51 protein-coding genes (1 of these 51 only partly in view) are annotated in these 56,597 nt (G+C 65.4%); 25 read left to right on the plus strand and 26 right to left on the minus strand.

The genetic code is table 11. The features are described 5' to 3' along the window. Positions 1-35 precede the first annotated feature (35 nt). Complete coding sequence (locus tag CAG33_RS17920; protein WP_085639802.1) at positions 36-986, plus strand: DUF1853 family protein; 951 nt, start codon at positions 36-38, stop codon at positions 984-986. A gap of 87 nt (positions 987-1,073) precedes the next feature. Here CAG33_RS17920 and CAG33_RS17925 read toward each other — a convergent pair whose 3' ends face one another. After that, positions 1,074-2,357, minus strand: coding sequence for an arsenic transporter (locus tag CAG33_RS17925; protein ID WP_085583574.1), 1,284 nt, complete (start codon positions 2,355-2,357; stop codon positions 1,074-1,076). 258 nt (positions 2,358-2,615) lie between these two features. After that, complete coding sequence (locus tag CAG33_RS17930; RefSeq protein ID WP_085639805.1) at positions 2,616-3,173, minus strand: NADPH-dependent FMN reductase; 558 nt, start codon at positions 3,171-3,173, stop codon at positions 2,616-2,618. A gap of 183 nt (positions 3,174-3,356) precedes the next feature. On the opposite strand from CAG33_RS17930, the gene CAG33_RS17935 reads away from it, so the two are divergent. Both CAG33_RS17935 and CAG33_RS17940 read left to right on the plus strand, forming a co-directional pair. Beyond that, a complete protein-coding gene (locus CAG33_RS17935; RefSeq protein ID WP_085583570.1) occupies positions 3,357-3,593 on the plus strand; it encodes a hypothetical protein in 237 nt (78 codons plus the stop codon). Positions 3,594-3,678: 85 nt separating this feature from the next. After that, positions 3,679-4,572: a LysR family transcriptional regulator gene (locus CAG33_RS17940; RefSeq protein WP_085639809.1), complete on the plus strand. Its 894-nt coding sequence runs from the start codon at positions 3,679-3,681 to the stop codon at positions 4,570-4,572. On the opposite strand, the gene CAG33_RS17945 is transcribed toward CAG33_RS17940, so the two are convergent. The 5 genes from CAG33_RS17945 to CAG33_RS17965 all read right to left on the minus strand — a co-directional run bounded on the left by CAG33_RS17945 (position 4,538) and on the right by CAG33_RS17965 (position 9,802). Further along, complete coding sequence (locus tag CAG33_RS17945) at positions 4,538-5,152, minus strand: GNAT family N-acetyltransferase (RefSeq protein ID WP_085583566.1); 615 nt, start codon at positions 5,150-5,152, stop codon at positions 4,538-4,540. The genes CAG33_RS17940 and CAG33_RS17945 overlap by 35 nt on opposite strands. Positions 5,153-5,166: 14 nt before the next feature. Then, positions 5,167-7,422, minus strand: a complete 2,256-nt coding sequence (locus CAG33_RS17950; RefSeq protein WP_085639812.1) for an Orn/Lys/Arg decarboxylase N-terminal domain-containing protein — start codon at positions 7,420-7,422, stop codon at positions 5,167-5,169. 142 nt (positions 7,423-7,564) lie between these two features. Next, complete coding sequence (dnaQ, locus tag CAG33_RS17955) at positions 7,565-8,308, minus strand: DNA polymerase III subunit epsilon (RefSeq protein ID WP_085583562.1); 744 nt, start codon at positions 8,306-8,308, stop codon at positions 7,565-7,567. A 191-nt stretch (positions 8,309-8,499) separates the two neighbouring features. Next, on the minus strand, positions 8,500-8,952 hold the full coding sequence (rnhA, locus tag CAG33_RS17960; RefSeq protein WP_085583560.1) for a ribonuclease HI: 453 nt from the start codon (positions 8,950-8,952) through the stop codon (positions 8,500-8,502). Between the two features lie 91 nt (positions 8,953-9,043). Beyond that, complete coding sequence (locus CAG33_RS17965) at positions 9,044-9,802, minus strand: class I SAM-dependent methyltransferase (RefSeq protein WP_085583558.1); 759 nt, start codon at positions 9,800-9,802, stop codon at positions 9,044-9,046. 65 nt (positions 9,803-9,867) lie between these two features. Here CAG33_RS17965 and gloB point away from each other — a divergent pair, with 65 nt between their 5' ends. The 8 genes from gloB to fabI all read left to right on the plus strand — a co-directional run bounded on the left by gloB (position 9,868) and on the right by fabI (position 20,667). After that, positions 9,868-10,635 carry a hydroxyacylglutathione hydrolase gene (gene gloB, locus CAG33_RS17970; RefSeq protein ID WP_085583622.1) on the plus strand — a complete coding sequence of 256 codons (768 nt, stop codon included), beginning with the start codon at positions 9,868-9,870 and terminating at the stop codon, positions 10,633-10,635. Positions 10,636-10,734: 99 nt separating this feature from the next. Then, the gene (locus CAG33_RS17975; protein WP_085583556.1) at positions 10,735-12,201 is read left to right on the plus strand and encodes a transglycosylase SLT domain-containing protein; all 1,467 of its coding nucleotides are present in this window, start codon (positions 10,735-10,737) and stop codon (positions 12,199-12,201) included. A 270-nt stretch (positions 12,202-12,471) separates the two neighbouring features. Continuing rightward, positions 12,472-14,304: an extracellular solute-binding protein gene (locus tag CAG33_RS17980; protein WP_085639815.1), complete on the plus strand. Its 1,833-nt coding sequence runs from the start codon at positions 12,472-12,474 to the stop codon at positions 14,302-14,304. After that, positions 14,301-16,142, plus strand: coding sequence for an extracellular solute-binding protein (locus CAG33_RS17985; RefSeq protein ID WP_085639818.1), 1,842 nt, complete (start codon positions 14,301-14,303; stop codon positions 16,140-16,142). Before CAG33_RS17980 ends, CAG33_RS17985 begins: the two co-directional genes overlap by 4 nt. Before the next feature lie 4 nt (positions 16,143-16,146). Further along, complete coding sequence (locus tag CAG33_RS17990) at positions 16,147-17,220, plus strand: microcin C ABC transporter permease YejB (protein ID WP_085583550.1); 1,074 nt, start codon at positions 16,147-16,149, stop codon at positions 17,218-17,220. Position 17,221: 1 nt separating this feature from the next. Further along, positions 17,222-18,241: an ABC transporter permease gene (locus tag CAG33_RS17995; protein ID WP_085583548.1), complete on the plus strand. Its 1,020-nt coding sequence runs from the start codon at positions 17,222-17,224 to the stop codon at positions 18,239-18,241. A gap of 1 nt (position 18,242) precedes the next feature. After that, on the plus strand, positions 18,243-19,853 hold the full coding sequence (locus CAG33_RS18000; RefSeq protein WP_085639821.1) for an ABC transporter ATP-binding protein: 1,611 nt from the start codon (positions 18,243-18,245) through the stop codon (positions 19,851-19,853). A gap of 19 nt (positions 19,854-19,872) precedes the next feature. Further along, the gene (gene fabI, locus CAG33_RS18005) at positions 19,873-20,667 is read left to right on the plus strand and encodes an enoyl-ACP reductase FabI (RefSeq protein ID WP_085583544.1); all 795 of its coding nucleotides are present in this window, start codon (positions 19,873-19,875) and stop codon (positions 20,665-20,667) included. A gap of 562 nt (positions 20,668-21,229) precedes the next feature. On the opposite strand, the gene CAG33_RS18010 is transcribed toward fabI, so the two are convergent. From CAG33_RS18010 to CAG33_RS18035, 6 genes are all read right to left on the minus strand, one after another. Beyond that, complete coding sequence (locus CAG33_RS18010) at positions 21,230-22,195, minus strand: diguanylate cyclase (RefSeq protein WP_085639824.1); 966 nt, start codon at positions 22,193-22,195, stop codon at positions 21,230-21,232. 40 nt (positions 22,196-22,235) lie between these two features. Beyond that, the gene (locus CAG33_RS18015) at positions 22,236-22,814 is read right to left on the minus strand and encodes a hypothetical protein (protein WP_085639827.1); all 579 of its coding nucleotides are present in this window, start codon (positions 22,812-22,814) and stop codon (positions 22,236-22,238) included. A 1-nt stretch (position 22,815) separates the two neighbouring features. Next, on the minus strand, positions 22,816-24,978 hold the full coding sequence (locus tag CAG33_RS18020) for a xanthine dehydrogenase family protein molybdopterin-binding subunit (protein WP_085639830.1): 2,163 nt from the start codon (positions 24,976-24,978) through the stop codon (positions 22,816-22,818). A gap of 22 nt (positions 24,979-25,000) precedes the next feature. Beyond that, positions 25,001-25,456, minus strand: coding sequence for a (2Fe-2S)-binding protein (locus CAG33_RS18025; RefSeq protein WP_085583535.1), 456 nt, complete (start codon positions 25,454-25,456; stop codon positions 25,001-25,003). Positions 25,457-25,593: 137 nt separating this feature from the next. Then, entirely contained in the window at positions 25,594-26,277 is a 684-nt protein-coding gene (locus tag CAG33_RS18030) for a type 1 glutamine amidotransferase domain-containing protein (RefSeq protein WP_085639958.1), read from the minus strand. 5 nt (positions 26,278-26,282) lie between these two features. Continuing rightward, complete coding sequence (locus CAG33_RS18035; protein WP_085639833.1) at positions 26,283-27,206, minus strand: acetoacetate decarboxylase family protein; 924 nt, start codon at positions 27,204-27,206, stop codon at positions 26,283-26,285. Between the two features lie 227 nt (positions 27,207-27,433). Here CAG33_RS18035 and CAG33_RS18040 point away from each other — a divergent pair, with 227 nt between their 5' ends. Further along, entirely contained in the window at positions 27,434-28,264 is an 831-nt protein-coding gene (locus tag CAG33_RS18040) for an alpha/beta fold hydrolase (RefSeq protein WP_085583531.1), read from the plus strand. Positions 28,265-28,300: 36 nt separating this feature from the next. Here CAG33_RS18040 and CAG33_RS18045 read toward each other — a convergent pair whose 3' ends face one another. Continuing rightward, entirely contained in the window at positions 28,301-28,693 is a 393-nt protein-coding gene (locus CAG33_RS18045) for a GFA family protein (protein ID WP_085639836.1), read from the minus strand. A 106-nt stretch (positions 28,694-28,799) separates the two neighbouring features. Here CAG33_RS18045 and CAG33_RS18050 point away from each other — a divergent pair, with 106 nt between their 5' ends. Continuing rightward, complete coding sequence (locus CAG33_RS18050; RefSeq protein ID WP_085639839.1) at positions 28,800-29,945, plus strand: GGDEF domain-containing protein; 1,146 nt, start codon at positions 28,800-28,802, stop codon at positions 29,943-29,945. Between the two features lie 52 nt (positions 29,946-29,997). Beyond that, entirely contained in the window at positions 29,998-30,669 is a 672-nt protein-coding gene (locus CAG33_RS18055; protein WP_085632649.1) for a bifunctional 2-polyprenyl-6-hydroxyphenol methylase/3-demethylubiquinol 3-O-methyltransferase UbiG, read from the plus strand. Here the strand turns inward: CAG33_RS18055 and CAG33_RS18060 are convergent. From CAG33_RS18060 to CAG33_RS18070, 3 genes are read right to left on the minus strand one after another with little or no spacing between them, the layout of a single operon-like run. After that, on the minus strand, positions 30,666-31,049 hold the full coding sequence (locus CAG33_RS18060; protein ID WP_256575731.1) for a glyoxalase/bleomycin resistance/extradiol dioxygenase family protein: 384 nt from the start codon (positions 31,047-31,049) through the stop codon (positions 30,666-30,668). The genes CAG33_RS18055 and CAG33_RS18060 overlap by 4 nt on opposite strands. A gap of 28 nt (positions 31,050-31,077) precedes the next feature. Continuing rightward, positions 31,078-32,262, minus strand: a complete 1,185-nt coding sequence (locus CAG33_RS18065; RefSeq protein ID WP_085639842.1) for an NnrS family protein — start codon at positions 32,260-32,262, stop codon at positions 31,078-31,080. After that, a complete protein-coding gene (locus CAG33_RS18070) occupies positions 32,255-32,512 on the minus strand; it encodes a transmembrane sensor/regulator PpyR (protein ID WP_085583521.1) in 258 nt (85 codons plus the stop codon). Before CAG33_RS18070 ends, CAG33_RS18065 begins: the two co-directional genes overlap by 8 nt. 252 nt (positions 32,513-32,764) lie before the next feature. Here CAG33_RS18070 and CAG33_RS18075 point away from each other — a divergent pair, with 252 nt between their 5' ends. From CAG33_RS18075 to CAG33_RS18090, 3 genes are all read left to right on the plus strand, one after another. Then, positions 32,765-33,268 carry a VOC family protein gene (locus tag CAG33_RS18075; protein WP_085639845.1) on the plus strand — a complete coding sequence of 168 codons (504 nt, stop codon included), beginning with the start codon at positions 32,765-32,767 and terminating at the stop codon, positions 33,266-33,268. A 35-nt stretch (positions 33,269-33,303) separates the two neighbouring features. Beyond that, positions 33,304-34,137: an AraC family transcriptional regulator gene (locus tag CAG33_RS18080; protein WP_085639848.1), complete on the plus strand. Its 834-nt coding sequence runs from the start codon at positions 33,304-33,306 to the stop codon at positions 34,135-34,137. A gap of 189 nt (positions 34,138-34,326) precedes the next feature. Beyond that, complete coding sequence (locus tag CAG33_RS18090; RefSeq protein WP_139833022.1) at positions 34,327-37,977, plus strand: hypothetical protein; 3,651 nt, start codon at positions 34,327-34,329, stop codon at positions 37,975-37,977. A gap of 56 nt (positions 37,978-38,033) precedes the next feature. Here the strand turns inward: CAG33_RS18090 and CAG33_RS18095 are convergent, their stop codons facing one another. Further along, a complete protein-coding gene (locus tag CAG33_RS18095; RefSeq protein ID WP_085639857.1) occupies positions 38,034-38,621 on the minus strand; it encodes a LysE family translocator in 588 nt (195 codons plus the stop codon). 170 nt (positions 38,622-38,791) lie between these two features. Here CAG33_RS18095 and CAG33_RS18100 point away from each other — a divergent pair, with 170 nt between their 5' ends. Next, positions 38,792-39,412 carry a LysE family translocator gene (locus tag CAG33_RS18100; RefSeq protein WP_085639860.1) on the plus strand — a complete coding sequence of 207 codons (621 nt, stop codon included), beginning with the start codon at positions 38,792-38,794 and terminating at the stop codon, positions 39,410-39,412. A gap of 4 nt (positions 39,413-39,416) precedes the next feature. Here the strand turns inward: CAG33_RS18100 and CAG33_RS18105 are convergent, their stop codons facing one another. Beyond that, the gene (locus tag CAG33_RS18105; RefSeq protein ID WP_170930024.1) at positions 39,417-40,316 is read right to left on the minus strand and encodes an AraC family transcriptional regulator; all 900 of its coding nucleotides are present in this window, start codon (positions 40,314-40,316) and stop codon (positions 39,417-39,419) included. A 194-nt stretch (positions 40,317-40,510) separates the two neighbouring features. Here CAG33_RS18105 and CAG33_RS18110 point away from each other — a divergent pair, with 194 nt between their 5' ends. After that, positions 40,511-41,194, plus strand: a complete 684-nt coding sequence (locus tag CAG33_RS18110) for a type 1 glutamine amidotransferase domain-containing protein (protein WP_085639864.1) — start codon at positions 40,511-40,513, stop codon at positions 41,192-41,194. A gap of 34 nt (positions 41,195-41,228) precedes the next feature. Here the strand turns inward: CAG33_RS18110 and CAG33_RS18115 are convergent, their stop codons facing one another. Continuing rightward, positions 41,229-41,645 (minus strand): VOC family protein, encoded by a 417-nt coding sequence (locus CAG33_RS18115; RefSeq protein WP_085583505.1) that lies wholly within the window; start codon positions 41,643-41,645, stop codon positions 41,229-41,231. Between the two features lie 109 nt (positions 41,646-41,754). On the opposite strand from CAG33_RS18115, the gene CAG33_RS18120 reads away from it, so the two are divergent. Together CAG33_RS18120 and CAG33_RS18125 are read left to right on the plus strand one after the other, a co-directional pair. Beyond that, a complete protein-coding gene (locus tag CAG33_RS18120; RefSeq protein ID WP_085639867.1) occupies positions 41,755-42,837 on the plus strand; it encodes a bifunctional transcriptional activator/DNA repair enzyme AdaA in 1,083 nt (360 codons plus the stop codon). A gap of 100 nt (positions 42,838-42,937) precedes the next feature. After that, positions 42,938-43,555, plus strand: a complete 618-nt coding sequence (locus CAG33_RS18125; RefSeq protein ID WP_085639870.1) for a DNA-3-methyladenine glycosylase — start codon at positions 42,938-42,940, stop codon at positions 43,553-43,555. 304 nt (positions 43,556-43,859) lie between these two features. On the opposite strand, the gene CAG33_RS18130 is transcribed toward CAG33_RS18125, so the two are convergent. The 3 genes from CAG33_RS18130 to CAG33_RS18140 form a co-directional block, all read right to left on the minus strand. Beyond that, the gene (locus CAG33_RS18130; protein ID WP_085583499.1) at positions 43,860-45,146 is read right to left on the minus strand and encodes an ATP-binding protein; all 1,287 of its coding nucleotides are present in this window, start codon (positions 45,144-45,146) and stop codon (positions 43,860-43,862) included. Beyond that, complete coding sequence (locus tag CAG33_RS18135) at positions 45,147-45,854, minus strand: winged helix-turn-helix domain-containing protein (RefSeq protein ID WP_085583498.1); 708 nt, start codon at positions 45,852-45,854, stop codon at positions 45,147-45,149. 144 nt (positions 45,855-45,998) lie between these two features. Then, positions 45,999-46,607, minus strand: coding sequence for a tRNA-(ms[2]io[6]A)-hydroxylase (locus CAG33_RS18140; protein ID WP_085639872.1), 609 nt, complete (start codon positions 46,605-46,607; stop codon positions 45,999-46,001). A gap of 158 nt (positions 46,608-46,765) precedes the next feature. On the opposite strand from CAG33_RS18140, the gene CAG33_RS18145 reads away from it, so the two are divergent. Continuing rightward, positions 46,766-47,629, plus strand: coding sequence for a universal stress protein (locus CAG33_RS18145; protein ID WP_085583494.1), 864 nt, complete (start codon positions 46,766-46,768; stop codon positions 47,627-47,629). 169 nt (positions 47,630-47,798) lie between these two features. On the opposite strand, the gene CAG33_RS18150 is transcribed toward CAG33_RS18145, so the two are convergent. After that, the gene (locus tag CAG33_RS18150; RefSeq protein WP_085583492.1) at positions 47,799-48,269 is read right to left on the minus strand and encodes a DUF1289 domain-containing protein; all 471 of its coding nucleotides are present in this window, start codon (positions 48,267-48,269) and stop codon (positions 47,799-47,801) included. 467 nt (positions 48,270-48,736) lie between these two features. Between CAG33_RS18150 and acnB the strand changes: the two genes are divergently transcribed. Continuing rightward, complete coding sequence (gene acnB / locus CAG33_RS18155) at positions 48,737-51,346, plus strand: bifunctional aconitate hydratase 2/2-methylisocitrate dehydratase (protein ID WP_085583490.1); 2,610 nt, start codon at positions 48,737-48,739, stop codon at positions 51,344-51,346. A gap of 418 nt (positions 51,347-51,764) precedes the next feature. Here the strand turns inward: acnB and CAG33_RS18160 are convergent, their stop codons facing one another. Both CAG33_RS18160 and CAG33_RS18165 read right to left on the minus strand, forming a co-directional pair. Then, positions 51,765-53,411 carry a SulP family inorganic anion transporter gene (locus tag CAG33_RS18160; protein ID WP_085583488.1) on the minus strand — a complete coding sequence of 549 codons (1,647 nt, stop codon included), beginning with the start codon at positions 53,409-53,411 and terminating at the stop codon, positions 51,765-51,767. A 94-nt stretch (positions 53,412-53,505) separates the two neighbouring features. Continuing rightward, positions 53,506-54,786: an HAAAP family serine/threonine permease gene (locus CAG33_RS18165; protein WP_085583486.1), complete on the minus strand. Its 1,281-nt coding sequence runs from the start codon at positions 54,784-54,786 to the stop codon at positions 53,506-53,508. A gap of 345 nt (positions 54,787-55,131) precedes the next feature. On the opposite strand from CAG33_RS18165, the gene CAG33_RS18170 reads away from it, so the two are divergent. Then, positions 55,132-55,515: a tautomerase family protein gene (locus CAG33_RS18170; RefSeq protein WP_085583484.1), complete on the plus strand. Its 384-nt coding sequence runs from the start codon at positions 55,132-55,134 to the stop codon at positions 55,513-55,515. A 174-nt stretch (positions 55,516-55,689) separates the two neighbouring features. Next, positions 55,690-56,597: the 5' portion of a 2-hydroxyacid dehydrogenase gene (locus tag CAG33_RS18175; protein WP_085632621.1), read on the plus strand. The gene runs 61 nt beyond the window's last position; 908 of the gene's 969 nt are visible here — the first part of the coding sequence; it begins with the start codon at positions 55,690-55,692; its stop codon lies beyond the right edge, outside the window.

Here is a 56,597-nt window from a genome sequence, read left to right on the forward strand (position 1 = left end):
AAGGGCGTACCCGCGTTTGGGGCTATGCTCGCAAGATGATCCTATTTCCCGATTTGCTCCAGTTGCCCCACCGCCTGCGCCACCCTGAGGTGCGCGATCTGGCGTGGGTGATCCTCGCCCCGCCGATGCTGGCCGCCACGCCGTGGCCGCAGCGCCATCCGCTGGCCGCCAGCGACTGGGTGAGCGATCCCGAACGGCTGGAGCACTGGCTGCGCCGGCTCGACCGCGACAGCTACGGCCTGCTGCACTGGCTGTCCCAGGCCCGCACCCGGCGGCTGGGCCTGTATTACGAACGGCTGTGGCAGTTTGCCGTGGAGCACGCGCCGGGCATCGAACTGATCGCCGCCAACCTGCCGATCCGCCGCGACGGCCACACCCTGGGCGAACTGGACATGCTGCTGCGCGACCGTGACGGCGTGCACCACCTGGAACTGGCGATCAAGCTCTACCTCGGCCCGCAGAACGGCGGCGGCCAGGATCCGGCGCAGTGGCTGGGGCCCGGCTGCCATGACCGGCTGGACCGCAAGCTGGCGCACCTGAGCGAGCATCAGCTGCCGATCTCCGCCCGGCCGGAAAGCCGCGAAGCGCTGGCGGCGCTGGATGTCGGGCCGTTCAGCGCGCAATTGTGGCTCGGCGGTTATCTGCTGTATCCGTGGCCCGGAGAATCCCAACCGCCCGACGGTGCCCATCCGCAGCACTTGCGCGGCAGTTGGCTGCACCAGAAAGACTGGCCGGCGTTCGTCGCACAGCGGCCCGCCGGACGCTGGCAACCCCTGCCCCGCCACGCCTGGCTGGCGCCGGCCCACTATCCGGCGGACCAGACCTGGAGCAACGGCCATCTCCAAGCCTGGCTCGATGCGCTGGAACCGCTGGCCCCGGCGCAGCTGATGGTGCGCCTGACCGAAAACGCCCGCGGCGAATGGGAAGAGGCCGAGCGGTTGTTCCTGGTGTCCGACCTGTGGCCGAACGTGCCGGGCCAGGCTTGAGGCCGGCGGCGTGCCCATCGCCAGCAGGCTGGCTCCCACAGACATCCCTATGTGGGAGCCAGCCTGCTGACGATGGGGCCGACGCGGTTACAGCGACAGCCGAACGGCCAGCGCCGCCAACGTCACCAGCAGCACCGGCACCGTCAGCACGATGCCGACCTTGAAGTAGTACCCCCAGCCGATGCGGATGTCCTTGCGCGCCAGCACATGCAGCCAGAGCAAGGTCGCCAGGCTGCCGATCGGGGTGATCTTCGGCCCCAGGTCGCTGCCGATCACGTTGGCGTAGACCATCGCCTCCTTCACCACGCCTGTGGCTTGGCTGGCGTCGATGGACAGCAGGCCGATCAGCACCGTCGGCAGGTTGTTCATGATCGACGACAGCAACGCCGTCAGCACCCCGGTGCCCAGCGCCGCGCCCCATACGCCGTGCCCGGCGAAGACGTCGAGCCAGCCCGCCAGGTAGCCGGTGAGCCCGGCGTTGCGCAGGCCGTAGACCACCAGGTACATGCCCAGGGAGAAGATCACGATCTGCCAGGGCGCCTCTTTCATCACCTTGCGCGTGGAGATCCGATGCCCGCGGGCGGCGATGGCCAGCAGCAGCGCGGCGCACGCGGCGGAAATGAAACTGATCGGAATGCCCAGCGGTTCGAGGGCGAAGCAGCCCGCCAGCAGGATCAGCAGCACCGCCCATCCGGCGTAGAACGTGGGTTTATCGTGGATCGCCGTTTCCGGGCGTTCCAGTTGCTCGGGGTCGTAGGCCTTGGGGATGTCGCGCCGGAAGAACCACAGCAGCATGCCCAGCGTCGCGGCCACGCTCACGACGTTGACCGGCACCATCACCGCCGCATAGCGGTTGAAGCCGATGTGAAAGAAGTCGGCGGAAACGATGTTGACCAGGTTCGACACCACCAGCGGCAGGCTCGCGGTGTCGGCGATGAAGCCCGCCCCCATCACGAACGCCAGGGTCGCGGCAGGGGAAAACCGCAGCGCCAGCAGCATCGAGATCACGATGGGCGTGAGGATCAGCGCCGCGCCGTCGTTGGCGAACAGCGCCGACACCAGCGCGCCGAGCAGCACCATGAACGCGAACAGCTTGCGCCCGCTGCCCCGCCCCCAGCGCGCCACGTGCAACGCGGCCCAGGCGAAGAACCCGGCTTCGTCGAGCAACAGACTGATGATGATCAGCGCGACAAACGTGCCGGTGGCGTTCCAGATGATCTGCCACACCAGCGGTATGTCAGACAGGTGCACCACGCCGAACAGCAGCGCCAGCACCGCACCGAACGTCGCGCTCCAGCCGACGCCGAGGCCTTTGGGCTGCCAGATCACCAGTGTGATGGTCAGCAGGAATATCAATGACGCAGCCAGCATCCGCGAAAGCCTTCATGAAATGGAAACGCGGACAATGCCCGAATGTGGGACAGGAAAAAAGCCTGCGGGAGCGGTCGGTCATTCACATCGGTTGTGAATGACAAGACGCCATCGCCAGCAGGCTGGCTCCCACAGGTATCTCCGTTGGACGCAGCGTTTGCATTCATCGCAGAACATTGTGGGAGCCAGCCTGCTGGCGATGGCGTCAGCCGGGGCGCCGCAAGACATCAAGGCTACCCCGTCAGTCCGGCCGCCAAATCACTTCTTGTGCTGCTCCACCCACTGCCCGTAGGCATCGATGAACCCCTGCAGGAACGGCCGCACCGACTCATTCAGCTTGCCCGCCTCGTCGAACGCCGAGCCGGCGCCGCCCAGGTAGGCTTCAGGCTGTTGCATGCACGGCACATTGAGAAACACGAAAGACTGGCGCAGATGCTGGTTGGCGCCGAAACCGCCGATGGCGCCGGGCGAAACACTGATCACCGCCCCCGGCTTGCCGCTCCAGACGCTTTTGCCGTAAGGCCGGGAACCGACGTCGATGGCGTTCTTCAGCGGCGCCGGCACCGAACGGTTGTATTCCGGGGTGACAAACAGCACTGCGTCGGATGAAGCCACTTGCTGACGGAAAGTCCTGTAGGCTGCCGGCGGCGAATCACCGTCGATGTCTTCGTTGTAAAGCGGCAGATCGCCGATTTCGACAATGTTCAGTTTGAGGTTCGCCGGCGCCAGCCCCGCCAGGGCCAAGGCCACCTTGCGGTTGAGCGACGCTTTGCGGAGGCTGCCGACCACTACTGCGACGTTGTAGACATTGCTCATGGGAAGACTCTCGACTGTCCGTGGGAGGAGCCTGTAGTTATAGATGATCCGTCGGCGTTTTCACCAGACGGCCGGGAAATCCCGGTGCTCGCATTATTTTTTTCCTGTAGGAAAACTTACCGCGCCCGATGACGGTCTACCCAGCCGTCAATCCAGCGTTTTATCTCCAGAGGTTCTAAACAGATGGCAGCAGTACTCGTCGGTCAGTTCCATGCAAGAGATGCGGAAGGCCGCGTTTATTCCGTGCATGAGTACCAGGAATCCAACCCGTCGGCAGACGGACTCACCGGCACGGAGCCCGTCACCACCTACAAGCTGGCGATCGGCGATCGCATCAACAAGATCGACGAAAACGAATTCCTGCTGGTGCAATCCGGCATCACCCTGATCCGCGAACCCGATTCCGTCATCGCTTCATAACCGGCCGTTATGAGCAGAAGTCTTCCGTGCCGAGTTGGGGTAGGATTCAGCCACTGACCCCAACCGCCGGACATGGACTTGCCGCATGCGTTTACGTCATATCGAAGTGATTCAGGCGCTGCTGCAGACCGGCCATGCAGGCACCGCGGCCGAATGGCTGCAATTGTCGACGGCCGAGGTCGAAGCGCGATTGCGCGAGGCCGAGAGCGAGTTGGGGTTCATGCTGTTCGCCAGCGTTCGCGGACGGCTCCAGGCCACCCCGGAAGCCAAGGCGCTGCAAGTCGAGATCGGCCACATCTACGAAGCGCTGGAGCCGGTGCAGCGTCTGGCCGACAGCCTGCGCCAGTACCTCGCCCCGCCCCTGCGGATCACCGGCACACCGCCGCTGGCCCAGCAACTGCTGCCGCAAAGCCTCGCCGCCCTGCGCCGACGCCTGCCGGACGCCCCCTGCACCCTGTTCAGCGAACCGACCCGCGACATCGTCCGCCGCCTGCTGCTGCGCGAATGCGACCTGGGCCTGAGCCTGCACGATCCCGAACACCCCGACATCCATTGCCAGGCGCTGGCCCAAGGCAAGCTTCAGCTGCTGGCGCCCCACGGCTGGCTGCAGCCGAAGCAGAAGTACGTTTCCCTGCCGGATCTGGCCGGCCAGGCGATGGTCGGCCTGGAGGGCCAGGATCCGCTGAGCCCCGCGCTGGAGCACAAGCTCCAGGCGCTGCGTCCGGCGCCGAGCATCCGCACCAGGGTGCAGACCCACCAGATGATGCGCAGCATGGTCGAGGCCGGCGAAGGCCTGGCCATCGTCGACCCGTTCACCGCCCTCGGCGCCCGTGCCGCCGGCCTCGATGCCTGCCCGCTGTCGCCGGCGGTGCCGGTCAGCCTTTACGCCCTGACCTACCGGCACGCCCCGTCGCCGGCGGCCATCCAGACGCTGCTCGCCCTCGTCACGGAACAAGCCGAGGCGATGTTGGCGGGCTGACCGGCCCTTCCAGCGGATTATCGAACAATCGATACCAGAACAGCGCCACTTCGGCGGTGTTCGGGTCGATGCCGCGGTAGCGCAGGTGATCGATGCCGCCGATCACGTAGCCGCAACGCTCGTACAGCCGGCAGGCGCCGAGGTTGTTGTTCTGGGTTTCGAGCATGATGCCCGGCAGTTTCTTCTTGCGGCTCCAGAACTGCGCCACATCCAGCAATGCCTTGGCCACGCCGTGGCGCCGCGCCGGGGCATGCACCGCCAATTCGTCGATATGGGCGAAGCCGTTCCAGTTGGTGCTGACCACCAGATGACCGACCGGCTCGTCGCCCAGGTAGGCCATGAAGATTTCGCTGTCGGCGGCGTCGCGGTAGCTGCTGAATTCTTCAGGGTCGATGCCGTAGCACTTGCGGTACGGCACGATCGGCGTCACGGCCCACGCCGCCACAGGCCGGCCGATCTCGGCGGCGCCGTAGGCGCTGACCTCGAAGCTGAAGTCGCTGCCCCAGATGTACGCGGCAAAGCCGTCGTCGGCGACCCGCACCGACAGGCCGGGATGTTTCGGGTTCATAAGCGCTTGCATAGGGTTGTACGTCCTCATTCCTTGACGCAATCGACGGTGTACGACCGTCCGTTGCCATGGTCGTCATGTTGCAGTCCATGCACATCAGCCACGAAACCGGGGAAGCTTGCATCGAACGTGCGGGCAAACTTCAGGTATTCGATGATCGAACGGGTGGCCTCGGTGAAGCGCTCGCCCGGCATGATCAACGGGATGCCCGGCGGGTAAGGCACCAGCATCACCGCCGCCACCCGCCCTTCCAACTCATCGATGGGCACGGCCTCGACCTCGCCGCGCACCAGTTGGTCGTAGGCGTGGGCCGGCTTCATGGCGACCTCCGGCAGCACGGTGTACATGCGCTTGAGGTGCCTGGCCGTGGCGTTGGTGCGGTAGCAGCCATGCAATTGATCGCACAGGTCGCGCAGGCCCATGCCGCGGTAGCGCACCGCATCTTCCTGGGCGACGCACGGCAGGCAGGTGGCGAGGCTGACGTTGGCGTCATAGCTGCGCTTGAACTCCAGCAGCTCGGTCAGCAACGTGCTCCACTTGCCCTTGGTGATGCCCATGGAAAACAGCACCAAGAACGAATACAGGCCGGTCTTCTCCACCACCAGACCGCGCTCCCACAGGAACCGGCTGACCACCGCCGCCGGAATGCCCCTTTCGCTCAAGGCGCCGCCGGCGTTCAGGCCGGGCATCACCAACGTCACCTTGATCGGGTCGAGCAGCACGTAATCGTCGCCGACCTCGCCGAACCCGTGCCAGTCGGCCTCGGGCTGCAGCAGCCAGTCCTCGGTCTTCACCCGGTCGGTACCCTCGACGCCCGGCGGTTGCCAGATCGAGAACCACCAGTCATCGGCCGCGATGTGCTGGCGCAGGTTGGCCAGCGCCCGGCGGAAACTCAAGGCCTCGTCGAAGGTTTCCTGCAGCAGCGAACGCCCGGCCGGCCCTTCCATCATCGCCGACGCCACATCCAGCGACGCGATGATGCTGTACTGCGGCGACGTCGAGATGTGCATCATGAACGCTTCGTTGAAACGGTCGCGGTCCAACTGCCGCGCCCCGCCGTCCTGGACATGGATCATCGACGCCTGGCTGAACGCCGCGAGCAGTTTATGGGTGGAATGGGTGGTGAACACCAGCGGACTGTCGGCGCTGCGGGAGGTGGCCATGCCATAGCGGCCGGCGAAGAACTCGTGAAACGCGGCGTACGCATACCAGGCCTCGTCGAAATGCAGCACCTGCACGCTGTTGCCCAGGCTTTGCTTGATCAGCTCGGCGTTGTAGCACAAGCCGTCGTAGGTGGAGTTGGTGACCACCGCCAGCTTGACCTTCGGCTCGCGCCCCTGGGTCAGCGGGCTGGCGTCGATCTTGGCCTGGATCGACTCGCGGCTGAACTCGCTCAGGGGAATGGGGCCGATGATCCCCAGGTCATTGCGCTCCGGGCACAGGTACAGCGGAATCGCACCGGTCATGATGATCGCGTGCAGCACCGACTTGTGGCAGTTGCGATCCACCAGCACCAGGTCATCGCGCCCGACCATCGAATGCCAGACGATCTTGTTGGCGGTCGAGGTGCCGTTGATCACGAAAAAGGTGTGGTCGGCGCCGAAGTTGCGCGCCGCCCGCGCTTCGGCTTCGGCCAGGGGACCGGTGTGGTCGAGCAGCGAACCGAGCTCGGGCACCGACACCGACAGGTCCGAGCGCAGGGTGTTTTCGCCGAAGAACTGATGGAACGCCTGCCCCACCGGGCTCTTGTGGTACGCCACGCCACCGCCGTGGCCGGGGGTGTGCCAGGAATAGTTGGAGTCGGCGGTGTGCTGCACCAGCGCCTTGAAGAACGGCGGCAGCAGCCCGTCCAGGTACTTGCGCGCCGCCCGCGCCACTTGCCGAGCCAGGAACGGCACGGTGTCTTCGAACAGGTAGAGAATGCCGCGCAACTGGTTGAGCTCGGCCATGGCGTCGGCCGGGGCGTTTTCCAGGGTCACCTGCTCGCCCAAGGCGAAGATCGGCAACTCCGGCGCCCGCACCCGGGCCAGCCCGATCAGTTCGGCCATGTTGTGCAGCAAATGCGAGTTGGTGCTGGCGTCTTCGGCGGCGATCAGCATGCACGCCAAGCCATGATGGGTGGACGCCACCAGCCTGCCTTCGGTGTAGTCCGTGGCTGAAACGACCTTGAATCCTTCCTGCTCCAGCTCCCGGGCGATGCCCCGGATACGCTCGCCGGCAACCGTGTCGGCCTTGATGTCGCGGTGGACGATCAACACCGGAAACTTCAAATCTTTGTACATGGGGCCCAGAGTCCTGAGGCGGCAGCGCGCAGCGTGCCAATGTCCTCAGGGTAGAGGGTCAACGCCGTTGTTGCGAGGGTGGCCAGTTGGCTTCATGTCCGGGGAAGCGGTGCTTGCGCCGATCCGGTGACGAGGGACCGGATCAGGCCTGGGATTCGATCAGTTGCGTCCACAGCGCCGGTCCGCCGGCGGACTTGGCGATGATTTCCAGGCGCGCCGCGTGCTGCGCCAGTTCGTCTTCGCTGGCACGGATGATCCGGCCCGGTTGGCGGTCGGCCGGCAGGCGCCGGATCTCGGACGCGCGCCCGCTGCTTTCGCCGGAGCCGTCGGAGGCGTTGCCAGCCAGGGACAGGCTGGTCTGGCCGCCGGTCATGGTCAGGTAGACGTCGGCGAGGATCTCCGAGTCGAGCAACGCGCCGTGCAGCTCACGGCCGGAGTTGTCCACGCCATAACGCTTGCACAGCGCATCGAGGCTGTTGCGCTGGCCGGGGTGGCGCTCCCGCGCCATCATCAGGGTGTCGAGGATCGAGCAGTGGCGGGTGATGTCGGCCCGGTCCTGCTGGCCCAGCAAGGCGAATTCGTTGTTGATGAAGCCGACGTCGAACGCCGCGTTGTGGATGATCAGCTGCGCGCCGTTGATGAACTCGAAGAACTCGTCGGCCACTTCGGCGAAGCGGGGCTTGCCGACCAGAAACTCGTTGGTGATGCCGTGAACGCCGATCGCGCCCTCGTCGCTTTCCCGGTCCGGTTGCAGGTACACGTGAAAGTGCCGGCCCGTCAGGCGCCGACCCATCAGTTCGACGCAGCCGATCTCGATGATCCGGTGGCCGTCGGTCACCGGCATGCCGGTGGTTTCGGTATCGAGTACAACGGATCTGGTGGCCATCAGTGTTCAGCTCTCAACGGGTGCAATCGGACAAAGGCGGCGATGGTATCACGCTCGCCGCGGGGTTTCAGGTGGACCGCGTCGTGCCCGTCGCCGGCAGGCCGGCTCCCACATTGGATCTGCACAATGCATCAGTACCCTGTGGGAGCCAGCCTGCTGGCGATCGGCCGCATCACGGTGCACGGCCGGAATCAATCCTGCTTGTAGCCACGCACTTCGTCGACGCCACGGTTGGCCAATTGGTCGGCCCGTTCGTTGCCGTGATGGCCGATGTGGCCGCGCACCCATTTCCAGGTGACCTTGTGGCGGTTGACCTGCTCGTCCAGCTGCTTCCACAGGTCGGCGTTCTTCACCGGCTCCTTCGCGGCGGTTTTCCAGCCGCGCTTCTTCCAGTTGGCCATCCACTCGTTGATGCCTTTCATCACGTATTGCGAGTCGGTCACCAGCAGCACTTCGCACGGGCGCTTGAGGGCTTCCAGGCCGCGGATCGCGCCGAGCAGCTCCATGCGGTTATTGGTGGTGTTGGCTTCGCCGCCCCACAGTTCCTTCTCGACGCCCTTGCACACCAGCAAGGCGCCCCAGCCGCCGGGGCCGGGGTTGCCCTTGCAGGCGCCGTCAGTGAACAGTTCTACGTTATCGGTCATGCCAGTCATCCAGAAATTGCCGTGCCTCGCCGGACAGCGGCCGACGATGGCCGAGGCCGGGACAGGCCCGGCCGGAATATAAAGAAGGTGTCTACGGTTCGATGCGGCGGCGGTTGACCTTGGCCATCGGCAGCGGGATCAGCTTGCCCATCGGTTCGCGGCGCTCCTGGCGCACCGGGCGCAGGCCGACCACGATCTTGCGCGCCACCAGCAGGTAGAAGCCGCCGCCGGCCAGTTGCCAGGCGCCGGCGCGGCGTTCCCAGCCGGCCAGGCGCGCCTGCCACGCGGACGACGCAAGCGGCGGACGATAGCACCCGAAGCGGCGTTTCTCCAGCGCGAAGCCCAGCAGGTTGAGCCAGTCGGCGACCCGCGAGGGCGAGATGCAGCGCGCCTTGCGCAGGCCGTCATGGGCGAACACATGGCGCAGGCCCCAGGCGCTCCAGGGGTTGATGCCGATGATCAGCAGGTGCCCGCCGGGGCGCACGCTGCTGGCCGCCTCGCGCAGCAGGCCGTGGGGCGACAGGCAGAAATCCAGCCCGTGCTGCATGACCACCACGTCGGCCGCGTGCTCGCTCAACGGCCAGGCCTGTTCTTCGCAGACGATCTCTACCCCCGGCAACGGCGCGCCCAGGCGCACGTTGCGCTGCACCTGGGGCGCCGACGGCGGCGTCTCGGCGGACGGGCCGTAATGCACCAGGTAGCCGCCGAAGAAACGGCCCAGCTCGTCTTCGAGCATGCGCCGCTCCTCGTCCAGCAGGAATTGGCCCAGGGGCCCGGACAGCCACTCCCGGGCCGAACTGATCAGGGCCAGCCAGTCAGGATCGGCCTGAGCGAACGCTTTATCGGTCATGTCGTTCTCCAAAGCGCCACGAAGCTCTAAGATGCGCCAATGTTACCCGTTTGGCGAATCCGAAGATGATACAGATCAGTGCCCTCCCCGCGTTCACCGACAACTACATCTGGTTGTTGCAGGATCATTCAACCCACCGCTGCGCGGTGGTCGATCCGGGGGATGCCGCGCCGGTGCAGGACTGGCTCGACGCCCATCCGGGCTGGGTGCTGGGCGACATCCTGATCACCCATCACCACCATGACCACGTCGGCGGCGTCGAGGCGCTGAAGGCGGCCACGGGCGCCACCGTCCACGGCCCGGCCAGCGAGAAGATCCCCGGCCGCGACATCGCGCTCAAGGACGGCGACAAGGCCCGCGTGCTGGGCTGGGACTTCGACGTCTACGCCGTGCCCGGCCACACCCTGGGCCACATCGCCTACTACCGCCATGGCCTGCTGTTCTGCGGCGACACCCTGTTCGCCGCCGGCTGCGGCCGCCTGTTCGAAGGCACGCCGCAGCAGATGCACCATTCCCTGAGCCGCCTGGCCGCGCTGCCGGAAGACACGCTGGTCTACTGCACCCACGAATACACGTTGAGCAACCTGAAGTTCGCCGCCGCGGTCGAACCGGCCAACCCGGACATCGCCGCCCGTCTGGAAAAAGTCCGCCAGCAGCGGGAAAACGGCGTGATGACCCTGCCCTCGACCTTGGCCCTGGAAAAGCTCACGAACCCCTTTCTGCGGACGGGTGAAACATTAGTTAAACAAAAAGTGGACGAACGGAGCGGCCCTCAAAACCGGGCGCCGAGTGAGGTTTTTGCGGCACTGCGGGCCTGGAAAGACACGTTTTGAGGCATTCCCCAAACGGTACAAAAGTTCTGAACGGTTGACCGTTGGGGGTGCGCTTTCTAGAATCGCCCGACATTTTTGCCCGGAACTTACTTCCAGCCAATGTCGTCATCCATACGCAAGTCCGTCAACTCAGACGCACTGACCCGCCTGGCGCAAGCCATCGCGGTGGCTGTGTCCGCCACCCTGGCGGGCTGCTCCAGCCATGCGCCGCAGACTGACGCGACCCACGCGCCGAACATCGCTGCCCGGGCCAAACAGAAGCCGATCTGGCTGAACGAGAAGCCCAGCCCGCAGGTGCCCCAGGACATCTGGGCGCGGATGCGCGAAGGCTTCCAGCTGCAAGAGGGCCTGGGGGTCAACCCGCGCATCGAGCAGCAACGCCTTTGGTTCGCCAGCAACCCGTCGTTCCTCGAGAACGCCGGCGAACGCGGCAGCCTCTACATCCATTACATCGTCGAGCGCCTCGAAGAGCGCAACATGCCGCTGGAGCTGGCGCTGCTGCCGGTGATCGAAAGCGCCTACAACCCGATGGCCTACTCCCGGGCCGACGCGGTGGGCCTCTGGCAGTTCATCCCGTCCACCGGGCGCTCCTTCAACCTGCGCCAGACCCGCTTCTACGACGGCCGCCGGGACATCACCGCCTCCACCACCGCGGCAATGGACTACCTGACCCGCCTGCACGACATGTTCAACGGCGACTGGCTGCTGGCCCTGGCGGCCTACAACGCCGGCGAAGGCACGGTGAGCCGCGCCATCGAGCGCAACGAGCGCCTCGGCCTGCCGACCGACTACTGGAACCTGCCGCTGCCGGCCGAGACCCAGGCCTACGTGCCGAAGCTGCTGGCCCTGTCCCAGGTGGTCCTGGCGCCGGAAGCCTACGGCGTGAACCTCAACCCGATCGCCAACGAACCGTATTTCCAGGTCGTCGAGATCAACCAGCGCATGGATCTGTCCAAGGTCGCGGCGGTGGCCAACATCGACGAAGACGAGCTGTTCCAGCTCAACCCGGCGTTCAAGCAGCGCACCACCATCGACGGTCCGCAGCACCTGCTGGTGCCGACGTCCAAGGCGCAGCTGCTGACCGCCAGCCTGCAGACCATGCGGCCTGAAGAACTGATCAGCCCGCGCTCGCTCAAACCGGTGTTCGAGGGCGCCGACCCTGCCGAGGTCGCACAGCTCAAGCGCGCCTACCGGGTCAAGCGCGGCGACAACCTCGCCTCCATCGCCAAGGCCAACAAGGTCGAGGTCAAGGACCTGCAGCGCTGGAACAAGCTGTCCGGCAAGAACCTCAAGGTCGGCCAGACCCTGGTGATGCGCGACACCACCAAACGCACCCCGGCCCGCAATGCCGGCGGCCGCATCAACACCGTGGTCGCGGCCAACAGCAAGGGCGGCGCCAAGGCCGACGCCCAGAAGCAGACCCAGTACAAGGTCAAGCAAGGCGACACCCTGTACGTGGTGGCCAAGCGCTTCAACGTCGAGATGCAGCACCTCAAGCGCTGGAATCCGGGCGCGGGCAAGGCCCTCAAGCCTGGGCAGATGCTCACGGTCTACCAGCCGCACTGACAGCCTGACCGATAAGCCCTGCAGCGTTACGCTTGCAGGGCTTTTTTGTGGGAACAACTGTCTTGATCCTGTTCGGCGGCGGCTCAACTGACGCTATCGCCAGCAGGCTGGCTCCCACAGTGATTGACGTTCGCACGGCGGATTCATGTTCATTGCCCAACCCTGCGGGGCCCGCACAATTAACGGCGCATTAAGCGCTGTCTTTTTCCTGTCCGGACAAGCTGTTACTGTACGGGCCACATAGCCCAAGCCGCCTGGACCGGATCCGACTTGAAGCGTCCCTTCCTCCTGTTCCTGATCAGCCTGGCCTTGAGCTCTCCCGCAAGCGCGACCATCACCGAAAGCCACGGTTACGCGCAGTTCGGCACGCTCAAGTACCCGGCCAGCTTCACCCACTTCGACTGGGTCAACCCGCAGGCGCCCAAGGGCGGCACGTTGCGGGTGATGGCGTTCGGCACCTTCGATACGCTCAACCCCTACACCTTCAAGGGCACCAGCCCGGTCACCACGCCGAATTTCCTGCAGTACGGCATCAACGAGCTGAACGAACCGCTGATGGTCGGCACCGGCCAGTACGCGCCCTCCGGGGACGAGCCGGCCTCCAGCTACGGCCTGATCGCGCAATCGGTGGAATACAGCGAAGACCGCAGTTGGGTGGTGTTCAACCTGCGTCCGCAGGCGCGCTTCCATGACGGCACGCCGATCACCGCCTACGACGTCGCTTTTTCCTACCGCCTGCTGCTCAAGGAAGGCCATCCGCTGTACCGCACCAGCCTTCAGGAGGTGTCGCGGGTCGACATCCTCAGCCCGCAGCGCATCCGCTTCGTGCTCAAGCGTTCGGGCAATCCCTTGCTGATCCTGCGCCTGGGCGAACTGCCGGTGCTGCCCCAGCATTACTGGAAAGGCCGCGACTTCAAGGCCACCACCTTCGAACCGCCGCTGGGCAGCGGCCCTTACCGCATCACCTCGGTGACGCCCGGGCGCCAGTTGGTCTTCGAACGGGTCAAGGACTATTGGGGCAAGGACCTGCCGGTCAACCGCGGCAAGTACAACGTCGACCGCATGGAGGTCGAGTTCTACCGCGACAGCGACGTGGCCTTCGAAGCGTTCAAGGCCGACGAGTTCGACATCTACATCGAGCACCAGGCCAAGAACTGGGCCAACGGCTACAACTTCCCGGCCCTGCGCCGCGGCGAGGTGATCAAGGCGCAGATCCCGCACCGGATCCCGACCCAGAGCCAGGGCCTGTTCATGAACACCCGGCGTCCGGTCTTCGCCCAGATCAAGGTGCGCGAAGCCCTGGGCCTGATGTTCGATTTCGAATGGACCAACCGCGCCCTGTTCAGCGATGCCTACCGGCGCAGCGTCAGTTACTACCCCAACAGCGAATTCAGCGCCGAAGGCCTGCCGGTGGGCCATGAATGGCTGATACTCAAGCCGTACAAGGATCAGCTCCCGGCCCGCCTGTTCACCGAACCCTTCAGGCTACCGCAGACCGACGGCCGCGGCATCCCCCGGGACACCCTGCGCAAGGCCCTGGGGCTGCTGGCCGAAGCGGGCTGGACGCTCAACGGCCAACGCTTGCAGAACGCCGTCGGGCAACCCTTGCGCTTCGAGATCCTGCTGGTCAACCCGAACCTTGAGCGGATCCTCCAGCCCTATGTCGAGAACCTCAACGGCATCGGCATCGACGCCCGGCTGCGCACCGTGGACCGCGCCCAGTACAAGCAACGCCTGGATCAGTTCGATTTCGACATGATTCTGATGACGCTCAACCAGACCCTGAGCCCGGGGCTTGAGCAATGGCAGTACTTCCACTCAAGCCAGGCCGCCGTCAAGGGCAGCAAGAACTACGCCGGCATCGCCGACCCCGTGGTCGACCACCTGCTCGAGCAATTGCTCGCCGCCCGCACCCGGGACGAGCAGGTGGCCGCCGGCAAGGCACTGGACCGCGTGCTGCTGTGGCAGCACTACAGCATTCCCAACTGGTACCTCAATTATCACCGCCTGGCCTACCGCAACCGGTTCGCCTTCGTCACCACGCCCCCCTACACCCTGGGCCTGAGCGCGTGGTGGCTGAAGTCTTCGGAGAAAGATCGATGAAACCCTTCCGCGCCCTGCTCCTGCAGGCCAGCGGCCTGCTGTTCGCCGGGCTGGCCTGCGCCGCCCCGCAGCACGCCGTGACCCTGTACAACGAGCCGCCCAAATACCCGGCCGACTTCAAGCAGTTCGACTACGTGAACCCCGACGCGCCCAAGGGCGGGATCTTCCGCCAGGCCGGGTTCGGCGGCTTCGACAGCCTCAACCCGTTCATCAGCAAAGGCGTGCCGGCGGACAACATCGGGCAGATCTACGACACCCTCACCCGCCACAGCCTGGACGAGCCCTTCACCGAATACGGCCTGATCGCCGGCAAGATCGAAAAGGCCCCGGACAACAGCTGGGTGCGCTTCTACCTGCGCCCGGAGGCGCGCTTCCACGACGGCCATCCGGTGCGCGCCGAGGACGTGGTGTTCAGCTTCCAGACCCTCACCAAGGACGGCTCGCCCCTGTACCGCGGCTACTACAATGACGTCGACGACGTCATCGCCGAAGACCCGCTCAAGGTGCTGTTCAAGTTCAAGCACACCAACAACCGCGAACTGCCGCTGATCCTCGGCCAGTTGCCGGTGCTGCCGAAACACTGGTGGGCCAGCCGCGACTTCAACAAGGGCAACCTGGAGATCCCGCTGGGCAGCGGCCCGTACCGTGTGGCTGAAGTGAAGGCCGGACGCTCCGTGCGCTACGAGCGGGTCAAGGACTACTGGGGCAAGGACCTGCCGGTCAATCGCGGCTTCTACAACTTCGACGTGATGACCACCGACTACTACCGCGACAACACCGTGGCGCTGGAAGCCCTCAAGGCCGGGCAGTTCGACTATTGGCTGGAGATGACCGCCAAGAACTGGGCCAATGCCTACAACGTCCCCGCCGTCACCGAGGGGCGGCTGATCAAGGAGCAGATCCCCAACGGCAACCCCACCGGCATGCAGGGTTTCGTCTACAACCTGCGCCGTCCGGTGTTCCAAGACGTGCGGGTGCGTCAGGCCCTGAGCCTGCTGCTGGACTTCGAGTGGACCAACAAGCAATTGTTCAACAGCGCCTATGCGCGCACCCGCAGCTATTTCGAGAACTCGGAAATGGCCGCCACCGGCCTGCCGGACGCCGACCAACTGGCGATCCTCGACCCGTTCCGCAGCCAGTTGCCGGCCCAGGTGTTCAGCGAGGCATTCGAAAACCCCAAGACCGACGGCAGCGGCATGATCCGCCCGCAGCAGCGCGAGGCCTACCAGCTGCTGCAAGAGGCCGGCTGGAAGATCGTCGACGACAAGATGGTCGACGCCGACGGCAAACCGGTGGTCATCGAGTTCCTGCTGGCCCAGACCGATTTCGAGCGGGTGCTGCTGCCGTTCAAGCGCAACCTGAGCGACCTGGGCATCGACCTGGTGATCCGTCGCGTGGACGTCTCGCAGTACGTCAACCGCGTGCGTTCGCGGGACTTCGACATGATCGTCGGCAGCTTCCCGCAGTCCAACTCGCCGGGCAACGAGCAGCGCGAGTTCTGGATGAGCGCCGCCGCCGACAAGCCCAGCAGCCGCAACTCGATGGGCCTGAAGGATCCGGTGGTCGACCGGCTGGTGGAGCAACTGATCAACGCCGATTCGCGCAAGAGCCTGGTGGCCCACGCCCGGGCCCTCGACCGCGTGCTGCAATGGGGCTACTACGTGATCCCCAACTGGCACATCAAGACCTGGCGCGTAGCGTACTGGAACCACATCGGCCATCCGAAAGTCTCCCCCAAGTACGACATCGGCATTGATACCTGGTGGATCAAGCCCGACGCCAAACCGGCGATAGAAGTCCAGACCCAACTGCAGGCCGCCCCAGCGGACACGGAGTAATCAGATGCTGGCGTACATTTTTCGGCGACTGCTGCTGATCATCCCGACCCTGTTCGGCATCCTGCTGATCAACTTCGTGATCATCCAGGCCGCCCCCGGCGGGCCGGTGGAGCAGATGATCGCCAAGCTCGAAGGCTTCGAAGGCGCCACCAGCCGCATCGCCGGCGGCGGCGCCGAGGTGTCGGTGGCCGGTTCGTCCTACCGCGGCGCCCAGGGCCTGGATCCGGCGCTGATCAAGGAAATCGAGCACATGTACGGGTTCGACAAGTCGGCCCCGGAACGCCTGTGGATCATGGTCAAGAACTACGCCCGGCTGGATTTCGGCGACAGCTTCTTCCGCGACGCCAAGGTGATCGACCTGATCAAGGAAAAGATGCCGGTGTCGATCTCCCTGGGCCTGTGGAGCACGCTGATCATGTACCTGGTGTCGATCCCGCTGGGGATCGCCAAGGCCACCCGGCACGGCAGCCACTTCGACGTCTGGACCAGCTCGGCGATCATCGTCGGCTACGCGATCCCGGCGTTCCTGTTCGCGATCCTGCTGATCGTGGTGTTCGCCGGCGGCAGTTACCTGGACTGGTTCCCGCTGCGGGGCCTGACCTCGAACAACTTCGACGAACTGAGCCTGGGCGGCAAGGTCCTCGACTACTTCTGGCACCTGGCGCTGCCGGTGACCGCCCTGGTGATCGGCAACTTCGCGACCATGACCCTGCTGACCAAGAACAGCTTCCTCGACGAGATCAACAAGCAGTACGTGGTCACCGCCAAGGCCAAGGGCCTGACCCGCCGCCGCGTGCTGTACGGCCATGTGTTCCGCAACGCGATGCTGCTGGTGATCGCCGGGTTCCCGTCGGCGTTCATCGGCATCTTCTTCACCGGTTCCCTGCTGGTGGAAGTGATCTTCTCCCTCGACGGCCTCGGCCTGATGAGTTTCGAGGCGGCGATCAACCGCGACTACCCGGTGGTGTTCGGCACCCTGTTCATCTTCACCCTGCTGGGGCTGGTGGTGAAACTGATCGGCGACCTCACCTACACCCTGGTCGATCCGCGCATCGACTTCGAAAGCCGGGAGCATTGAGATGAACCTGTCCCCTCTCAACCGCCGCCGCTTCGAACTGTTCAAGGCCAACAAGCGCGGCTGGTGGTCGCTGTGGCTGTTCCTGATCCTGTTCGGCTTGAGCCTTGGCGCCGAACTGATCGCCAACGACAAGCCGCTGGCGATCCACTACGACGACCAATGGTATTTCCCGGCGCTCAAGCGCTACCCGGAAACCGCGTTCGGCGGCGAATTCCCGCTGGAGGCCAACTACAAGAGCCCGTACATCCGCGAACTGCTCCAGAGCAAGGACGCCTGGGTGCTGTGGGCGCCGATTCCGTTCAGCTACCAGAGCATCAACTACGACCTGAAGGTCCCCGCCCCCGCCCCGCCCTCGGCGGTCAACCTGCTGGGCACCGACGATCAGGGCCGCGACGTGCTGGCGCGGGTGATCTATGGCTTTCGCATCTCGGTGCTGTTCGCCCTCACTCTTACGGTGCTCAGTTCGCTGATCGGCGTGATCGCCGGCGCACTGCAAGGCTTCTACGGCGGCTGGGTCGACCTGGCCGGCCAGCGCTTCCTGGAGATCTGGTCGGGGCTGCCGGTGCTGTACCTGCTGATCATCCTGGCCAGTTTCGTGCAGCCGAACTTCTGGTGGCTGCTGGGGATCATGCTGCTGTTCTCCTGGATGAGCCTGGTGGACGTGGTGCGCGCCGAATTCCTGCGCGGGCGCAACCTCGAATACGTGCGGGCGGCCCGGGCGCTGGGGATGCGCAACGGCGCGATCATGTTCCGCCACATCCTGCCCAACGCCATGGTCTCGACCATGACTTTCATGCCGTTCATCCTGACCGGCGCCATCGGCACCCTCACGGCCCTGGACTTCCTCGGCTTCGGTTTGCCGGCGGGCAGCCCGTCGCTGGGCGAGCTGGTGGCCCAGGGCAAATCCAACCTGCAGGCGCCGTGGCTGGGCATGAGCGCGTTCGCCGTGCTGGCCCTGATGCTGAGCCTTCTGGTGTTCATCGGCGAATCCGCCCGCGACGCCTTCGACCCGAGGAAGTGAAATGAATCAGGACAATCTGATCGAAGTGCGCGACCTCGCCGTCGAGTTCGGCCTGGGCGACCGCATCCAGCGGGTGGTGGAGGGCGTGAGCTTCGACATCAAGCGCGGCGAGACCCTGGCCCTGGTCGGCGAAAGCGGCTCCGGCAAGTCGGTGACGGCGCACTCGATCCTGCGCCTGCTGCCCTACCCGCTCGCCCGCCATCCCGCCGGCAGCATCAACTACGCCGGGCAGAACCTGCTGGACCTGAAGGAAAAGACCATCCGCCACATCCGCGGCAACCGCATCGCGATGATCTTCCAGGAGCCGATGACCTCGCTCAACCCGCTGCACTCCATCGAGAAGCAGATCAACGAGGTGCTGGGCATCCACAAGGGCCTGACCGGCAAGGTCGCCACCCGGCGCACCCTGGAGCTGCTGGAGATGGTCGGCATCCCCGAACCCGCCAAGCGGCTCAAGGCCCTGCCCCACGAACTCTCCGGCGGCCAGCGCCAGCGGGTGATGATCGCCATGGCCCTGGCCAACGAGCCGGAGCTGCTGATCGCCGATGAGCCGACCACCGCGCTGGACGTGACCGTGCAGCTGAAAATCCTCGATCTGCTCAAGGAACTGCAGGCCCGGCTGGGCATGGCGCTGCTGCTGATCAGCCACGATTTGAACCTGGTGCGAAGAATTGCGCACCGCGTATGTGTCATGCAGCGCGGTTGCATCGTCGAACAGGCATCGTGCGCCGAGTTGTTCCGTTCTCCGCAGCATCCGTACACTCGGGAGCTGCTGGCGGCGGAGCCCAGCGGAGGCCCGGCGGGCAACAAGGCCGGGGCGCCGCTGCTGGAGGTCGAGGATCTGAAGGTCTGGTTCCCGATCAAGAAAGGCCTGTTCAAGCGCACGGTGGACCACGTCAAGGCCGTGGACGGCATCCGCTTCAGCCTGCCTCAGGGGCAGACGTTGGGGATCGTGGGCGAAAGCGGTTCCGGCAAGTCGACGCTGGGTCTGGCGATTCTGCGGCTGATCGGCAGCCGCGGCGGCATCCGTTTCGAGGGCAAGCAGCTAGACTGCCTGACGCAGAACGAAGTCCGCCCGCTGCGCCGGGAGATGCAGGTGGTGTTCCAGGATCCGTTCGGCAGCCTGAGCCCGCGCATGTGCGTGAGCCAGATCGTCGGCGAAGGCCTGCGGATCCACGGGATCAGCACCGAAGCGGAGCAAGAGGCGGCGATCATCGCCGCGTTGAAGGAGGTAGGCCTGGATCCGGAGACCCGGCACCGCTACCCCCATGAATTTTCCGGTGGGCAACGGCAGCGTATCGCCATTGCCCGGGCCCTGGTGCTCAAGCCGGCGCTGATCCTGCTGGACGAGCCCACTTCGGCGCTCGACCGGACGGTGCAGCGGCAAGTGGTGGAGCTGTTGCGTTCACTGCAAGCCAAGTACAACCTGACGTATTTGTTCATCAGCCATGACCTGGCTGTCGTCAAAGCGCTGAGCCACCAGCTGATGGTGGTCAAGCATGGCCAAGTGGTCGAACAGGGGGACGCGCAAGACATCTTTGCCGCCCCCCGACATCCGTATACACAGCAGTTGCTGGAAGCCGCTTTTTTGGCGCCAGCCTCTGCGCAATAACCTGAAAGAGGAGCAACACATGGGTTTTCTCGCCGGTAAGCGCGTACTGATCGTCGGTGTCGCCAGCAAGCTGTCCATCGCATCCGGCATCGCTGCCGCCATGCATCGCGAGGGCGCTGAGCTTGCCTTCACTTATCAGAACGACAAATTGAAAGGTCGTGTCGAAGAGTTCGCCGCAGGCTGGGGTTCGAGCGCGGATCTGTGCTTCCCTTGCGACGTGGCCAGCGACGAAGAGATCGCCAAGGTCTTCGAGGAGCTGAGCAAGAAGTGGGACGGCCTGGACTGCATCGTGCACTCCGTCGGCTTCGCCCCGGGCGACCAACTGGACGGCGACTTCACCGAAGCCACCACCCGCGAAGGTTTCCGCATCGCCCACGACATCAGCGCCTACAGCTTCGTGGCCCTGGCCAAGGCCGGCCGCGAGATGATGAAAGGCCGCAACGGCAGCCTGCTGACCCTGTCCTACCTGGGCGCCGAGCGCACCATGCCGAACTACAACGTGATGGGCATGGCCAAGGCTTCGCTGGAAGCCGGCGTGCGTTACCTGGCCGGCTCCCTGGGCCCGGACGGCACCCGCGTCAACTGCGTATCGGCCGGCCCGATCCGCACCCTGGCCGCTTCCGGCATCAAGAACTTCCGCAAGATGCTGGCCGCCAACGAAGCGCAGACCCCGCTGCGCCGCAACGTCACCATCGAAGAAGTCGGCAACGCCGGCGCCTTCCTGTGCTCCGACCTGGCGTCGGGCATCAGCGGTGAAATCATGTACGTGGACGGCGGCTTCAACACCACCGCCATGGGCAACATCGAAGAGTGATCTTCGGTTAGCCGACGAAAAACCCGCCATCCGGCGGGTTTTTTGTGCCTGCGGATCCTGCATTCCCCCGGGTCCCCGTGGGAATGCAGCATCTGCATGCGATGGCGGCGTGTCAGGCATGAAGGTTTCAACTGTCCCGGCCTCATCGCCAGCAGGCTGGCTCCCACAGTGGATCCCACCTGCCCGCAGGATCTCTGCACACCGCTGAACCCTATGGGAGCTTGCCTGCAAGCGATGAGGCCAGCACTGCCGACATCTCTGCTGCCTGACCCACCGCCATCGCGGGCAAGCCCGCTCCCACAGGAACCGCAGGTGTCTGCAGAATCGGCAAACATCACCGAAACCTGTGGGAGCTGGCTTGCCAGCGATGAGGCCAGCACTGCCGACATCTCTGCTGCCTGACCCACCGCCATCGCGGGCAAGCCCGCTCCCACAGGAACCGCAGGTGTCTGCAAGATGGGTTGCACACCACCGAACCCTATGGGAGCTTGCCTGCTGGCGATGGGGCCGGCACTGCTGACATCTCTGTTGCCTGACCCACCGCCATCGCGAGCCCCTGCGGTCAGCGGCGCTTCAGCGCCTGTTTGTGCGCATACATCGCCCCGTCGGCGTCGGCCAGCAGCCGATCCACCGTGTCGTGCCGCTGCGGGTCATATTCGATCTGGCCGACGCTGAAGCGGATGTCGTAGCCGCGTTGCAGGGTGGCGTTGCGCTCGTCGAGGATGTCCTTGAGCCGGGCCATGATCGACGTGGTCTCGACATGGCTGGAGCCGGTCAGCAGCGCCACGAACTCGTCGCCGCCGAGCCGGCCCACCACGTCGCTCTCCCGGAAGGCGATGCGCAGCACGTCGGCGAAGGTCTTGAGGGCGCTGTCGCCCTCGGCGTGGCCGAACAGGTCGTTGATCTGCTTGAAGTCGTTGAGGTCGAAGAACAGCAGCGTCGCCGGTTTGCCGAGCCGGACGCAGGCGTCCAGGCCATGCTGCGCCAAGGCCTTGAAGCCCCGGCGGTTGGACAGCAGCGTCAGCTCGTCCAGGGTCGCCATCTGCACCGCCATCAGCTCCTGCTCGGCCATCCGGGCGAGATCGCGCAGCAGTTCGCGCTCTTCGTCGTCGAGCCGGCGGGGTTTGGTGTCGATCAGGCACAGCGTGCCCAGCTTGCTGCCGTCACCGACCGTCAGCGGGCAACCGGCATAGAAGCGGATGCCGGGATTGCCGGTGACCAGCGGGTTGTCGTGGAAGCGCTCGTCCTGCGCCGCATCGTCGACCTGCAGGATCTGATCGCCCAGGATCGCATGGCCGCAGAACGACACGTCACGCCCGGTCTCCGTGGCGTCGAGCCCCACGCACGACTTGAACCACTGGCGCTCGGCATCCACCAGGCTGACCAGCGCGATCGGCACGTTGAACACCCGCCGCGCCAGGCGGGTGAGGCGGTCGAAGCGTTCCTCAGGCAAGGTGTCGAGGACATTGAGCCCGTGCAGCGTCGCTACGCGGGCCTGCTCATTGACGGGTTTTCCGGGGGGCAACATCGCTCACTCCATTGAGGGGTCTGCCCCTGAGCGTAGACCATCAGCCGCCCGTCACCGGACACGGCCCGCCGGCACCGGCCCACAGCTTGAACTGTTCGACGAAAATATCGTGCGGCACCGGCACGCGTTGGCGCCCGGCGCCGGGGTTCCAGCCCCAGAGCACCAGCTTGTCTTCGCTGACATGCTTGATCAGCGCCGCGAAGTCGCGGTCGCCGTTGCTGGCGCGGTCCTTGATCATGGCGCACAGCCTGTCCGGCGGCAGGCCGATCCAGGCCATCTTGTGCGCGGCCGGCGGCAGGCTCCAGTGCGGCGCTCCCGGGGGCGCATGGGGGCCGTAGCTGGCCGGCGGATTGCTTTCGGCGTGGCAGGTGGCGCAGGGCAGCCCGGCGGCGCCCTTGCCGTCCAGCCCGCGCACCACGTTCATCGCATGGGGCGTGCCGGCGTCGAACTGCAACGGCGAATCGCCGGGAATGTGGCAGTTCTGGCAGCGCGGGCTCTGGAACACCTTCTGCACCGTGCCGAACGCCTTCAAGGCTTCCTGATCGTCGGCGAACAGATCCGAGGCGTAGCCGCCCAGACCGATCAGAATCACCGTGCCCAACAGCAGATGGCGTCTCATCTCACACCCCCGACAGTTGCAGCGGCAGTTCCCGCAGGCGTTGCCCGGTCAGGGCGTACAGCGCGTTGGCCACCGCCGGCGCGGTGGGCGGCACCCCTGCCTCGCCGATGCCGCCGGGCTTGTCGGTGCTGGGCACGATGTGCACCTCGACCGTCGGCATCTCGTTCAGGCGCAGCACCTGATAGTCGTGATAGTTGGACTGCACCACCCGCCCGTCCTTGACGGTCAGTTTGCTGTGCAGCGCCATGCCCAGGCCGAAGGTGATGCACGACTCCATCTGCGCGGCGATGCTCTGCGGGTTGACCGCAATCCCGCAGTCCACCGCGCACACCACCCGGTGCACGCGGATCGCCAGGTTGTCCTGGGACACCTCGGCCACCTGCGCCACGTAACTGCCGAACGACTCGTGCACCGCCACCCCGAGGGCGTGGCCGTCGGGCAGCGGCGCCTTCCAGCCTGCCTTCTCCACCGCCAGGTTGAGCACCCCGAGGTGGCGCGGATGGGCCTTGAGCAAGGTGCGCCGGTACTCCACCGGATCCTTGCCCGCCGCTGCGGCCAGCTCGTCGATCAGCGACTCCATGACGAACGCGGTGTGGGTGTGCCCCACCGAGCGCAGCCACAGCACGTTGATGCCGGTCTGCGGCGAATGCAGTTCGACCTGCCGGTGCGCCAGTTCCTTGAGGTAAGGGCTGTCGGCCACGCCTTCGACCGAGGTCGGGTCGATGCCGTTCTTGACCATGGTCGCTTCCAGCAAGGTGCCGGTCATGATCGACTGCCCGACCAGCACATGCTGCCAGGCCTGCGGCAGGCCGTCGGCGCCGAGCCCGACCCGGGCCTGGTGCAGGAACATCGAGCGGTAGTAGCCGCCGCGGATGTCGTCCTCCCGCGACCACACGGTCTTCACCGGCATGGCCGCCGCCTTCGCCACCTGCACCGCTTCGGCGACGAAGTCAGAAGTCGGGTTGGCCCGCCGGCCGAAGCCGCCGCCGAGGAACTCGGTGTGGATCTCGACCTGCTCAGGCTTCAGCCCGGTGATCTTGCCGGCGATCATCTGATCCAAAGTCTGGAACTGGGTGCCGGTCCAGATCTCGCACTTGTCGGCGCTGATCTTCACCGTGCAGTTGAGCGGCTCCATCGGCGCGTGGGCCAGGTACGGCACGCTGTATTCGACCTCGATCTTCTTCGCGGCCTTGGCGAAGTTGCCCTTGGCGTCCCCGGCCTGGCTGGCGGAGGTGCCCGGGGTGGCCGCCAGTTTGCGGAAGCTGTCCAGCAGCTTCTCGCTGCTCAGGTCCGCGTGGGGGCCCGGATCCCAATCGACCTTCAGCGCGTCTCGGCCCAACTTGGCCGCCCAGTAGTGCTCGGCGATCACCGCCACCCCGCTGGGCACCTGCACCACCTTGTGCACGCCGGGCACCGCCAGCGCCTCGGCGCCTTCGAAGGATTTGACGGTGGCGCCGAACACCGGCGCCCGGGCGACCATCGCGGTCATCAGCCCGTCGAACTGCACGTCCATGCCGAACTTGGCGCGGCCGGTGATTTTCTCCGGGGTGTCGAGGCGCTTGGTGGGTTTGCCGATGACTTTCCAGTCCTTGGCCTGCTTGAACACGATGGTTTTCGGATCCGGCGCCGGCAGTTGTCCGGCGGCGTCCGCCAGTTCGCCGTAGGTGGCGCGCTGGTCGCCGGCGATCACCACGCCGGACTCGGTGCGAATCGCCGAAGGCGCCACCCCGAAGCGCTTGGCCGCCGCCTCGACCAGCATCTGCCGCGCCGTGGCCCCGGCCAGGCGGTAGCGGTCGAACTCCATCCAAGTCGAGGTCGAACCGCCGGTGATCTGCATCCCGCCGAAGGCCGGCATGCCGTAGTCGGCCGCCGACGCCGGCGAATGCTCGACGCGGATCTTCGACCAGTCGGCGTCCAGCTCTTCGGCGATCAGCATGGTCAGGCCGGTCCAGATGCCCTGGCCCATTTCCGAATGGCCCAGCAGCACGGTGACGCTGTCGTCGGCGCCGATGCGCAGGAAAGCGTTGGGCGCAAACACCTTGCCTTCATTGTCCGCCGCCCTGGCGAAACGATGCCCGCCGGGCACATTGAACGCCACCACCAGCCCGCCGCCCAGCACGGCGCTGCCCTTGAGAAATCCCCGACGGGATACGGAACCGTTCATCGCTCGCCTCCTTTGGCCGGACTCATCCGATGTCGGCCGCGCGTTTGACCGCCGCGCGGATTCTCGGATAGGTGCCGCAGCGGCAGATGTTGCCGGAGAGCGCCTGGTCGATGTCGCTGTCGGTGGGCTTGGGGATCTTCGCCAGCAGCGCGGCGGCGGACATGATCTGCCCGGACTGGCAGTAGCCGCACTGCACCACGTCCAGCTCGGCCCAGGCCCGCTGCACCGGGTGCGAGCCGTCGCTGGACAGGCCTTCGATGGTGAGGATTTTCTGGCCATGGGCCACGGCGGTGGCCGGCGTGATGCACGAGCGCATCGGCGCGCCGTCGACGTGGACGGTGCAAGCGCCGCACTGGGCCATACCGCAGCCGAATTTGGTGCCGGTCAGGTGCGCGACGTCGCGCAGGACCCAGAGCAACGGCATGTCCGCCGGGACATCGAGCTCCTGATCCTTGCCGTTGATGTTCAAGGTCAGCATCGGGGACTTCCTCAGACTCACGGTGTTCTGAAGGGGGCGTCGCTGCGGCGGTCGATGCCTGCGCGCGCCTCGGTTATCCCTTTGAGCTAAGCGCAATTTGCCCCGACGGCCAGCCGCCGCGACCGCCGGTCATCCGTTCACAGCATCGCCGCCACCTGCTGCGCCGTGGCTTTGGCCGACTGAGGATTCTGCCCGGTCACCAGCCGGCCGTCGGTGACGACCTTGGAAGTGAACGGCAGCAGCGCCTTTTCGTAGCGCGCGCCGCGTGCCTTCATCTGCTGTTCCGAGTTGTACGGCACCTTGCCCGCAACGCCGGCCAGCACTTCCTCGAACCATGAATAACCGGTGACCTTACGCCCGGCCACCAGCAGGCTGCCGTCCGACAGCCGCGTGTTGAGCAGCCCGCAATAGCCGTGACAGACCGACGAGACGATGCCGCCCCGCTCGTAGATCTCCCGGGTCAGCCGCTGCAGGCCGGCGTCCTCGGGAAAGTCCCACATCACCGCGTGCCCGCCGGTGAAATAGATCGCATCGAATTCGGCCGTGTCGACCTGGTCAGGGCTGGCGGTTTCGGCCAGCAGCGCCATGCTCGCCGGTTCGTTGAGCCAGGCGCTGGCCGAACGGTCGAGCATCGGCCACTTCAGGGCGCGCGGCTCCAGGGGGCTGGCGCCGCCGAGCGGGCTGACCAGCCGCTGCTCGAAGCCCTTGGCGGCGAACACCTGCCAGGCGTGGGTCAGTTCACCCAGCCAAAGCCCGGTCGGCTCGGACGGGTCGGCATAGTGGGCGACGTTGGTGACGACATGGAGGATCCGGCGGGTCATTTCGATCACTCGCTCCTGTGGGTGGCGGTCTGGCCGAACGCGTTCAGCGGCACCGGCAGGTTCAGCACGATCTGCGCATCCTTGATCACGTCCAGGCGCAGGATCCGCGAAGCCCCCAGGCCGTCGAGCAACTGGCTCAGCGGGCCGCCGGCGCGCTCCAGCCGCACGTTTCGGGGGAACAGGCGTTGGGCAAAGGATAGTGTGTTGCTCTGCACCACGCTCTGGTGCCACAGGCCGTCGACCTGATGGATCATGGTGGCGGTGCCCATGCGCGACTGGGGCTGCACGTGGCTCAGCGGCGGCAGCGGCACCTTGAGCTGCAGGTCCGGCAAGCCCTTGGGCCCGGCGATGCAGGCGCTGACCTCGGCGCCGATGCTCACTTCGATGTCGGCGCGCCACTTGGGCAGCTGATAGCCGTGAACGCCGCGCACACGGGCGATCTCGGTGTTCACCGGCAGCGCCAGCACATGGGCGGTGAAACTGCGCCGGCGCATGGCGTCCATCAGTTCCAGCGCGTGGGAGCCACGGGCCCCGGGACGGCGCACGACGACCGCCACCGACACTTCGTCATAGGGGTCGTTGTCGCACACCGAATAGGTGAAGAACGTCAGCGCCACCAGCCCGTAGCCGGGAAAGGCCCGCAGCGGTTCGAGCGGCGCCGGCAAGGTGGCGCGCAACCGGTCCAGGGGCGCCAGGAACAGCAGCTGGACGCTGCCGGTGCGGTAATAGAAGTTCGGCGCCCAGGTCGGTCCGACGCGGGAGGCCACCTGCTGCTTGGGAATGCGCCGGAAGAAGTCGATGTTGCCGGCCGCCTTGTCCCGGGCCACCTGATCGAGGTCGGGGTTCATCCGGAAGCGGTCGTAGTAGCCGCCCTCCAGCACCTCGACCGTGTGCGGCCCGAATTCGACCTCTGTAAAGCGCTTGCTCATGTTGGCTGACCTTTCTCGGTGAGTGGCCCGGCAGAGAGCCGGTGCGCCTCACTCTAAGATTCAACCGAACTTTAAGGTCAAGCCGATGGCGCCTGTCGTCCGTCATTCACGGGACTGATCGGCGAGGGGCCGCGACCGTTCGTAAATTCCTTGACCTTAAAGCCCGCTTCAATCCTAGAGTTGATAACGCTTGTCAACAAACCACCCTGTTTTGAGGAGTCGCGAACATGGGCTATGTCACCACGAAAGACGGCGTCGAGATCTTCTACAAGGACTGGGGCCCCAAGGATGCCCCGGTGATCCACTTCCACCACGGCTGGCCGCTGAGCGCCGACGACTGGGACGCGCAGATGCTGTTCTTCCTCGCCCAAGGCTTTCGGGTGGTCGCCCACGACCGCCGCGGCCACGGGCGGTCGAGCCAGGTCTGGGACGGCCATGACATGGACCACTACGCCGACGACGTGGCGGCGGTGGTCAACCATCTGGGCACGCAGAAGGCCGTGCACGTCGGCCACTCCACCGGCGGCGGCGAGGTCATCCACTACATCGCGCGGCACGGCGAGGATCGGGTGGCCAAGGCCGCGATCATCAGCGCGGTGCCGCCGCTGATGGTCAAGACCGCCGCCAACCCCGGCGGCCTGCCCAAATCGGTGTTCGACGACCTGCAGGCGCAGCTCGCGGCCAACCGTTCGCAGTTCTACCACGACGTGCCCGCCGGGCCGTTCTACGGCTACAACCGGCCCGGCGCCAAGCCGCTGGAGGCGGTGGTGCTGAACTGGTGGCGCCAGGGCATGATGGGCGGCGCCAAGGCCCATTACGACGGCATTGTGGCCTTCTCCCAGACCGACTTCACCGAAGACCTCAAGCGCGTGACGATCCCGGTGCTGGTGATGCACGGCGACGATGACCAGATCGTGCCCTACGAGAACTCGGGCGTGCTGTCGGCGAAATTGCTGAAGAACAGCACCCTGAAGATCTATCCGGGCTTCCCCCACGGGATGCCGACGACCCACGCCGAGACGATCAACGCCGACCTGCTGGCGTTCATCCGCAGTTGACGCAACGGCGGCCGGGGCCGGACGGCCCCGGTTCACCTACCCTTCCTCGCGCCCCGTCCCTTCGCGGTCGCGCGGGTAGTGCCTGGCCAGCGCGAACGCCGGCAGCCACGATTCGCGCCGCACCGTCCACAGCTCATAGGTCGGCTGCAGCTGGTCTGGCGCATCGAGCGAGCCCAGGTTCACTTCGATTTCGTCGCCCGAGCGGGAGAACACCGACGAGCCGCAGCGCGGGCAAAAGAATCGCCCGCCGTAGCTGCCGGACTGGCCGGTGACCGTCACTGCGCCCTCGGGAAAGATCGCCGACGCATGGAACAGCGCGCCATGGAACTTGCGGCAATCGAGGCAGTGACAGATGCCCACCCGGTAAGGCCGGCCCGTCGCTTCGATACGGACTTCGCCGCACAGACAACCGCCCGTGAACCGATCCATGCTGCACCTCCGCAAAATGGAATATCCGGTGAGTGAAAATAGCAGGCGCCGGGGCGAACGCTTACAATCGTGCGCCTTTTCACCTCCCACGCAGGCCCGCCCGTCCATGGCGCTCGACCCCCTCACGATGCTGACCATTTCCACCGCCCTGGCTGCGGCGGCGGCCCTTTACCTGGCGGTCGAATGGCGCAGCATCCGCGAAGCCTCGCTGCTGTGCTGGAGCGCGGGCTTCGCCACCATCACCGTGGGCTCGACCCTCGCCCTGCTGCGCAGCGGCGGCTATCTGCTGATCGGCATCTGGTTCGCCAACGGCTTGCTGGTGGTCGCCCACTGGCTGTTCCTGCTGGGGGTGGCGCGGTTCACCCGCCAGCGCCTGTCGGGAGGCTGGTACTTGATCGTCCCGGCCTGGCTCGGCCTGCTGTGGCTGCCGGATGACGCCTTGTGGTCGAAGGTCATGCTGATGAGCAATTCGCTGCTGGTGGCCCTGGTCACCCTGCGGGCGAGTTTCCTGCTGCGCCCCCACGGCAAGTCGCTGAGCATCGGCGCCGTGCAACTGCGCTATGTGCTGCTGATCCACGGGCTGTTCTATGTGGCCAAGGCCCTGACGGCGGTGGTGCCGGGCACGCTGATCGACCTCGCGGCCCTGCGCGGCGAGATCATTCAGATCTCCCTGGTCGAGGGCGCGATGGCGATCATGCTGATCGCCCTGTCGATGACCGGCACCGAACGCCACCGCCGGGAAACCCAGATCGCGCGGCTGGCGGCGCAGGATCCGTTGACCGGGCTCTACAACCGCCGCGCCCTGGAAGTGCAGGCGCCGCGCCTGCTGGACGGCGTCTCCAGCGCCCGGCCCGGTGCGCTGCTGCTGATCGACATCGACCATTTCAAACTGGTCAACGACCTGTACGGCCACGTCGCCGGCGACCGTCTGCTGGTAACGCTCAGCGAGCTGATCCGCGCGGCGCTGCCCGAAGGCGCGCTGGCGGCGCGGTTGGGCGGGGACGAGTTCGTCATCCTGACGGGCGACGCGTCCCACGAGCGGATCATGGCGCTCGGCGGCACCCTGCGCGAACGGTTCCACGCCGCCACGCAGGACTTCGCCACCCCGCAGGCCGTGACCCTGAGCATCGGCGCCAAGATATTCGAGCATCCGCCGGCCAGCCTGGCGGCGCTGATCGAGCAAGGCGACAGCGCGCTCTACGCCTCCAAACGCGGCGGCCGCAACAGCCTGCGGGTGGCCGATCACAACTAGCCTTTGGCCGATGGCCTATGCTTGCCGGCAGTCCACGATAGAGGAGCCCGCGATGCCCACCCCCGAAGCCGCCCTCCTGCACAGCTGGCACCAGAACGCTGCGGCCTGGATCTGCGCGGTGCGCAGCGGCGCCATCGAGAGCCGCCGCACCGTCACCGACCAGGCGATCCTGCTGGCGATCCTCGGCCGGCAGCCCGAACGTGTGCTCGACCTGGGCTGCGGCGAAGGCTGGCTGCTGCGGGCCTTGAGCGAAAGAGGGATCGAGACGGTGGGCGTGGACGGCGACGCTACGCTGGTGGAGGCCGCACGGGCGGCGGGCTCTGCGCCGGTGCATGTGGCCAGCTATGATGAACTGGCGGACGGCCGGGTGGACATCGGTCACGGCTACGACCTGATCTGCGCCAACTTCTCCCTGCTGCACCAGGACATCATCCCGCTGCTCGCCGCCCTGAACGCCCTGCTCGCCCCCGGCGGCGCGCTGGTGATCCAGACGCTGCACCCTTGGGCCGCAGCGGCGGGCGATTATCAGGACGGCTGGCGCGAAGAGTCGTTCGCCGGGTTCAAGGGGCACTGGCAACCGATGCCGTGGTACATGCGCACCCTGTCGAGCTGGACCTGCGCACTGGACATGGCCGGTTGGCGGCTGGCCGAACTGCGCGAACCCCAGCACCCGCAAAGTCCGCTACCGCAGTCATTGCTGCTGGTGGCCGAGCAGAAGGGCTAGCCCTGGGCCTGGGAAAACCCCAGGTGGTAGCCGTTGCAATCGCGCACGCCGAACTCCCGGGAGCCGTAAGGCATGTCCTGCAACGGCCAGGCGATGGTCGCCCGCTCCTTCACCGCATCGTAGTAGCGGTCCACCTGCTCGATCACCAGGTAAAAGGTGGCTGAACAGGCTGCCGGGCCGCCCCAGGGGTTCTCCTGGGTGAACACGAGGCTGCAGTCCCCCAGCCGGACGGTGAGCGTCGACTCCGCCGAGCCGGCGACGGTGAACCCGAGGACGTCGCGGTAGTGGCGTTCGGTCTCGGCCAGGTCATTGCAGTACAAAAGCGCGGTCAGCGGCATGTCGCCTCCGGAACGGTGGATGAACAGTGGCGCGATAGTCATCCATTGCCCGCCGCTTTGGCAACGGGCGCTACAGCCTCGGCCTGAACAGAATCCCGGTATAGCGCAGCAGGAACAAGCCGAAGGCGGCGCACCAGAGCAACACCGACAAGCCCAGGCCCAGGCTGGAGAACGGCACGACCCACACCCGGCAGGCCGCCGCGGCCAGCACCAGCGCAAACCCGGACACCATGCCTTTGGGCGGTTGCAACAGGCGCCCGGTGTGCCCGAGGCAGACCCTGGCGATCATCGCCAGAATCAGCCCGCCCACCCCGCCGACCGCCAACGCATGGGTGGCCAGGCTCTGCTGCCCGATCAGCTCCAGGTGCCACAGCGCCATGGCCAGGGTCGCCAGCGCCATCCAGCCATAGGCCAGGTACAGCGACCACAGCAGCGGCACGCGCCACAGTCCGCGGTCATGCCAGCGGATCAGGCGCCACACCTGCAAACCGCCGACAAGGACGAACAGCGCCGCCAGCCACAGGCTCGGCGAATCGTTGAGGCCGGCGGCGAAGGTCACGGCGATCAGCAGGCTGGCGGCGAAGGTCACGGCGATCAGCAGGCTGGCGGGCAGCAACAGCCGCGTCGGCCATGCACCGGCCGGCGGCGCGGGCGGCCGGTTCAAGCCGCGCTGGATGAAGAACGGCAGCACCCGCCCGCCGATCACGGTCATCAGCGCCGCGATCAGCCACAGCGCGGCCAGCACGCCCTGACGTTGCAGACCGGCGTCATCCAAGTGAAGGCCGGACAGGGTCAGCGCCTGACAGCCCGCCATCAACGCCAGCACCAGCACGATCGGGTAGTTGTCCCGCTTGCGCGCAGCGATCAGATCCCGTCCCAGCAGCCCCGCCAGCAAGGGCAGAAATGCCCCTTGCACCAGCAGCACCGCACCGACGGGCAATGGCACCCACCACGCCAGACGCCCCGCCAGCCAGACCGACACCAGCGCGATCAGCGGCCATCCGCGCAGGGGCGCAATGCCCGTCCAGTTCGGCACCGCCGTCAGCAAAAAGCCGCCGACGATCGCCGCTGCGAACCCGAACGGCATCTCATGGCGGTGCCAGGCCAGCATGCCGCCCGCCGGTTGCAGGGCAAGCCAATGGCCGTGCAGCCACAGACCCCAGACCATCACCGCCAGCACGGCAAACCCGGCCCCGGCGAGAAACAGCGGCCGAAAGCCGACACTGAACAGCGGCGCATCGGACAGGTTACGCATGGCAAGCCTCCGCTGGCGCATGCACAAGCCCCAAGCGACGCTCCGAGACCAGCCGCATCACGTAGCCGATCTTGAGCAGGGTCGGCCCGATGACGGTCAAGGCATGCATCGTCACCAGCAACCCGAGCGGCAAGTGCCCTTGATGCAGATAGGCCCCGTAGAGGCCGACCGACAGCAAGGCCAGGCCGGCGACAAGCACGCGGCTCGACAGGCGCAGGACGTTCAGCGGACTTTCGAAGAAAGCGAGCATTTTTCGTATCCTCGTGCGGCTGGATGTGTGCCTGGAACGTTACAACTCCCGTGCCACTTTCAAGGCCCCGTCAAATCAGGGCCTTGGCAGCGACTGAGTCGATATGACTCGAATCCGACCTGGTCATTAAGACTACCAATAGAGTCATAACGACCAAACCATGACCTTGCGACCGATCTGCGGCATCCCGCACGTCCCCCGGACTGACTACGCTGTTAATCCAGCGTGTCTAACCTGCCGAGGACAACCGCCATGCAACGTTTCCAGAAACTCACGCCTTGCCTGTGGTTCGACGACCAGGCCGAAGCGGCGGCGAAGTTTTACTGCTCGATCTTCGATCACTCGAAAATCACCGCCGTCACCCACTACGGCAAGGCCGGCCAGGAATTCCACAAGCGCCCGGAAGGCTCGGTGATGACCGTCAGCTTCGAACTCGACGGCCAAAGCTTCACCGGCCTCAACGGCGGCCCGGTGTTCACGTTCAACGAGGCGGTGTCGTTCCAGGTCAATTGCCAGACCCAGGACGAGATCGACCACTTCTGGGGCAACCTGTCTTCCGGGGGATCTTCGCAGGCGCAGCAGTGCGGCTGGCTCAAGGACAAGTTCGGGGTGTCGTGGCAGATCGTGCCGGTGGCGTTCATGCACATGATGCAAGACCCCGACACGGCCAAGACCCAACGGGCGATGCAGGCCATGCTCGGGATGAAAAAGCTCGACATCGCTGAACTTGAGCGGGCATTCGCCGGCCAGAGCTAATACACTCCAGCCCTGGCCTGCCGGGATCCACGACGATGAGACACAGTGCCGCCAAGCACCCTGAGAAAGCGCCGCGCTTCTGGCGCGACGACGCCCTGCCCTTCATCGAGGCGCGGGCCATCGCCGATGGCCGGGACGTCTGCTACGCCCGGCACTCCCATGCGCACTTCTCCATCGGCGCCATCACCGCCGGGCGCAGCACCTATGTGCACGAGCAATCGCAGCACGAGGTCGCCGCCGGCACCGTGGTGCTGATGAACCCGGGCGACGTGCATGCCTGCAACCCGATCGACGACCAGCCCTGGTCGTACCTGATGCTGTACGTGGAAACCCCTTGGCTGACCGACCTGCAGCACCAGCTGGGGTTCAGCGCCGACCTTGAGTTCCGGCGCTTCTGCGCCACCCGTTCAAACGATCCCGGCCTGTTCCGCGATCTTCAGGCGCTGTACCGTATCCTCGTCGACGACCAGCAAGACGTGCTGCGCAAAGAGAGCGCGGCGGTGGAGTTCTTCAGCGACCTGCAAACCCGACTGAACCCTGCGGCGGCGCCCGTGCGCGAGCCGAACAGCAAGCTCGAACACGCGGCCGCCTTCATCCGGGCACACTGCACGCGACTGCTCAGCCTCGACGACATCTGCGCGGCGGCGCAATTGTCGCCCTCGTACCTGATCCGCGCCTTCAAGCAGCATTACGGCATGACGCCCCACGCCTATGTGGTCAATCAGCGCATTCAGTTCGCCCGGGAGCGCCTGCGCAGCGGGCAGTTGATCGCCGACGTCGCATTGGAGGCGGGATTTGCCGATCAGGCGCACTTTCAGCGGGTGTTCAAACAGCACTTGGCGGCGACGCCGGGGCAATATCGCGGATGATGGCCTTAGTTATCCGCAGCCGATAACTTCCGGTTAAACATTGCCGCGACCCTCAACTGCCCGCCCATATTCAGCCGCCGCAACCCCACACTTCACTTGAGACTTACAAGCCGAAACGATACTCACCCGTCAGGCAGTTCAAACTTACGTAGTCTGCGTCCAAATCAAACACTCGGTACGGACGCCGACATGAAACACTGGTTCAATTTGCTGCACCCGCAAACATTATCTGTCGATCAGGCTGAAAGCCGGGCCATTGCCGCGACACTCAAGAGCGCAACTTCCCTGACGGCCCAGGCAGCAAGCCAGGCCATCGGCCCTACGCTTGAGTTCGAAACTCATCAGCAACCCGATGTTCGAGCATTAGGCACTTTCATCAATACGGGCAGCCGCTTCGACATCGCCCAACACTCGGCGAGGCAATTGCTCAGGCGAACAATTGCGCAGCAAACATTCAAGGCAGCCGACCATGACTTCTGGATAATGGTGAACCCGGCAGGTGAGGTTCATCGGGCCATTAACGTTCCAACCTCGCCGACCCCCTCTCTGAAGTTGGAAGCGCTTGACCGTGCAACTTTCGCCAGCCAGAAGGGCAACATCGAACTCATCGCAAAGGCTGCTGCCCTCGCGGGCGGCGTCATTTCCTCGTCCAATGTCGTCCCGCTCGTCAATTGGCTGCAGTTTCATCAACTGAACGTGCCGAAGACTGTCGGTGACATACAGAACCTGATTGCACTGCTGACACTTGAACTGCCGACGCCCCCGCTGCACGGCAATTATTGGGGTGACGTCCATCAGGCCGGCGAGCCGACACTTTTCATCGATGAAGACCAGCATTCAATCCTTCATCAGCACACCTACGGACTGACGAAAATGAGGAATACGTCCGCCCGGGAACCACTGATCAGTTACCTGAGCAGGGCGCTTTACGAAAAGAGAACCTCAACGTTTCTGCGCGAATACCCACAAGAAAGTTGGGCACTGCTGTTGGAGCTCCCGTTTATCAAGCAAATCGCCCAATCGTACATCGAGGCACTGGGACTTGACGCATCGTCAGCCGAAACCGACTTGCCGGTTGAACTGTACAGCCGGGTACTGGTATCCGCCATCATCGAGGACCTCGACCTTGGCACGCATGACAAGAACACCGATTTTCGCCGCACCCTGCTGTATGCCCGCTCCAATGCGCAAGCCAACGTCTACCAGGTACGGGAAGGAATAAAGGACTGGTTGAGCGGCGTCGACGAAGCCGCTCTCCCCTTGGCAATTGAACTGATACTCGCAGGACTGGCGCCGGAGTTTCTGGTTGATGCCCCCGTGTCCGTGACGATCGGCTCACTGGAGTGGGTCACGCTGCGCAGATCGGTCATGCTGACGGAAAGCATTGCTCCAGGCCTGTCCCGAAACCTGTCGTATGCACAGTTGATGGAACTGGGAGCGATTGCGCCCGCCAGCCCTCAACAGCAGATCCTCCACGACTGGGTGACATTGCAGGGCATCAAGGACTGGGCAACGGTCAACGACCTGGAGGACGATGCGCACAGCGATGCGGAACAGGACCTCGTGAAGAATGCGCTGACGCAATACTCGGCACACGCCAGAACGCTCGAAGAAGCCCATGACGCAATGGGCGCTCGACCCGTCAATCGCCGCCTGCTGGCAACAGACCAACTGTCGCTTTACAAGCAAGACCCCATGGAAATGCTGTCCGTATGGGCGCCACTGAACAGCTACTCCTCAGAGTCGCTTATCGATCTCTATCTGGCAGGCGTGTTGAAAGAGAAACGGTACGACAGAAGGCTGGGCACCAGCATTTACAAAGAGAATCCCGACCTCCTGACGCTGCCGCCCATCAACGACCTGTACGCCGCGCGGACGAAGGCACATACCGAACGCTACAAGGCCGCCATTGCGACGATGCTGCGCCTGGCGATGTCGCGCTTGCCGAACGATGACCGGATCGCGCTTGAGCGTGGAAAAATCGGCCTCTATTACGTGCGCAAGAATCTGTCCCGAACCCTCGACGGCGGAGCCGATCTGCGTGAAAACCAGATCGCGGGTTTCGGCGTTGTTGTTCTCTGCCGGCACGACAGCCAGATCCGTTGCGTTGAAGTGTTCCCCCACCAAGGCCTGTGCCGCGCCAATCCGGCACTGGCCCAAGCTTATGTCAAAGGCTACGTGCTGGACGAAAGCGGGGGCTGGTTCTCCAAAGGCCCGAACGGCAACAACGATGATTTCAAAGCATTGACCCACATGAGAGTCGCCGACTTCGACACGCGGGCTTACTTTGCGGGCGGCTCGCCAGACGGCCCACCGGTATACGACGTCACGAACATGGGAATGGAGCGCTTCGCCGAACTCGACTACAACGACGGCCCGCAGCCCTTCTCCTTCAGCCCCATGAGCAGTTTCCGTTCGGCACGGTTCGAACAGATCAGCCGACTGATAGCCGAACACCGCTCTCCGCTGACCTACGAACATTTCTACGCCATCGCCTACGACAAGACCGGTATCGAAGAACGGAACGAGGCCATCAGCAACACGTTCGACACCATCCTGAACACCGTCATCCCTTTCAAAGGCTGCATCGAAGACCTGGCGTCCGGCGACCCGGATCGGCGAAGCGGTGCCCTCTTCAGCTGCATCATGGACGTCACTGCCGTCGTCACCGTTTTTGCGGGCGGAGCCGGACTGTTCACCAAAGCCCTGGCCAGCAGTTCCAGACTGTTGAACCTGAGCAAGGTGGCCGCACGTTCGTTGCTGTCGCTGTTCAACCCACTGGACGGCGTGCCGCAGTTGATTCACGGCGGCGCCAAACTCGTCGGCCAGACCGCGCTGAAGCTCAACCACCTGGGCAAGGCCATGACCCGCACCGGCGCCGACCAGTTGCGCTTGTTCACCGGCGGCAGCGGCGCCTATGACCTGATCAAGGCCTTGGACAAGACCGGCTCCGCCGCCCAGATCCGCATGACCCTTGGGACCGTGGCGCATGGGCGTGCGCTGTTCAGGGACGAAACGCTGGAAACCGCCGGGCATGTGCTCAAGCGGTTGGGCGACAAGGCCCTGCCGCCCGACGGCATTCCCCTGTCGGAGTTGGATCATTTGTTCGAAAAGGCTCTGATCGAAGCCTCGGCGAAATTGCAACCGGCCCAGGCACTGAAGGCCTTGATCGGCAAGCAACCCTTGCAGGAACTGCTGGGCGGCATCAAGTCGACCTACTTCAAGCACTACGAAACCGCGCGAAAAACCACGAACGTGGTCGAGTCGATGGAAGCGTTGGTCACCATCGACGTCAAAAACATCAATGCCCTGAACGAACACCATCGAACGTTGCTGACGTCGGAAGGCCTGAGCGACGCCAAGTATCACCAGGTGTACGAAGAAGGGCGATTCAACCCCACCGGCCTGACCGATGATGCGGACCGAGCGACAGCCTGGATCCTCAATGCCTCCAGCTCCAAAGGCAATGAGTTCGCAACGCTCAAGGCGCTGCTGCTCGAGTACAGCGGCAACGGCCTGGCGCTGAGCGATCCGGCGGTGGTGCGGGAACTGCACAAACGCCTCGTCCCCACCGTTCCGGCCCTGCGGACACCGAAACCCGAGACGGGCTACCCGTCTTCCATCAGCGGCAGCATCATGCTCGACCGGCATCTGCCAAGGCTGGATGCTGGCCATGAACACTTCGGCAAACAGCTGTACGGTGCGGTCACGGGCTTCCATGCCTTCACCGACGGCAACGGTCGCACCGCCCGAACCCTGTACGCAGTCCACGAGTTGCGCGCCAATCGCTTCAGCCCGTTGGCGCCCGCCTCAGAGGGCGCATTGAGCGGCCTGGCTTGACGCCGCTGCAGCAAGGCCCTTGCCCTGTCGAACCGGGCAAGGGCCGCGCGCGAAACTTACGGAATCAGCAGATACACCGCACTCCCCGCCAGCAACACCGCCATCGTCCGGTTGAACAGGCGCACCCCGGCGGGATTCTCCAGATAGCCGCGCAGGAACGTCCCGGCATACGCCCAGCACCCCACCGACAGGTAGCAGATCACCAGGTACACCGCCGCGAACTGCCACACCAGCCGTGCCTCGCCATCGGCGACGAACGCGCCCATCCCGGCCACGCAGGCCAGCCAGGCCTTGGGGTTGAGCCACTGCATGACAGCGCCGTACAGCATCGACGGCGCACGCTGCGCCTCCCCCGCGCCCAGTTTTCCGTCATCGGTGAACAGTTTCCAGGCCATGAACAGCAGGAACGCCACCCCGGCCACCTGCACCCCCCGCGTCAGCGCCGGCCACAGCCTCAGCACTTCGTGCAGGCCCAGCCCCATCAGCACCAGCAACAGCACGAAGCCCAGGGTCGCCCCGGCCACATGCCGCTGACTGGCCAGAAAGCCGAACCGCGCCCCCGCCCCCAACGCCACAATGTTCACCGGCCCCGGCGTAATCGACGCCACCAGGGCGAACGCCGCCATCGACACCATCAGACTCATCGCACACCTGTTCCCTTTCCGTTGAACCGGTCGTCACCCTAACCGCCCGCGCAACACCCGTATTGAACAAAACACCCCTGGCCTGTACCGCGACGGCCGCGCCTGACTGTATGGGTTCGAACGCACGCGCCCCGTGGTAAAAAGGCACACCCGCCACCGGAGCCACCGCCATGGACCTCGCCACCCTCACCTTGTTCCTGCCCGCCTGCTTCGCCCTGAACATGGCGCCCGGCCCGAACAACCTGCTGTCGGTCAGCAACGCCACCCGCTACGGCTACCGCCGCGCCTGCGTGGCCGGAATCGGCCGGCTGCTGGCGTTCGCCGGGATGATCGCCCTCGCGGCGGCGGGCCTGGCGGTGGTGCTGCAGACGTCCGAGCTGCTGTTCTACGGGATCAAGATCCTCGGCGCCGGCTACCTGTTGTACCTGGCGTGGCAATTGTGGCGGGCCGAACCGACGGCACACAGCAGCGCCGACGCGGCGCCCAGCGGGATCCTGGCCCTGGCCCGCCAGGAATTCCTGGTGGCGGCGGGCAACCCCAAGGCGATCCTGATCTTCACCGCGTTCCTGCCGCAGTTCGTCGATCCGGCCCGGGCGATCACCCCGCAATTCATGGTGCTGGGCCTGCTGTTCCTGGCGCTGGAATGGATCGCCATCAGCGCCTACGCCTACATGGGCCTGCACATGCGGCGCTGGTTCGCCGAACCGCGCGGCAAAAGGATCTTCAACCGCTGCTGCGCGGGGCTGCTGTCGGCGGCGGCTTCGGTGCTGCTGATGGCCAAACGCGCCTGAGGGCTCACTCGGCAGCTTCGGACGGTTGCCGAGCGATGGCGGACGGCGGGCAGCCGAACAGCCGCTTGAACTCCCGGCTGAACTGCGTCGCGCTGGCGTAACCCACCTCGTAGGCGGCCTGGGCGCTGCCGAACCCTTGCTGCACGATCAACTGACGGGCCCGGTGCAGGCGCAGATTCTTGAGGTACTGCATGGGCGCGTGGCCCGTCACCTCGCGAAAGGCCTGGTGATAGCCCGACTGGCTCATGCCGGCCTCTGCCGCCAGCGCCGCCACGGAGAACGGCGCGGCGGGGTCGCGGTACAGGCTGTCGATCGACCGCCGCACCCGCCCCAACCGGCCCTGCCGGGACACCAGCGAGCGCAGGCATTCGCCGGCCGGGCCGAGCAGCATCTGGTAGTGCAACTCGCGCAGCAGAGCAGCGCCGAGCACCCGGGTGTCCATCGGCGACGCCAGCGCCGCCAGCAAGCGATTCAAGGCATCCAGCAGGCCGGGCGTCATGTCGGTGATCATCATCCCCCGCTCGCCCGGATTCGCCGACGCCTGAGGCGGCGCGTCCATGGTCAGCAGCAATTCGCTGACCAGGCTGCTGTCGATCCGCACCGCCACCGCCAGCATCGCACCGTCGGGGCCCACCTGCGTGTCGCAGTCGAACGGCATGGGCACCGTCACCACCAGGCACTGGCCGGCGTGGTAGGTGTAGGTCTCTGCGCCCAGGTAACCGCGCTTCATCCCTTGGGCCAGCAGGACGAAGCTCGGCTCCTGCAGCACCGGTGCCTTGGGCTGCGAAGTGTCGGCGCGCATGTAGGTGATGCCGTCCAGCGGCGCGGCGGTGAAACCGTCGTTGGCCGCCAGGCTGCGCAACCGGTCGATCAATAGCTGGCGTACGTTCGCCCCGTCCGTCATGTGCCTTGCCACCCGTCGATATCCACGAAAGTCCCATGGTAGGCCAGCGAACGCGCGGCGGGCGAGCCCGGCGCCGTGTGCCTGGAGGATTGGGCAAGCCATTTGGGATTTTGTGTATTGGGCCGCCCGCCGACGGCTTCTAGACTTCACCGGCAGTGCGACGACCGTCGCTCATTCACAAGAGGAGTCTTGCGATGTCCAGGAAAATTCTGGTTGTGCTGACCAGCGTCGAGAAGTACCCCAACCTGAACCGCGCCACCGGCCTGTGGCTGGGCGAAGCGGTGCATTTCGTCAAGAAGGTCGAGGCGGCGGGCTACACCGTGGACTACACCAGCCCTCAGGGCGGCTACACCCCGATCGATCCCCACAGCCTGGCCATGGCCGAGCCGGTGGACTGGGCGTGGTATCACGACAAGGCCTTCATGAACCGGCTCGGCGCCACCCTGCCGGCCAGCCAGGTCAATGCCGCGGACTACGTGGCGATCTACTACGCCGGCGGCCACGGGGTGATCTGGGACTTCCCCGACAACCCCGACCTGCAGAAGCTCAGCGCGGCGATCTATGAGAACGGCGGCTACGTGTCGTCGGTCTGCCACGGTGCGGTGGGCCTTTTGAACATCACGCTGTCCGACGGCCAGGCGCTGGTCAAGGACAAGCAGGTGACCGGGTTCTCCAACGAGGAAGAGCGCCTGGCCGAACTGGACCAGTACGTGCCCTTCCTCACCGAAGACGAACTGGTCAAGCGCGGCGCCCGCTACGTCAAGGCCGACCAGCCGTGGGCCGCCTACGCGGTGGCCGACCGGCGCGTGATCACCGGCCAGAACCCGGCGTCGGGCGGCGCGGTGGCGGACCTGCTGCTCAAGGAACTGGCCCGCTGAACCGGCCGGGGCGACAGCGGAGGTCGCCCTCCCTTCACTCGGCCTGCGACGGCCCCTTGAGTTCGACCTGGTTGCCGTCCGGGTCAAAGCAGTACAGCGACAGGCCGTTGCCCTCGGCGCCGAAGCGCGTCGCGGCCTTCTCCACCGTGAGGCCGGCCGATTGCAGGTGCTCGGTGATCGCCTGCTCATCGAACGGCTCGATGCGCAGGCAGAAATGGTCGACGTTGCGCCGCTCGGCGCCGGCGGCGGCACCGCCCTTGCGGCCGATCTCGCCGTTGAGGTCGACCAGGTCGATCATCGAGGTGCCGGCGCGCAAGTGCACCAGGCCCAGCTTCTCGTTGCGCTTGACCAGCTCGGCGCCGAAGACCCGGTCGTAGAACTCGATGCTGCGCTGAAGGTCCGCCACCCGCAGCACGATGTGGTCGATGCGTTGAATCGTAAAAGGCGTCATGCATTCAATCCTTGGGCTGAAACGACCCGCCCACTCTAGTGCAACCGCGAAAAAATTCACTGTCGATTTTTCGGTGGAGCCATCGCAAAAGCGGATTTATCCTCGGCCCATGAACATACAGACCGCTGTCCTGCCGCCCCACGCCGAAATGGTTCGCGCCATGCTCGAACGCGACACCGCCTATGAAGGCGTGTTCTTCACGGCCGTGAAAACCACCGGGATCTTCTGCCGCCCCAGCTGCACGGCGCGCAAGCCGAAACCGGAGAACGTCGAGTTCTTCGCCCACGCCGACGATTGCCTGTCCGCCGGTTACCGCGCCTGCCTGCGCTGCAAACCGCTGGACGCCGCCGCCATCGCCCCGGACTGGGTGCAGCGGCTGCTCAAGGCCGTGGACGCCGACCCGGAGCTGCGCTGGAGCGATGCGCAACTGCTCGCCGAGGGCATTGAGCCGCTGAAGCTGCGGCGCTGGTTCAAGCAGCATTTCGGCATGACCTTCCACGCCTGGCTGCGCACCCGCCGGCTCGGCATGGCCCTGGGCGGCATCCGCCAAGGGACGTCCATCGACCATGCCGCGTTCGATTCCGGCTACGAATCCCTGAGCGGCTTTCGCGATGCGTTCCAGAAATCGTTCCACATCACGCCGGGGCGTGCGGCGGCCAGCGAGCCGCTGCTGTTCACCCGCCTGACCACACCGCTGGGGCCGATGATCGCCATGGCCGAGCGCCGTGGGCTGGTGCTGCTGGAGTTCCTCGACCGGCCGGCGCTGACCCGGGAGGTCGAAGACCTGCAGAACCGCTTCGGCTATGTGGTCGCACCGGGGCACAACGACCATCTGCGGCGGATCGAAGCGCAACTGGCACAGTATTTCGCCGGGCAGCTCCACGAGTTCACGGTGGCGCTGCACCTGCCCGGCAGCGAGTTCGCCCGTCAGGTGTGGGCCGAACTGCTGCAGATCCCCTACGGGCACACGAGCACCTACGGCGCCATCGCCGCCCGCCTGGGCAAGCCGGGCGCCAGCCGTGCGGTGGGCCTGGCCAACGGGCACAATCGGCTGTCGATCGTGGTGCCCTGCCATCGGGTGATCGGCGCGGACGGCTCGCTGACCGGCTATGGTGGAGGACAGCCGCGCAAGGCGTTCCTGCTCAGGCTGGAAAACGCCGCCGTGCAACTCACGCAGCCATTGGCCTTCTGACCGGGCCGCCACACCGCCAAGGATTTCCATGAGAACGCTCGACACCCGCCGCGAAAAGGCGTTAGCCCGTGGCGAAGCCAAAGGCCGACGGAAATAGACCATGCCTGACGCCTATCAACCCGCCACCGCCTTCCTGGCCGGCCTAGACGCAGACTGGAAGCGCCACATCGCCGCCGTCGGCCCCTGCCTGCATCAGCCCCACCCGGCCCGCGACCCTTACGAGTCGCTGGTGCGGGCGATCGCCTATCAGCAACTGCACGCCAAGGCCGGGGATGCGATCGTCGGGCGATTGGTGGGGTTGTTTGCGGACCGGGCGTTTCCCCGCCCGGAGCAGATCCTCGCGACCGATTTCGACCGGCTGCGCAGTTGCGGGTTTTCGGCGGGCAAGATCGCGACGATCCAGGGCATCGCCCAGGCCACGCTCGACGGCGTGGTGCCGGACTACGCCACGGCGCTGGCGATGGACGACGAGGCGCTGATCGAACGCCTGGTCAGCCTGCGCGGGGTCGGGCGCTGGACGGTCGAAATGCTGCTGATCTACAGCCTGGAACGGCCCGACATTCTGCCGGCGGACGATTTCGGCGTGCGCGAAGGCTACCGGCGGCTCAAGGGCCTGGAGGCGCAGCCGACCCGCAAGCAGATGATCGAGATCGGCTCCGCCTGGAGTCCGCACCGCACCGTGGCGGCCTGGTACCTGTGGCGGGTGCCGACCCGCTAGACCGCATCATCGTTCATCGCCGGCAAGCCGGCTCCCACAGGACTCAGCAGCGGCCGTAGATTCTGCGCCCCACCGCAAAAACCTGTAGGAGCTTGCCTGCAAGCGATGAGGCCGGCGCTGCCGACATCTGCAGTGGCTGACCCACCGCCATCGCCAGCAGGCTGGCTCCCACAGGTTCCGCATCCACCCGCAATTCCTGTGGGAGCTGGCTTGCCAGCGATGAGGCCAGCACTGCTGATATCTGTGTTGCCTGACCCACCGCCATCGCCAGCAGGCTGGCTCCCACAGGGAACGGCGGCGCCGGTCAGTCCTGGTGCGCCCAGGTCATGCGGAACGACGCCCCGCCCCACGCCGAATCCCCGACCTCGACCTGCCCGCCATGGGACTGCGACACCCGCCGCACCAGCGCCAGGCCGAGGCCGAAGCCGCCGGTGCGGCGGTCGCGGCTGGCGTCCAGGCGCGAGAACGGTTCGAAGATCTTTTCCCGGCCCGCCAGCGGCACGCCCGGTCCGTCGTCGTTGACCTGCACCTCGTACTGATCGCCGCTGCGCGACAGCGACACCTCCACCCGCCACTCGGCGTACCGGATGGCGTTGCGCAGCAGGTTGATCACTGCCCGCGCCATGAACCGCGGCTCGATCCGCACTTCGTCGACCCCGCACTCGCGGATCACCAGTTGCACCCCGGCCGCCTCGGCCTCCAGCGCCACGCTGCCGACCACACTCTCCAGCCAGTTGAAGGCCTGAATGTTCTCCCGGGTGATCACCGTCGCGCCGCGCTCAAGGCTGGCGTAGGTGAGCAGTTCGGACACCATCTCCTCCAGTTCGCCCAGGTCGGCGTACATGTCGGCGATCAGTTCTCGACGCTGCCCCGCCTCAGGCTGCTGCTTGAGCTGGTCGAGCTCGAACGACAGCCGCGCGATCGGCGTGCGCAGCTCGTGGGACACCGCATTGGTCAGTTCGCGCTGGTTGGCGATCAAGGTTTCGATCCGCGCGGCCATCAGGTTGAAGTGCCCGGCCAGGTCGCGGATGTTCGAACGCTTCGACAGCTGGATCCGCGCCGACAGGTCGTTGTCGCCGAAACGCACCGCCGCCAGGCGCAGCTTCTCCAGGTCACGCCAGTGCGGGCGCACCCAGAAGAACAGGACGATGCCGATCATCACCGCCACCATCAGGTAGGCGCCGACGATGTAGAACGGCATCAGGCTCGGCTCGCCGGGCAAGCGGATGCTGAGCAACTGCGTGCCGCCGTCGATGGACGCGATGTAGCGCATGTATTTGTCGCGGATGACCAGCAGGCCCTGGGCCAGTTCGGCCTGTTCCTTGTCGGTCAGGCCCAGCTCGCCGGCCTCGACCAGCGTCAGCTCCAGGCCGTAGTGCGGACGGATGGATTGCAGCAGCGCCTCGCGGCCCGGGCCGTCCAGCCCGCGCAACTGTTCGCCCAGGGTCCAGGCCTGGCCGCGGACGGCTTCGCGGTTGTAGTCCTGCATCTGGTAGTCGAGCAGCGCATCGAAGGTGTGCTCCACCGTCTGCAGCGCCAGCACCAGCCCGATGGTCATCACCACGAATAGCCCGAGGAATAGCCGCAGCATCTACAACTCCCACGCGAACGGATTGAACAGATAACCCTTGCCCCACACGGTCTTGATGCACACCGGCTCGCGGGGGTTGTCGTTGAGCTTGCCGCGCAGCTTGCTGATGTAGACGTCGACGCTGCGGTTGAGGCCGTCGAACGCGATGCCGCGCATGCGGTTGAGGATCTCGTCGCGGGACAGGATCTTGCCGGCGGCGCTGGCCAGCAGCCACAGCAGCTCGAATTCCATGGTGGTGAGCTCGACCGCCTCGTCCCCCAGACGCACCTCGCGACGGCTGCGGTCGATGGCCAGGTGGCCGAACGTCAGCGCGTTGCACACGCCGGCGTCCGGCACCTGACGCCGCTGCAGCGCCCGCAGGCGGGCCAGCAGCACCGGCGGCTTGATCGGTTTGATCACGTAATCGTCGGCGCCGGACTCCAGGCCCAGGATATGGTCGAGGTCGTCTTCCTTGGCGGTGAGGATGACGATCGGCGTGTCCGACACGCTGCGGATCTCACGGCACACGTGCAGGCCGCTCTGCCCCGGCAGCATCAGGTCGAGCACCACCACCTTGGGCCTGAATTCGACGAACGCGGCCACCGCCAGATCGCCGCGGTGCACCGTGCGCACCTCGTAGCCGTGCTGTCGCAGAAAATGCGCGATCAGTGTGGCCAGGCGCTCATCGTCTTCCACCAGCAGGACTTTGCCAAAACCCAGGTTATCCATAACGACTGTCTGCCGACCTCTGTGAAGTGGGCGACATTATGGCGGCAATCGGTGTCCGGGCGGTTACCGTGGGCAGCAAAAACCGGCCGCAAGGGCCGGTTTCCTGTGATGTTTCATCGTCTTAAGAGTTTTTTACAAGTACCGTCACGCGGCGCTCGGCACGCCGCTGTGGAAGCGGAACTCCACGTCCGGCGATTCGATCAGGTCCTGCTCGACGGCCCGCACCTTCTCGATCACCAGGGCGATGTCCTTGGCGTCGCCGTACTGGTAGGCCAGTTTCAGGTAACCCTGAAAGTGCCGCGCCTCGCTCTTGAGCAGGCCGAAATAGAATTTGCCCAGCTCTTCGTCCAGGTGCGGCACCAGCGCCTCGAACCGCTCGCAGCTGCGCGCCTCGATGAAGGCGCCGACCACCAGGGTGTCGACCAGCTTCACCGGCTCGTGGCTGCGCACCACCTTGCGCAGGCCCGAGGCGTAGCGGCCGGCATGCAGTTGGCGCAGTTCGACCTTGCGCCGCTTCATGATGCGCATCACCTGTTCGTGGTGCACCAGCTCTTCCCGGGCCAGGCGCGACATCATGTTGATCAGATCGACGTGGGAATGGTACTTGGCGATCAGGCTCAACGCGGTGCTGGCGGCCTTGAACTCGCAGTTCTTGTGGTCGATCAGCAGCGTCTCCTGATCGGCCAGCGCGGCCTGGACCCAGGCGTCCGGGGTGCGGCAGCCAAGGAATTCGTGGATTTCGGGAAGGTTCATGGGGCTCACGGGCAATGGGTATCAAGCGAAGGGCGCGATTATACCGGCCTGTCCGCAGACCACCAGCGGCCGCCATTGATATGCATCAAGCCGCAGGCGCGGGCGCAGCAACTATAGTTGTGCAACGCCGTGCCTTTTCATTGCTGGAGACTCCGCTCATGCAAGCCATTCGCAGCATTCTGGTGGTCATCGAACCCGAACACTCGGAAAGCCTGGCGCTCAAGCGCGCCAAGCTGATCGCCGGCGTGACCCAGGCCCACCTCCACCTGCTGGTGTGCGACAAGAAGCACGACCACGCCGGCATGCTCAGCGTGCTCAAGGCCGCGCTGCTGGCGGACGGCTACAGCGTCACCACCGAACAGGCGTGGAACGAAAGCCTGCACGAAACCATCATCGACGTGCAGCAGGCCGAAGGCTGCGGGCTGGTGATCAAGCAGCACTTTCCCGACAGTTCGCTGAAAAAGGCCCTGCTGACCCCGGCGGACTGGAAACTGCTGCGTCACTGCCCGACCCCGGTGCTGCTGGTGAAGACCGCCGGCTCCTGGAAGGACAAGGTGATCCTGGCCGCCGTCGACGTGGGCAACGCCGACGGCGAACACCGCCACCTGCACACCACCATCATCGACCACGGCTACGACATCGCCAGCCTGGCCAAGGGGCACCTGCACGTGATCAGCGCCCATCCGTCGCCGATGCTGTCGGCGGCCGACCCGACCTTCCAGCTCAAGGAAACCATCGAGGCGCGCTACCGCGAGCAGTGCCGGGCGTTCCAGGCCGAGTTCGACATCGATGAAGCGCACCTGCACATCGAGGAAGGGCCGGCCGACGTGCTGATCCCGTTCATGGCCCACAAACTGCAGGCGGCGGTGACCGTGATCGGCACCGTGGCCCGCACCGGGCTGTCCGGCGCACTGATCGGCAACACCGCCGAAGTGGTGCTCGATGCGCTGGAAAGCGACGTGCTGGTGCTCAAGCCGCAGGAGGTCGAGGATCATCTGGTGGAGCTGGCGGTCAAGCACTGAGGCTTGCGGCGCCCGGGCCGGCCTCATCGCTGGCAAGCCAGCTCCCACAGGTATCCCGGGTGTTTGCAGGATGTAGGTACACCACAAAACCCTGTGGGGGCTGCGGTGGTGACCGCCGAAATGACAGGCACCCGCCATCTCTGTGGGAGCCAGCCTGCTGGCGATGCCTTCAGTCGCCCAAGGCATCCTTGAGGAACCCGGGGGCGATGTACCGCTGGTAGTGCGCCTCCGACAGCAGGAAGAACTCCCGGTCGATGGCGTCGCGCAACTCCGGCAGGTTCCAGTCGCGAAATTCCGGCATCAGCACCATCCCGTACGCCTCCAGGTTGACGATCACCCGCGCGCCCCGGGCGATCAGCTGGTAGGCCCAGCAATATTCCGACTGGTGCGGCACGAAGCGGATCTTGCGCTGCTCCAGCTGCTGGCGCAGCAGCGCCCGGTCGAACACCTCGACCTTGCTCGCCATCACTTGTGACAGCAACTGCTCAAGACGCAGCCACACCGCAGTCTTCTGCTCCTCGCCGTAGCCGTTCCAGTGGATCACCTCATGGTGGAAACGCTTGCAGCCGCGGCACACCAGGTCACCGTAAACGGTGGAGCAAAGGCCGACGCAGGGGGTCTTGATGGTCTGATTGGGCATAAGGGGGCAAAACACGGCAACGCGGAACAGGCCGGTATGGTAGCCCTTTGTCCGCCGTTGATCACCCCTCCGTTCGCAGGGTCAAGCGGCCGGCGGGCCCTGGGACGGGCCGTCCGACCCGCCACCAAAGTCCAATGCCGGCCGACTTACCTTTAATTTTTTTTTGCCGTAGAATCAGCCAGCCTTTTTAGGCGCCAATGTCCGTCAAGAAGCTGTTTTCAAAGCGTCACGAGCACAGTCGTTCCTTCAGAGCGGTGTTGGCGAACGGTTTTTCCAGCGGGGAAAAGCCCGACGCCAACCCTCATCAGCTCCCGTTCTGCAGGCGTAAAACTTTGAAAGCAGCTTCTGTAAGGAATGGTCGGTAATTCTGGCTAAGCGGCTCACAACGCCACGCAGCGCATGAATACGTCCATTTCGGGATGAGCGTCCCGGACACCCATTTGGGACCACTGATGAGGGTAATAACTGTGCTTGAAGCCTACCGCAAACATATCGAAGAGCGTGCAGCACTGGGTATCGTTCCCCAGCCGCTCAACGCCGAACAAACTGCAGGCCTGGTCGAGCTGCTGAAGAATCCCCCGGCTGGCGAAGAAGCCTTCCTCGTTGACCTGATCACCAACCGCGTTCCGCCAGGAGTGGACGAAGCCGCCTACGTCAAGGCCGGTTTCCTGTCCGCCGTCGCCAAGGGCGAAGCCAAATCCCCGCTGATCGACAAGAAACGCGCCGTCGAGCTGCTGGGCACCATGCAGGGCGGCTACAACATCGCCACCATGGTTGAACTGCTGGACGACGCCGAACTGGCTGCCGTCGCCGCTGAACAGCTCAAGCACACCCTGCTGATGTTCGACGCCTTCCACGACGTGGCCGAAAAAGCCAAGGCGGGCAATGCCCACGCCAAGGCCGTGCTGGAATCCTGGGCCGCCGGCGAGTGGTTCACCAACAAGCCTGCCATCGCCGACAAGTACAGCCTGACCGTCTTCAAGGTCCCGGGCGAAACCAACACCGACGACCTGTCCCCTGCCCCGGACGCCTGGTCGCGCCCTGACATCCCGCTGCACGCCCTGGCCATGCTGAAAATGGCCCGTGACGGCATCGTGCCTGAGCAGCAAGGCGCCATCGGCCCGCTCAAGCAGATCGAAGAAGTCAAGGCCAAGGGCTTCCCGGTCGCCTACGTCGGCGACGTGGTCGGCACCGGTTCCTCCCGTAAGTCCGCCACCAACTCGGTGCTGTGGTTCTTCGGCGACGACATCCCTTACGTGCCGAACAAGCGCGCCGGCGGCTTCTGCTTCGGCTCCAAGATCGCTCCGATCTTCTACAACACCATGGAAGACGCCGGCGCCCTGCCGATCGAGTTCGACGTGTCGAACCTGAACATGGGCGACGTGATCGACGTCTACCCGCACGCCGGCAAAGTGTGCAAGCACGGCACCGACGACGTCATCACCACCTTCGAACTGAAGACCCCGGTGCTGCTGGACGAAGTCCGCGCCGGAGGCCGTATCCCGCTGATCGTCGGCCGTGGCCTGACCGAGAAGGCGCGCGCCGAGCTGGGCCTGGGCCCGACCGACCTGTTCAAGCTGCCTGAAGCGCCTGTCGACACCGGCAAGGGCTACACCCTGGCGCAGAAGATGGTCGGCAAGGCCTGCGGCCTGCCGAAAGGCAAAGGCGTGCGTCCCGGCACCTACTGCGAACCGAAGATGACCACCGTCGGTTCCCAGGACACCACAGGTCCCATGACCCGTGACGAACTGAAGGACCTGGCGTGCCTGGGCTTCTCCGCCGACCTGGTGATGCAGTCCTTCTGCCACACCGCGGCGTATCCGAAGCCGATCGACGTGACCACCCACCACACCCTGCCTGACTTCATCATGACCCGTGGCGGCGTTTCGCTGCGTCCGGGCGACGGCATCATCCACTCGTGGCTGAACCGCATGCTGCTGCCGGACACCGTGGGCACCGGCGGTGACTCGCACACCCGCTTCCCGATGGGCATCTCGTTCCCGGCCGGTTCCGGTCTGGTCGCGTTCGCCGCCGCCACCGGCGTCATGCCGCTGGACATGCCTGAGTCGATCCTGGTTCGCTTCAAGGGCAAGCTGCAGCCTGGCATCACCCTGCGTGACCTGGTTCATGCCATCCCTTACTACGCGATCCAGAAAGGCCTGCTGACCGTCGAGAAGAAAGGCAAGAAGAACGCCTTCTCCGGCCGCATCCTGGAGATCGAAGGCCTGGACGAGCTGACCGTCGAGCAAGCGTTCGAACTGTCCGACGCCTCCGCCGAGCGCTCCGCCGCCGGCTGCACCATCAAGCTGCCGGAAAAGGCCATCGCCGAGTACCTGCAGTCCAACATCACCCTGCTGCGCTGGATGATCGGCGAAGGCTACGGCGATGCCCGCACCATGGAACGCCGTGCCCAGGCGATGGAAGCCTGGCTGGCCAACCCTGAGCTGATGGAAGCCGACAAGGACGCGGAATACGCCGAAGTCATCGAGATCGACCTGGCCGACATCAAGGAGCCTGTGCTCTGCGCGCCGAACGACCCGGACGACGCCCGTCTGCTCTCCAGCGTTGCCGGCGAGAAGATCAACGAGGTGTTCATCGGTTCGTGCATGACCAACATCGGTCACTTCCGCGCCGCCGGCAAGCTGCTGGATCAGGTCAAGGGCCAGCTGCCGACCCGTCTGTGGCTGTCGCCGCCGACCAAGATGGACGCTCACCAACTGACCGAAGAAGGCTACTACGGCATCTACGGCAAGGCCGGCGCCCGCATGGAAATGCCAGGCTGCTCGCTGTGCATGGGTAACCAGGCACGCGTTGAGCCGAACAGCACCGTGGTGTCGACGTCGACCCGTAACTTCCCGAACCGTCTGGGCGACGGCGCGAACGTCTACCTGGCTTCGGCTGAGCTGGCGTCCGTGGCTTCGATCCTGGGTCGCCTGCCGACCGTCGAGGAGTACATGGAATACGCCGGCAAGATCGACAGCATGGCGGCCGACGTTTACCGCTACCTGTCCTTCGACCAGATCGCCGAGTTCCGTGAGGCTGCTGCGAACGCCAAGATTCCGGTCGTTCAAGCCTAACGCTGCAAGGCAATGAAGAACGCCGCCCGTCGCAAGACGGGCGGCGTTTTTTTATGCCTTCAATCCCCCGTGCAGGAGCCAGCCTGCTGACGATGCACCGGCACAGCCGACATCGCCAGCGCCTGACCCATCGCCATCGCCGGCAAGCCGGCTCCCACAGGTTCCTCCGTGAGCGCCAAAGAAACTGTGGGAGCCAGCCTGCTGGCGATGGGGCCGGCACATCCAGCATCCTCTCAGCCAGACACACCGCCATCGCGAGCAGGCTCGCCCCCACAGGATCGAAGGCGTTCGCCGATTCCGTGTACGCCAGAGCAAACTGTGGGAGCCGGCTTGCCGGCGATGGCGTCGGCATATCCAGCATCTCTCAGGCAGGCACCCCGTCATCGCGAGCAGGCTCGCCCCCACAGGGAATCATCGCTCAGGGCGCCAGATCGCGCGCCTTCTGCACCGCGCCGTCCACGCTCAACCCGCTCAGGATCACGCCATTGGCCTGGGTCTGCGGCAACGCATCCAGCGCCGCCAGCGCCTCGTGCTTGAGCCGGGCCAGAATCAGCCGCTTGCCCGCCTGATGCACCCGCACGAAGAACTCCTGCATCGCCTCAAGGCTGGTGCCGTCCAGGTCAGGAGACTCCTCAAGGCTGAGGATCACCGTGTGCACGGGCACCTGCGAGTGGCGGACCAGCCGCAACGCGCCGCCCAGGATCCGTTCGACATTGGCGAAGAACAGCGCCTCGCCGGGCCGCACGATCAGCACGCCCGGCTCGGTGGCCGCCGTCGGATGGCGCTGAAGGTCGACAAAGTCATGGCCGCCGTCGATCCGCCCGAGCACCTGGATGTCCGCCGCCGACAGCTGCTTGAGCATCAGCAGCACACTGATGGCCACCGACACCAGCAAGCCGTCCAGCACCCCCAGCACCAGCACGGACGTCACCGCGCAGACCACCAGCACCCGGTCGCGCCGCCAGATGAAATAGCGCCCCAGCGGCTGCAGGCTCAAGCCCCTGCCCAGCGCGTGCATGACGATGGCCGCCAGCACCGGCTCCGGCGTCAGCGCAATCCACGGCAGCACGGTCAGCACGATGATCAGCACCGTCAGCGCCGCGATGCCGCCTGCCCAGCGTGACGTGGCGCCGGCGGCTTCGTTGGCCGAGGTCGCCGAATAGCCGGCCCCCACCGGCATGCCATGGAACAGGCCGGACAGCAAGTTGCCGGCGCCCAAGGCCAGCAAGTCGCGGTTGGAGGTCACGCGGTCGCCGTGCTTGAGCGCATACGCACTGATCGAACCGTAGGATTCGGCGTACAGGATCATCACCATGGCGAACGCCACCTCCCCCAGGCGCAGCCAGTCGGCGAACGGCAGCGCCGGCAGGTTGGGCACCTCCAGGCCCAGATCGATGGCGCCGATCAGCTTCACGCCGTGATCCGACAGGTTCAGCCATTGCCCGGCCGCAATGCCGATCACCACCACCAGCAGACCGCCGGGCACCCGGGGATGGCGCGAAAGCACCCCGAGCAGCACCAGCGCCGCGGCGCCGACAGCGGCGGACGGCCAGTTCCATTGCGGCAACTGCTCCAGCAATTGCGGGGCGAAACGCACCAGGTTGGCGTCCGTCAGGTGCACGCCGACCACGCTCGCCACTTGCTTGAGAATGATGGTCAGCGCCAGTCCGAAGGCAAACCCGCGCAGCACCGGCTTGGCGATGAAGGACGTGACGCTGCCGAAACGGAACGCCCCGGCCAGCAGAAACAGCGCGCCGGTGACCAGCACCAGCCCCACCGCCAGGGTCGAACGCAATTGCGGGTCGCCGTTGGCCAGGGTCGCCGTGGCCGCCGCCAGCACCGCCGCCGACGACGAGGTCGCCGAGACGATGGCGAAACGGCTGGAGCCCAGCAGTCCGTAGCACAGCAGGCCGGCGAACAGCGCGATCACCCCAGCCTGGGGCGCCAACGCGGCGATGGTCGAATAGGCCACGGCTTCGGGCAGCAGCAGGCCGGCGATCGATAGCCCGGCCAACAGGTCTTGCCAGCGGTTGGCAGGTGCGACGGAAGGGGGAACGCTCGACAATCCTCTGTCTCCAGGCGAAAAAAAAGCCGCTGCGCACATCGTGCGCAGCGGCCACTGTAGCTGTGTATCTGCCGGGGCGCGAGGCCCTGCGCGGTTATGCCGCCAGCGAATAGATCAACGCGGAAATCGCCACCAGGCCGACGGCCGTGACGAACACGTTGGACGCCTGACCGCGGTAGCGGGCCATCGCCGGCACCTTGCGGATGGCGTACATCGGCATCAGGAACAGGATCGCTGCGATCACCGGGCCGCCGATGGTTTCGATCATGCCCAGGATGCTCGGGTTGAGCGTGGCCACGATCCAGCACACCACCAGCATGAACGCCGCGACGATGCGGTCCAGGGCCTTGGCGCCCGGACGCTTGCCGCTCTTGACGATCAGGCCCTTGAGGCCTTCGCTGGCGCCGATGTAGTGGCCCAGGAACGACTTGGAGATGGCCACGAACGCGATCAGCGGCGCCGCGAACGCGATGGTCGGGTTGCTGAAGTGGTTGGCCAGGTACGACAGGATCGACAGGTTCTGCGCCTTGGCCTCGGCCAGTTGCTCCGGCGACAGGGTCAGCACGCAGCTGAACACGAAGAACAGCACCATCAGCACCATGAGGGCGTGGGCGCGGGACAGGATCTGCGAGCTGCGCTCATCGGCGTGGACGCCATAACGGCGCTTCTGGTCCACCGCGAACGCCGAGATGATCGGCGAGTGGTTGAACGAGAACACCATCACCGGAATCGCCAGCCACAGCGTATGCAGGAACGCCGAAGGCGCCGGCACGTGCGAGGCGGTGGTGAGGATGCCGCCGGTCCAGTGCGGGATCAGGTACACCGCCAGGAACGCCAGGGCGACGATGAACGGGTACACCATCAGGCTCATGGCCTTGACGATCACCTGCTCGCCGCAGCGCACCACCGCCAGCAGGCCGAGGATCAGCGCGAACGACAGCACCGCGCGCGGCGGCGGCGTGATGTGCAATTGGTGCTCAAGGAAACTGGCGACCGTGTTGGTCAGGCCGACGCTGTAGATCAGCAGGATCGGGAAGATGGCGAAGAAGTACAGCAAGGTGATCAGGGCGCCGGCCTTGATGCCGAAGTGCTGCTCGACCACCTCGGTGATGTCGGCGCCTTCGCGGCCGGACAGCACAAAGCGAGTCAGGCCCCGGTGTGCGTAGAACGTCATCGGGAACGCCAGCAGCGCCAGGATCAGCAGCGGCCAGAAGCCGCCCAGCCCCGCGTTGATCGGCAGGAACAGGGTACCGGCGCCGATGGCCGTCCCGAACAGTCCCAGCATCCAGGTGGTGTCTTGACGGTTCCAGCTCGACAGTTCAGCTGGTGCCGCCGATTCAAAGCGCTCGTTGACGCTATTGGCCTGATCATTCATCCGGTCGGATCTCCGCATTCCGGTCACTTGCCACTCGGTCAAAACGCGCCGGAAAAAACCGACAGAAACGTCGCAACCGAAACAGGGTCGCGATTCTCCGGGATAAATGAGCAGAAGCAAAGACTTAGCTGAGGAATGGTTGTACGGATCAGATTCCAGGTATGTCGTTTTCGGCAAAATAGCTGTCGCTTACAGACACCAAAAATGTCGTTTTCCGACAAGCCCAAGCGCTGCAAGCCTGGCGGAAGTGGCGCTCAGGGCAGCTCACCGACCGGTGTTTATCGGCTATACCCAATGGCGAGATTCCGACCGTGTTCCCCAGCCTTCCGCCCTTGGAGCCGCCCCATGCCCCTTGTCCGCGTCGACATCAGGAAAAACCCCGACCCCACTTTCGCCAAACGCATCGGCGAGGTGATCTACGCCGCCCTGCGCAGCACGTTCAACGTGCCGGAGCACGACAACTTCCAGATCCTGGCCGAACACGACGGGCCGCATTTCATCTATGACCCGCAGTACCTGGGCATTCCGCGCAGCGACGGCATGGTGTTCATCCAGCTGACGGTCAGCGAAGGCCGCAGCGTCGAGCAGAAGCAGCAGCTGTACCAGACGATCGCCCATCACCTGCACAACCAGTTGGCGGTGCGCCAGGAAGACGTGTTCATCAACCTGGTGGAGGTGAAAAAGGAGAACTGGTCGTTCGGCCACGGCATCGCCCAGTACGTGAGCTGAAACCGTGCCCGCCCACGGCGGCGCGACCGCCTGACCAAGCGCCCTCCGGGCCCCCGCACCAGCTCCTACACTGGCTGGTGCGAGCCCAGGGTCTGCGGTTGCCAAACCGCTGCGCAATCCGCACTCTGGCACGACTTTCGCGACCGACACGACGACGATCACAGGAGCCGAGCAATGCCCGCCACCGTTCTGGTACTGGTTGAAACCATCAATGACTACCTGCCGATCCTCGAACGACAGGGCTTTCACCTGATCCTCGCCCCCACCCCCGCCGAACGCGCCCAGGCCATCGCCACCCACGGCCCGCGGATCGATGCCGTGCTGACCCGCGGCCCGCTGGGCCTCTTCGCCGACGAGATCGCCGCGTTGCCGGCGCTGAAGATCATCTGCGTGATCGGCGCCGGCTACGAAAAGGTGGACCTGCAGGCCGCCAGCGACCGGGGCCTCACCGTGACCAACGGCGCCGGAGTCAACGCCTCCTCGGTGGCCGACCACGCGATGGCCATGCTGCTGGCGCTGGTGCGTGACATTCCGCGCTGCGACGCCGCCGTGCGCCGGGGCGAATGGCCCAAGATCATGCGCCCGTCCCTGTCCGGCAAACGGCTGGGCATCCTCGGCCTGGGCGCAGTGGGCATGGCCATCGCCAAACGCGCCGGCAGCGGCTTCGACATGGAGATCAGCTACCACAGCCGCCAGGTGCGCAACGACGTGCCCTACGCGTTCTGCTCGACCCCGACGGAGCTGGCCCGGGCCTCGGACTTCCTGGTGGTCGCCACCCCCGGCGGCATCGGCACCCAGCACCTGGTGACCCGCCCGGTGCTCGACGCCCTGGGGCCCAAGGGTTTCATCGTCAACATCGCCCGCGCCAGCGTGATCGCCACCGCCGATCTGATCGCCGCGTTGGAGCAGCGGCGGATCGCCGGGGCCGCGCTGGATGTGTTCGACCACGAACCGCAAGTGCCGGATGCCCTGAAGGGCCTGAGCAACGTGATCCTGACCCCGCACGTCGCCGGGCTGTCACCGGAGGCCACCCAAGGCACTGTCGAGCTGGTGGGGAAAAACCTGGTGGCGTTCTTCTCCGG

The sequence above is a fragment of the Pseudomonas sp. B3(2017) genome (assembly GCF_002113595.1).
Taxonomy (GTDB): Bacteria; Pseudomonadota; Gammaproteobacteria; order Pseudomonadales; family Pseudomonadaceae; genus Aquipseudomonas; species Aquipseudomonas ekonensis.

Excerpts from the sequence above, each read along its gene's own strand:
- CAG33_RS18050 (WP_085639839.1), top strand. The coding sequence starts at position 28,800 with ATGGCGCTCGACCCCCTCACGATGCTGACCATTTCCACCGCCCTGGCT.
- CAG33_RS17935 (WP_085583570.1), top strand. The coding sequence starts at position 3,357 with ATGGCAGCAGTACTCGTCGGTCAGTTCCATGCAAGAGATGCGGAAGGC.
- CAG33_RS17965 (WP_085583558.1), bottom strand. The coding sequence starts at position 9,802 with ATGACCGATAAAGCGTTCGCTCAGGCCGATCCTGACTGGCTGGCCCTG.
- CAG33_RS18065 (WP_085639842.1), bottom strand. The coding sequence starts at position 32,262 with ATGCGTAACCTGTCCGATGCGCCGCTGTTCAGTGTCGGCTTTCGGCCG.
- CAG33_RS18145 (WP_085583494.1), top strand. The coding sequence starts at position 46,766 with ATGCAAGCCATTCGCAGCATTCTGGTGGTCATCGAACCCGAACACTCG.
- CAG33_RS18130 (WP_085583499.1), bottom strand. The coding sequence starts at position 45,146 with ATGCTGCGGCTATTCCTCGGGCTATTCGTGGTGATGACCATCGGGCTG.
- CAG33_RS17975 (WP_085583556.1), top strand. The coding sequence starts at position 10,735 with ATGTCGTCATCCATACGCAAGTCCGTCAACTCAGACGCACTGACCCGC.
- CAG33_RS17945 (WP_085583566.1), bottom strand. The coding sequence starts at position 5,152 with ATGCAAGCGCTTATGAACCCGAAACATCCCGGCCTGTCGGTGCGGGTC.
- CAG33_RS18080 (WP_085639848.1), top strand. The coding sequence starts at position 33,304 with ATGAGACACAGTGCCGCCAAGCACCCTGAGAAAGCGCCGCGCTTCTGG.
- CAG33_RS18095 (WP_085639857.1), bottom strand. The coding sequence starts at position 38,621 with ATGAGTCTGATGGTGTCGATGGCGGCGTTCGCCCTGGTGGCGTCGATT.
- CAG33_RS18075 (WP_085639845.1), top strand. The coding sequence starts at position 32,765 with ATGCAACGTTTCCAGAAACTCACGCCTTGCCTGTGGTTCGACGACCAG.
- CAG33_RS18150 (WP_085583492.1), bottom strand. The coding sequence starts at position 48,269 with ATGCCCAATCAGACCATCAAGACCCCCTGCGTCGGCCTTTGCTCCACC.
- CAG33_RS18015 (WP_085639827.1), bottom strand. The coding sequence starts at position 22,814 with ATGAGACGCCATCTGCTGTTGGGCACGGTGATTCTGATCGGTCTGGGC.
- CAG33_RS18055 (WP_085632649.1), top strand. The coding sequence starts at position 29,998 with ATGCCCACCCCCGAAGCCGCCCTCCTGCACAGCTGGCACCAGAACGCT.
- gloB (WP_085583622.1), top strand. The coding sequence starts at position 9,868 with ATGATACAGATCAGTGCCCTCCCCGCGTTCACCGACAACTACATCTGG.
- CAG33_RS18020 (WP_085639830.1), bottom strand. The coding sequence starts at position 24,978 with ATGAACGGTTCCGTATCCCGTCGGGGATTTCTCAAGGGCAGCGCCGTG.
- CAG33_RS18165 (WP_085583486.1), bottom strand. The coding sequence starts at position 54,786 with ATGAATGATCAGGCCAATAGCGTCAACGAGCGCTTTGAATCGGCGGCA.
- CAG33_RS18010 (WP_085639824.1), bottom strand. The coding sequence starts at position 22,195 with ATGTTGCCCCCCGGAAAACCCGTCAATGAGCAGGCCCGCGTAGCGACG.
- dnaQ (WP_085583562.1), bottom strand. The coding sequence starts at position 8,308 with ATGGCCACCAGATCCGTTGTACTCGATACCGAAACCACCGGCATGCCG.
- CAG33_RS17930 (WP_085639805.1), bottom strand. The coding sequence starts at position 3,173 with ATGAGCAATGTCTACAACGTCGCAGTAGTGGTCGGCAGCCTCCGCAAA.
- CAG33_RS18135 (WP_085583498.1), bottom strand. The coding sequence starts at position 45,854 with ATGGATAACCTGGGTTTTGGCAAAGTCCTGCTGGTGGAAGACGATGAG.
- CAG33_RS18105 (WP_170930024.1), bottom strand. The coding sequence starts at position 40,316 with ATGACGGACGGGGCGAACGTACGCCAGCTATTGATCGACCGGTTGCGC.
- CAG33_RS17920 (WP_085639802.1), top strand. The coding sequence starts at position 36 with ATGATCCTATTTCCCGATTTGCTCCAGTTGCCCCACCGCCTGCGCCAC.
- CAG33_RS18115 (WP_085583505.1), bottom strand. The coding sequence starts at position 41,645 with ATGACGCCTTTTACGATTCAACGCATCGACCACATCGTGCTGCGGGTG.
- fabI (WP_085583544.1), top strand. The coding sequence starts at position 19,873 with ATGGGTTTTCTCGCCGGTAAGCGCGTACTGATCGTCGGTGTCGCCAGC.
- CAG33_RS18125 (WP_085639870.1), top strand. The coding sequence starts at position 42,938 with ATGCCTGACGCCTATCAACCCGCCACCGCCTTCCTGGCCGGCCTAGAC.
- CAG33_RS18100 (WP_085639860.1), top strand. The coding sequence starts at position 38,792 with ATGGACCTCGCCACCCTCACCTTGTTCCTGCCCGCCTGCTTCGCCCTG.
- rnhA (WP_085583560.1), bottom strand. The coding sequence starts at position 8,952 with ATGACCGATAACGTAGAACTGTTCACTGACGGCGCCTGCAAGGGCAAC.
- CAG33_RS18000 (WP_085639821.1), top strand. The coding sequence starts at position 18,243 with ATGAATCAGGACAATCTGATCGAAGTGCGCGACCTCGCCGTCGAGTTC.
- CAG33_RS18045 (WP_085639836.1), bottom strand. The coding sequence starts at position 28,693 with ATGGATCGGTTCACGGGCGGTTGTCTGTGCGGCGAAGTCCGTATCGAA.
- CAG33_RS18120 (WP_085639867.1), top strand. The coding sequence starts at position 41,755 with ATGAACATACAGACCGCTGTCCTGCCGCCCCACGCCGAAATGGTTCGC.
- CAG33_RS18060 (WP_256575731.1), bottom strand. The coding sequence starts at position 31,049 with ATGACTATCGCGCCACTGTTCATCCACCGTTCCGGAGGCGACATGCCG.
- CAG33_RS17985 (WP_085639818.1), top strand. The coding sequence starts at position 14,301 with ATGAAACCCTTCCGCGCCCTGCTCCTGCAGGCCAGCGGCCTGCTGTTC.
- CAG33_RS18170 (WP_085583484.1), top strand. The coding sequence starts at position 55,132 with ATGCCCCTTGTCCGCGTCGACATCAGGAAAAACCCCGACCCCACTTTC.
- CAG33_RS18035 (WP_085639833.1), bottom strand. The coding sequence starts at position 27,206 with ATGAGCAAGCGCTTTACAGAGGTCGAATTCGGGCCGCACACGGTCGAG.
- CAG33_RS17940 (WP_085639809.1), top strand. The coding sequence starts at position 3,679 with ATGCGTTTACGTCATATCGAAGTGATTCAGGCGCTGCTGCAGACCGGC.
- CAG33_RS18110 (WP_085639864.1), top strand. The coding sequence starts at position 40,511 with ATGTCCAGGAAAATTCTGGTTGTGCTGACCAGCGTCGAGAAGTACCCC.
- CAG33_RS17950 (WP_085639812.1), bottom strand. The coding sequence starts at position 7,422 with ATGTACAAAGATTTGAAGTTTCCGGTGTTGATCGTCCACCGCGACATC.
- CAG33_RS18040 (WP_085583531.1), top strand. The coding sequence starts at position 27,434 with ATGGGCTATGTCACCACGAAAGACGGCGTCGAGATCTTCTACAAGGAC.
- CAG33_RS18025 (WP_085583535.1), bottom strand. The coding sequence starts at position 25,456 with ATGCTGACCTTGAACATCAACGGCAAGGATCAGGAGCTCGATGTCCCG.
- CAG33_RS18070 (WP_085583521.1), bottom strand. The coding sequence starts at position 32,512 with ATGCTCGCTTTCTTCGAAAGTCCGCTGAACGTCCTGCGCCTGTCGAGC.
- CAG33_RS17925 (WP_085583574.1), bottom strand. The coding sequence starts at position 2,357 with ATGCTGGCTGCGTCATTGATATTCCTGCTGACCATCACACTGGTGATC.
- CAG33_RS18090 (WP_139833022.1), top strand. The coding sequence starts at position 34,327 with ATGAAACACTGGTTCAATTTGCTGCACCCGCAAACATTATCTGTCGAT.
- CAG33_RS18030 (WP_085639958.1), bottom strand. The coding sequence starts at position 26,277 with ATGACCCGCCGGATCCTCCATGTCGTCACCAACGTCGCCCACTATGCC.
- CAG33_RS17990 (WP_085583550.1), top strand. The coding sequence starts at position 16,147 with ATGCTGGCGTACATTTTTCGGCGACTGCTGCTGATCATCCCGACCCTG.
- CAG33_RS18140 (WP_085639872.1), bottom strand. The coding sequence starts at position 46,607 with ATGAACCTTCCCGAAATCCACGAATTCCTTGGCTGCCGCACCCCGGAC.
- CAG33_RS17995 (WP_085583548.1), top strand. The coding sequence starts at position 17,222 with ATGAACCTGTCCCCTCTCAACCGCCGCCGCTTCGAACTGTTCAAGGCC.